Raw genomic sequence first — 56,020 nt, 5'->3', positions numbered from 1 at the left:
AAATTCATGATCGTCTCGCTGTCGTTCTATGGCATGGCCACCTTCGAGGGCCCGATGATGTCGATCAAGACCATCAACGCGCTGTCGCACTACACCGACTGGACCGTCGCCCACGTCCACGCCGGCGCCCTGGGCTGGGTCGGCTTCATCACGATGGGCTCGATCTACTACATCATCCCGCGCGTCGCTGGCAAGAAGCAGATGCACAGCGTGGCGATGGTCGAGACCCACTTTTGGGTGGCGACCATCGGGGTCGTGCTCTACATCGCCTCGATGTGGATCGCCGGCGTGATGCAGGGCCTGATGTGGCGCGCGGTCAATGCCGACGGCACCCTGACCTATACCTTCGCCGAAAGCGTCAAGGCGACGTATCCCTACTACGTGATCCGCGTCACCGGCGGCGCCCTGTACCTGACCGGCATGGTGCTGATGGCCTGGAATACCTGGATGACGATGCGCGGCACCAGGAGCGTCGACGTCCCGATCCCGGTCGGGCCGAAGAATCCGCGCGGCGTGAACGAAGCCGGGCACGTCGTCCCAGCCTAAAGAAACCAGGAGTTTGCAATGAAATTCACCCATGAGTGGATCGAAAAGAATGTGTGGCTGCTGATCGGCCTCGTCCTGCTGGTCATTTCCTTCGGCGGCCTGGTCGAGATCGTGCCGCTGTTCTTCCAGAAGTCGACCACCGAACCGGTCGCCGGCCTGAAACCGTATTCGCCGCTGCGCCTGGCCGGCCGCGACGTCTACATCCGCGAAGGCTGCTACGGCTGCCATTCGCAGATGATCCGGCCGTTCCGCGCCGAGACCGAGCGCTATGGCCACTACTCGGTGGCCGGCGAGTCGGTCTACGAGCACCCGTTCCAGTGGGGCTCCAAGCGCACCGGTCCCGACCTGGCGCGCGTCGGTGGCCGCTACAGCGACGAATGGCACCGCACCCACCTGGACAATCCGCGCGACGTGGTGCCCGAGTCGAACATGCCGGGTTATCCATGGCTGGCTAGAACGAAGCTGATCCCGGGCGAGATCATGCCGAAGATGCGCGCGTTGAAGCGCGTCGGCGTGCCCTACACCGACGAAGAGATCGCGCTCGCGCCGCAAGACCTGGTCGACAAGACCGAGCAGGACGCGCTGGTCGCCTACCTGCAGGGGCTGGGCACCCAGATCAAGACGAGGAACTGATATGGCACTCCAACAAATTTTCGACGACGCCAGCAGCGTCATGACCGTCATCAGCTTCGCGACCTTCATGGGCATCGTGGGCTGGACCTACCTGCTGCACAAGGGCAGCGATTTCGACGCGGCGGCGCGGCTGCCGTTCGCCGACGGCACCATTGAAGACGGAGAGAATTGACATGGCCGACTTCTTCAACGATTTCTGGCATTACTACGTCGCGGTGATCACGATCCTGTCGATCGCCGGCTGCGCAATCCTGCTCTGGTCGCAGTCCAAGTTCAAGGTCAAGCTCGATGCCGACGGCAAGCCGCAGCAGACCACCGGCCACGTGTGGGACGAAGACCTCACGGAACTGAACACGCCGATGCCGCGCTGGTGGATCGTCCTGTTCTGGCTGTCGATCCTGTTCGCCGCCGGCTACCTGGTGCTGTATCCGGGCCTGGGCGCGTGGCGCGGCACATTGAAATGGGACCAGGTGAGCGAGTACCAGGCCGAGCTGAAACAGGCGAGGGCCGAATACGGTCCGCTGTTCGAGCAGTACAAGAAGCTCGACCTGAAAGCGGTGGCCGCCGACCCGCAGGCCCACGCGATCGGCGAGCGCCTGTTCCTGACCTACTGCTCGCAGTGCCACGGCTCGGATGCGCGCGGCAGCAAGGGCTTCCCGAACCTGCTTGATGACGACTGGCTGCACGGCGGCGAGCCGGACGTCATCAAGACCACGATCATGAACGGCCGCACCGGCATGATGCCGCCGATGGGCGCGGCGGTGGGCTCGGACAAGGACGTCGAGAGCGTGGCCCACTACGTGCGCTCGCTGTCGGGCCTGTCGGCCGATCCGATCAAGGTCGCCTTCGGCAAGCCGAAGTTCGCCACCTGCGTGGCCTGCCATGGCGCCGAGGGCAAGGGCAACACGATGCTGGGCGCACCGAACCTGGCCGACAAGACCTGGCTGTATGGCGGCAGCGTCGAGACCGTGATGGAGACGATCCGCAAGGGCCGCACCAACACCATGCCGGCCTTCGGCGACTTCCTGGGTGAAGAGAAGGTCCATGTGCTGGCGGCCTATGTATGGAGCCTGTCGAATCCGAGCGCGCCGGCCCCCGCTAATGTGACGAAAGCGACGGCAGCAAAATGACAGACCCTGCTGGAGCGCCGCGCGAAGCGATCGTCCGCATGTACGCCGCGCGGAAAGACATCTTCCCGCGCGAGATCAAGGGACGCTATGCGACGCTGCGCTGGGCCTGCGTCTGGCTGACGCAGATCCTGTTCTACGGCCTGCCATGGCTGAACATGAACGGCCGCCAGGCCGTCCTGTTCGACCTGGCCAGCCGAAAGTTTTACCTAGCAGGCATGGTGTTCTGGCCGCAGGACTTCATCTACCTCGCGGCACTGCTGATCGTGTGCGCCTATGGGCTGTTCCTGGTGACGGCGGTGGCGGGCCGCGTGTGGTGCGGCTTCGCCTGCCCGCAGACGGTCTACACCGAGATCTTCCTGTGGATCGAACGCAAGATCGAAGGCTCGCGCAGCAGCCAGATACGACTCGCACGCCAGCCGTGGAATGCCGAGAAGGTCGCCAAGCGCGGCGCCAAGCACCTGTCGTGGGGCGCGGTCGCATTGTGGACCGGATTCACCTTCGTCGGCTATTTCGCCCCGGTCCGTTCGCTGGGCGGCGAGATCGCGGCATTCGGCCTGGGGCCGTGGGAAACCTTCTGGATCCTGTTCTATGCCTTCGCCACCTACGGCAATGCCGGCTGGCTGCGTGAGCAGGTGTGCAAGTATATGTGCCCGTATGCGCGCTTCCAGAGCGCGATGTTCGACAAGGACACGCTGATCGTCACCTACGACGTCGAACGCGGCGAGCCGCGCAACGGCCGTCGCAAGGGCGAAGCCCAGGCGCTCGCCGGAAAGAGCGGCGACTGCATCGATTGCAGCCTGTGCGTGCAGGTGTGCCCGACCGGGATCGACATCCGCCAGGGCCTGCAGTACGAATGCATCGGCTGCGCCGCCTGCGTCGACGCCTGCAATATCGTGATGGACAAGGTCCAGCGGCCGCGTGGCCTGATCCGCTACGCGACCGAGAATGGGCTGGCCCGGAAGCTCGGCGCGCTCGAGATCCGGCGCCGCATGCTGCGCCCGCGCGTGCTGGTCTACAGCGCGGTGCTGGCGATGCTGGTGGCGGCGATGGGCACGTCGCTGGCGCTGCGCAACCCGCTCAAGCTGGACGTGATCCGCGACCGCGGTTCGATGGGGCGCGAAGTCGAGGATGGCCGTATCGAGAACGTGTACCGGCTGCAGGTGATGAACACCAGCGAAGCGCCGCAGACGCTCCAGGTGAGCGTGAGCGGCATCCCCTCGGCCACGGTGGTGGACGACGGCGCCATCGCGATGGACGGCGCCAGCACGCGCGCGGTGCCGGTGCGGGTGCGCATCGACCAGGGCGCCGGCAAGCCGGGATCGAACAAGATCGAATTCACGGTGCGCTCGCTGACCGATCCGGACCTGGGCGTGAGCGAGGGCGCGGCCTTCATCGTTCCGAAGTGAGCAAGCTGATATGAGCAAGGAGAAGGATATGCAAGCGACCAACCCCAACTTCCCGCAGCAGGCGGCGCCGTGGTACAAGCACCGCTGGCCGTGGTTCCTGATGATCGGCCCGGTGGCCGTGATGATCGGCACCGGCGTCTCGGCCTGGCTCGGCGCGCAGCAGCCCGATGCGATGGTGGTGGCCGACTACTACAAACAGGGCAAGGCCATCAACCAGGACCTGCGGCGCGACCGCGTCGCCACCGAGCTGGCGCTCAATTTCGAGGCCAGCCACGATGCGCAGGCAGGGCGCCTGAACGGGCGCCTGGCCAGCGGCGGCCAGCCGGTGGTGGCGCCATTCCACATCCGGCTGGCGCATCCGACCCTGCCGGAGCGCGACCTGGAGCTGGAGGCGCTGCCCGACGCCCAGGGCCGCTTCTCGGCCGTGCTGCCGATCCTCGAGCCGACGCACTGGCAGGTGGTGGTGGAGGGCGCGGCGCGCGATTGGCGGCTGGCGCGCAGCTGGAGTCCGGCGAAGCAGGCGCAGCTCGTGATCGAGGCAGACACTAGGCCGGCTGCGATCCCAGGCGCGCAATGACGCGCACATAGACCAGCTCCGCCACCAGCTCGACCAGCGTCTGCGTGACGATGATCGCCGGCAGCAGCGGCACCGCGCCCGGGACGGCCAGCGCCAGCGGCAGCACCACCAGCGAGTTGCGGGTGGCGCCGCTGAAGGCGACCGCGCGCCCTGCGGGCGGCGCCAGGCGGAACAGGCGCGCCACCAGCCAGCCGGCGAGTGGGGCCAGCAGCGCGAAGGCGATATAGACCGGCGCCACCTGCAGCGCCGCATCGAGCGCCTGGCCGAGCTGCGGCAGCACCGACGCCACCACGATGAACAGCACCAGCGCCGTGGCCGGCACCGGCAGCAGGCCAAGCACGGTTGACGCACGCGCACCGGCCGGGCTGCGGCCGGCCCAGAGCTGCACACTGACTGCCAGCAGCAGCGGCACGGCGATCAGCCACACGAAGGCGTCGATGAAAGGCCCCGGCTGGATCAGGCCGGCCGCGTCAATGCCGAGCAGGATGCGCAGGTAGACCGGCAGCATGAGCATCTGCGCGACCAGCAGGACGGGCGTCGCGGCCAGCAGCAGGCGCGCATCGGCGCGGCCCAAATGGGAGAACGTGACCACGTAGTCGATGCAGGGCGCCAGCAACACCAGTAGCACTCCCAACCGGACCAGGGGATCGTCCGGCACGAAGGGCAGCAGGCCGGCGACCAGCAGGGGAACGACGATGAAATTCGTTACCAGGAGGGCGCCAAGGAAGCGCGTGTTTGTAAAGGCGCGGCCCAGTTCGGCCAGTGGCACCTGCAGGAAGGTCACGAACAGCATGAAGGCCAGGGCGGGGTTGACCGCACGGTCCAGCGCCGTCGTCCCCGGCAGCGCCTGCGCCGCCAGCGCGGCCAGCGCCACCGTCGCGAAATAGATCCCGATCTGATTGTTTTCCAGCTTGTCCCTGATGTGCTGCATGCGGTGTCGTCGCTTTCTTGGTGGAGGAGGGCTGGCCCTTGCAAACCGGCCAAGCGGGGATTATACGGAGCGCAGGCCAACCCCGAGGCGGTCGTGAGGTAAGATGCCGTCCAATGCGATTCGGTGGGAGAGGAAGTGCGGTACCGGAACTTGTTGTTGTATTGGCTGACGATCGGCGTACTCGGGATGCTGGCGTTTCGCTTGCCCCTGGTAGGCTTTGCGCTCGGCATCGGTGCGCTGCTTTACTTTGTCTACGCGATTGCCTACTGGCTGCTGTTCGTGGTGTTCTTCCACCAGCGTCCATACAGCCGCATGGTGTTCGGCATGGCGCGCCGTACCTTCGCCATCAGGCTGGCGATCGGCGCCGCGGTGGTGTGCGTCGGCAGCCTGCTGCTGGGGTGGATGGTGCTGGCCTGCCTTGGCGCGGCGGTGCTGTATTACTGCGGCGAGATCGAACTGAAGGACCGGATGATCGCCGCGGCGCGTGATGGCTTCGACCGCCCTCAGTGACGGCACAGCGGCGAGGACTGCGCCGCCCATGTTGCCGCATGCAGCAGCGTATCCCTCGCCGACTCTCCCGGCTTCGTCGGCACCTCGGGAGCGATGCCGCCGCGGATGACCGGCGCGTCGCCGATCGCATAGCGCGACGTCGTCAGCGCGAGCATGGAACCATCCGCCATCCGGTGCGCGACATTGGCAGTCGTCGCGCCAGAAGATGTCTGGCCGAAGGTGCGCGTGCGCGAACCTTCTCCCATCAATGCGACCAGCAGCATTTCCCCAGCGCTGCTGGTACGCTGGTCGACGACGACGGCCAGCGGCCTGCCGGCGAAACGCTGCAGAGGATTGCTCGCTCGCCCCCCGTGCCGCGCTTCCATCTGGCGCAACTGCGGCGGGTTGACGAAGGCCCTGCGCGTGCCGTCGCGCCCGACCCAGGCCGCCGGATTGGCCTGGCCGAACAGGGGATGCATGGCGATGAAGGGCGGCCAGGCGTTTCCTCCAACCTGGGCGCTCAGGTCGACGACGAGGGCGCAGGCCTTGTCCGCACCCGGCGTCGTCGCGTAGTCCGCGTGGAAGCGCTGCAGGAATGGCGGCGCCTCGGTCTGCAGATCGCCCATGCTTTGCGGCGGCGTCCAATGCAGCACCACGCCGTGGGCCGTCAGGACCAGCGCGAACGACGACGCCGTTCCTTGAGCGCGCGCGCTCGCAAGGCCTTGCTGGACCCGACGTCCGGTCGACGGCGGCCGGATGGACGAGTGGCCATCCGCGTCGAGGGTGCCGAGCATCGCGTTCACGTGCTGGAACAGCGGCTGGCGATCGACCTCCGCCCCAGCGCCGTCGAGCGCCGCCAGCAGCCGCGCCTTGGCGCTCGCGTATTCGTCCTGATTACGCGGGTACAGGCCCTCGGCTTCGACCAGCTCGATGGTCCGCTGCACGACGGCGCGGGCCGTCTGTGCCGGGATCGGATCCGTCATGACCGGCGCCTGCGCCAGCACGTTCGGCAAGAGCAGAATCGTCGCCGACGCCATTGCGATAGCGCTTATCCGCTTTCCGTGCCTGCCTGCCGCCACGCTCGCCCCGTTCGTATAGTCCAGGCATGATACTAGCCGCGACCCGTCATGCAGTGAGAGTAAATTGCGACCGAATGTAAGGCGCCGTACGTACGCCGCCCGACAACACCGGCGTTGTCGATCTGTTTACTTCCATGTTAGATTCCTTGGCGGCAATTGCTACCCGCCGCAGATAATCAACCACAAGGAAGACACCCAAGATGCCATCGACCCGCCAGCGCAGCCTGCGCGCCACCATCGCCGCCCTGTTCATCCCCGCCATGCTTGCCGGCGCGTCGCTGCCAGCTGTCGCCGCACCGGCCGCCACCCAGGCCGCCGCAGTCGCCCCCTATAAAGCCTTCGACGCCTGGAGCGACAAGTTTGCCGAGGATTGGGTACGCCTGAGCCCGCAACTGGCGACGACCACCCAGTACTTCGGCGGCGCCGAGCAGACCAGGCTGGACCGCGAGCTGACGCCGCTGACCGCGGCGCACCGCCAGAAGTCGGTCGCCATGGCGCGCGAGGGCATCAAGCGCCTCGACGGCTTCAAGTCGCAGCCCCTGAACGAGACCCAGAAGATCTCGGCAGCGGTGATGCGCTGGTCGCTGCAGAACGTGATCGCCAACGAGCAGTTCGAGGACCATTCCTTCGTGTTCTCGCAGTTCAGCGGTCCGCAGATCGGCCTGGTCAACTTCATGACCAACACCCACCCGATGCGCACGGCGGCCGACGTCGACAGCTACCTGGCCCGCCTGGACCAGGTGGCGGTCCGTCTCGATGAAGCGCTGGTGCGCGCCAAGGGTGCGGCGGCCAAGCAGATGATCCCGCCGCGCTTCATCCTGGAGCGCGCCCAGTTCCAGGTCGATCACTTCCTCAAGCCGGCCGCCGCCGAGAACGTGCTGGTCACCACGCTGGCCCAGCGCACCGCCGAGATCAAGGACCTGTCGCCGGAGGCGCGCACGGCCGCCATCGCGCGCGCGACCGGCATCGTCGAACAGAAGATCCGTCCTTCGTACACCCGCGTGCAGGCCTTCATGGCCGAGATTCATCCGAAGACCGGCGACGTGGCCGGCATCTCGCGCCTGCCGAACGGCGCCGCCGCCTACAAGCGCGCGATCGAGAACTTCACCAGCACCCAGCTGACCGCCGACGAAATCCACACCATCGGCCTGCGCGAAGTGGCGCGCATCGAAGCCGAGATGGACAAGCACCTGCGCTCGCTGGGCCTGACCGACGGGAATATCGAAACCCGCATGAAGCAGCTCGACGCGCGCTTCCAGCCGAAGGGCGAGGGCGACCCACGCCCGGCGATCATCGCCAGCTACAACGAGATGGTGCGCGACGCCGAGCGCAGGAGCAGCACGCTGTTCAACCTCAAGCCGCGCGCGCCGGTCGACGTGCGCCGCGTGCCGCCGCTGACCGAGCCGTCGGCCGCCGCCCACTACACCTTGCCGGCGCCGGACGGCAGCCGTCCGGGCATCTTCTGGGTGCCGCTGCGCGGCCCGACCTTCGACATGATCCGCATGCGCAGCCTGGCCTACCATGAAGCCGTGCCGGGCCACCACTTCCAGCTCGCGATCCAGCAAGAGATGACCGGCCTGCCGAAGTTCCGCAGCCAGCGCATCTTCAGCGGCGGCAGCGCGCACTCCGAGGGCTGGGCGCTGTACACCGAACGCCTGGCGGTGGAGCAGGGCTGGTACAAGGACGACGTCCCGGGCCTGCTGGGCGCACTGGGTTCGGAACTGTTCCGCGCCCGCCGCCTGGTGGTCGACACCGGCCTGCACACCAAGGGCTGGACCCGCCAGCAGGCGATCGACTACGGCATCGGCGCGCAGGAGACCGAGCGCTACGTCGTATGGCCGGGCCAGGCCAATGCCTACATGATCGGCATGCTGCGCATCCTGGAATTGCGCGAGAAAGCACAGAAGGAACTGGGCGACAAGTACTCGCTGCCGGCCTTCCACGACCTGGTGCTGGGCGCCGGCTCGGTGCCGCTCGACGTGCTGGGCGAGCTGGTCGATAACTGGATTGCGCAGCAGAAAAAGTCGTGATCAGAATCTGCGTGCGGCCATGCGCCGCACGCGAGTTCTAATTCTGCATCACCGTTAGCCTGTAATCCCGTCATCCCCGCGCAGGCGCACTAGCGTCCGGAATATTTATACGCAACGTATGCATCGTCATCCCCGCGGAGGCGGGGATCCAAGTGAAGTCACAGAATGTTCATGCTCTTGCGTGACCAGAACGTTCATCGGAGGTCGATTTTTAGGCCACTGGCCGTGCACACTTGGGTTCCCGCCAAGGCGCCCGGCGAGGGCGGGAACGACGTGGTTTTTCCTATACAGCGGCCTTTTTCAAGCGGCCGAAATTATTCCGGACACCAGTGCGCGCAGGCGGGGATCCAAGTTCGACGCACTGCCGCAAGCGCATATCGCAGTGGCTGTTCGACGGCGCTTGGATCCCCGCCTGCGCGGGGATGACGTTTTGGCGCCAACACTGTTGTCATCTTTCGAGGGCTGTCGAGGGTGAATGGTCTTTTTTGACCAAGTGTAGCGAGAACACGAATGATAATGATTATCGTTTACATGTATTGACGTTCTCGGTAGAATCATTGTTTTACTTGCAGTGTTTCAACACGCACTAATCCACTGAGAGAGACCGCCTCGCCATGAAAGCAATAAAAAGCCGCAAGCACCCAATCACCCGCAGCCAGCTTGCGGGCACCGCACTGGCCGCGGCCCTGCTGCCGCTCGGCGTGCACGCCGCCGACGATGCCACCGCCGCCACTGCAGCGCCTGCCACTGTCGCACCACAGTCGACCGTCGAAGTCGTCGGCAACTACGAGAACCCGTTCCGCGCCGAGAATGCCTCGTCGCCCAAGTACACCGAGCGCCTGGTCGACACCGCCCAGACGATCCAGGTGATCAAGAAGGAGCTGTTCGAGCAGCAGGGCGCCCTGACCCTGACCGAGGCGCTGCGCAATACCCCCGGCGTCGGCGCATTCTTCCTGGGCGAAAACGGCAACACGACGACCGGCGATGCGATCTTCATGCGCGGTTTCGATACTTCCAGCAGCATCTACGTCGATGGCGTGCGCGACATCGGCTCGATCTCGCGCGACGTGTTCAACCTGGAGCAGATCGACGTGCTGAAAGGCCCGGCTGGCACCGACAACGGCCGCAGCGCCCCGACCGGCTCGGTCAACCTGGTGACCAAGAAGGCCAATCTCACCGACCTGGTGACCACCGCGATCACCGGCGGCAACGGTGACCAGAAGCGCATCACGGCTGACGTCAACAAGGTGCTGGATGAACAGCGCGGCATCGCCGTGCGCCTGAACGTGCTGGCCCAGGATTCGGGCAGCGCCGCGCGCGACGTGGTCGAGAACAAGCGCTGGGCGGTGGCGCCGAGCATCGGCTTCGGCCTGAACGGCCCGACCCGCGTGCACCTGGACTACCTGCACGTCGACCAGAACAACATCCCTGACGGCGGCGTGTTCGTGATCGGCCTGCCCGGCTACACCAGCCCTGACCGCGCCCGGCCCTGGGTCGCCGACGCCCCCAAGGTCGACCCCAAGAACTTCTATGGCTCGGTCGATGACTACGACGACGTGAAGGCCGACATGGCCACCGTGCGCATCGAGCACGACTTCTCGCCGACCATGAAGCTGCAGAACACTAGCCGCTACGGCAAGACCAGCCAGGACTACCTGCTGACCGCCTTCCTCACCAGCGCCGCCAACCTGGCGACGCCGGTGCAGGGCGACCCGAGCACCTGGACCCTCGCGCGCAGCATCCGCACCGGCAAGGACCAGGAAAACAAGATCCTCACCAACGTCACGACCCTGACCAGCCAGTTCAATACCGGCGCCGTGTCGCACACCCTGGTGACGGGCCTGGAAATCACCAGCGAACGCCAGACCACGTGGGGCCTGACCGGCCTGGGCACGCTGCCAGCCGCCAACATCTATCGCCCGAACCCGAGCGACGCCCCGACCACGCCGGTCGACGTGCGCCGCACCGGCGCCTACAACGAGGGCGAGGTCGACACCCAGAGCGTGTATGTATTCGACACCGTCAAGGTCGGCGAGCGCTGGATCTTCAACGGCGGCGTGCGCGTCGACCACTTCCGCGGCGACTATTCGGTGGTGGCGCTGTCCAATAACGCGCTGACCGCGACCCGCTTCAAGGTCGGCGAAAACCTCGTCAACGGCAAGCTGTCGGCGCTGTACAAGCCGACCGCCAACAGCAGCGTGTATGCGATGGTGGCCAGTTCCAAGCAGCCGCCGGGCGGCAGCTTTACCGTGTCGGGCAACGCCAACAGCGCCCAGAACCCGATCTACGATCCGCAGAAGACGGTCACCACCGAAGTCGGCGGCAAGCTCGACCTGCTGAAATCGAAGCTGTCGCTGTCGGCCGCGCTGTTCCGCACCGAGGTCGAGAACGAGGTCGAGCAGGACCCGGTCGACCTGCAGTACTACCAGACCGGCGAGAAGCGGGTGCAGGGCGTGGAGCTGGGCGCCACCGGCGAACTGGCGCCGCACTGGCTGCTCAGCGCCGGCTACCTGTACATGGACACCAGCGTCGAGCGTGGCCGCAACGTCACCGCCGCCGGCGAGAACAGCCTGACCTACACGCCGAAGCAGTCGTTCACCGCCTGGACTTCGTACGACCTGCCATGGGGCCTGCGTATCGGCGGCGGCGCGCGCTTTTCCGACAAGCTGGCGCGCGGCACCGACGGCGCGATCGGCACCCCGGCCTACACCGAGTCGTACTGGGTGTTCGACGCCATGGTCGGCTACAAGGTCAGCAAGAACTTCGACCTGCGCCTGAACGTGTACAACATCGGCGACGAGAAGTATGTCGCGGCGATCAACAAGAGCGGCTACCGCTACACGCCGGGCACGCCGCGCTCGGCCAGCCTGACGGCGAACGTGCGCTTCTGATACGTCGGCGCCGCCTGAAACCGGGCGGCGCCTGCTGTATACTCGGAGCCCATGCGCATACAGCTTTTCTCCGACCTGCACCTCGAACGCTATCCCGGCTTCCAGCCGCTGATCCTGCCGGACACCGACGTCGTGGTGCTGGCCGGCGACATCGGCTCCTACCAGGACGGCTCGCGCCTGGAAACCCAGGATTTCGGACTCGAGCGCTTCTCTCCCGCATTGCCGGCGCTGGCCGGCAAGCGGGTGCTGTTCATTCCCGGCAACCACGAATTCGATTCGCTCGACTATGACGCGACGTATGCGCGGCTGCGCGCCACCTGCGAGCGGCTCGGCATCGTCTGGCTCGACCGCGAGATCGTCGTCATCGATCACGTGCGCTTCATCGGCACCACCTTGTGGAGCGACTTCGATGCCCTGGCGCTGCGCGACACCGACCTCACCAAGCAGATGCAGCAGCGTAACAAGGCGTTCCGCGCGGCCAACTACTACCTGAGCAAGAACACGACCCTGAAGGATGGCGAGAAGGTGCTGGCCGAGGGCATCCGCGCCATGTCGCTCGACTGCCAGGCCTGGCTGCGCGCGGCGATGGCCACGCCGTTCGAAGGCAAGACGGCCGTGGTCACCCATTTCGCGCCGAGCCTGATGAGCGCCGATCCGCGCTACGGCCTCACGCCCGGCACGGCGGGCTTCTGCAATGCGCTCGACGGCCTGTTCAAGCACGCGCAGCTGTGGATGCACGGCCACCTGCACTGCCTGAACGACTACACGGTCGAGGGCCGCGACGGCGCCCATTCCTGGTCGTGCCGCGTGGTGGCCAATCCGCTGGGCTACCTGAGCAAGGGCGAGCAAGAGGCTTTTCGTCCCGAGCTGGTGATCGAACTGTAGGGACGACTACTGCGTCGCCTCGTCGGCTGACGAGAAGGTGCCCATCAAGGCCTCGATTCCATCCGCCGCCTCGGGCGGGTGTTCCTGTTCCGCATACTCGGCATACACCCAGTCGCCGCCGGCGCGCGCCACGCACTCGGGCGGCAGCGGCTCGTGCTGCGGCGTCTTCGCCAGCGCGACGCGCATGAAGTCGACCCACATCGGCAGCGCCAGGGTCGAGCCGAATTCGCGGCCGCCGAGCGAGCGCGGCTCGTCATAACCCATCCAGGCCACCGCCGCCACATTACCGCCATAGCCGGCAAACCAACCGTCGATCGCATTGCTGGTGGTGCCGGTCTTGCCGGCCAGATCGTGCCTTTGCAACTGGCGCGAGGCCGCCGCCGCCGTGCCGACGCGGGTGACGTCGCGCAGCATGCTGTCGACGATGAAGGCGTTGCGCTCGTCGAGCACCCGTGCACTTGCCTGGCGTGGCGCTGGCGCCGCCTGCTCGAGCAGGACGGTGCCATCGCCATCCTGGATGCGCGCGATCAGCCACGGCTCCACCCGGTAACCGCCGTTGGCCAGCACCGCATAGGCACCGGCCATCTGCAGTGGCGTGACGGCGCCGGTGCCCAGGCCGAGGGTCAGGTTGCGCGGCTGGCGCGCGGCGTCGAAGCCGAAGCGCGCCAGGTGCTCGCGGGTGTAGTCGACGTCCAGCGCGCGCAGCATGCGCACGGTCGGCACATTGCGTGAGCGCGACAGCGCGTGGCGCACGGTGACCGGGCCCTGGAACACATTGTCGTCGTTGCGCGGCGACCAGTTGGCATAGGCCTTCTCGGCGCTGAAGTCGAGCGGCTCGTCGAGGATTTGCGTGCCGGGGAAGAAGCCGCGTTCCAGGCCGGCGGAATAGACAAAGGGCTTGATGCTCGATCCCGGCTGGCGCCAGGCCTGGGTCACGTGGTTGAACTTGTGGACCGAGTAATCGAAGCCGCCGACCAGCGCGCGGTAGGCGCCGGTCTCGGTGTCGAGCGCCACGAAGGCGGCGGCCACCTCGGGCAACTGGGCGATCGACAGGGCGCCGTCGGCGGCCTTCGTCAGCCGGATGACGGCGCCGGGCGTCAGCTTCGCAGCGGGCTTGGCCTTGCCCGACAGGGCCCCGGCGGCAAAGGCCAGGCCGGGGCCGGTGATCTCGACGGCGTCGCCGTTGGCGAGCAGGGCGCGCACCCGCTTGGGCGAGGCGGCGATGACCACCGCCGGGCTCAAGCCGTCGACGATGGGCCGTTTCTGCAGGGCGGTGGCGGTCGCGTCCGCTTTTTCGTCGGCGTCGGCTGGCAGCACGATGCGCGCTTCGGGGCCGCGGTAGCCGTGGCGGCGGTCGTAGGCGAGCACGTTGCGGCGCACCGATTCGTAGGCCGCATCCTGCTCGGCGGCCACGATGGTGGTGGTGACCGTGATGCCGCGTTCATAGGCGGCCTGGCCGAAGCGGGCGTGGACCGCCTGGCGCGCGATCTCGGCGACCCAGGCCGCGCGCGGATTCAGGGTGGCGCCATAGCTGCGCACCTGCAGGCGTTCGGCCAGGGCGCGGCGGTACTGGGGCTCGGTGATCATCGCAAGTTCGCGCATGCGCCTGAGCACGACCTGCTGGCGCTTGCGCGCCGCCTGCGGATTGGATACCGGATTGCTGCTGGAAGGGTTTTGCGGCAGGCCGGCCAGCATCGCGAGTTCGGCCAGGGAGAGTTCGGGCAGCGGCTTGCCGAAATAGGTGCGCGCCGCGCTGGCGAAGCCGTAGGCGCGCTGGCCGAGATAGATCTGGTTCAGGTAGACCTCGAGAATCTGGTCCTTGGACAGTGCCTTCTCAATCTTGTAGGCCAGGGCAACTTCAAGCAGCTTGCGTGGCATCGTCTTGTCGCGCGACAGGAAGAAGTTGCGCGCGACCTGCATCGTGATGGTGGACGCACCCTGGCTGCCGAAGTCGCCGATATTGGCCTTGGCCGCGCCGAGCGCGCGGATCCAGTCGACCCCGCCGTGCTCGTAGAAGCGGGTGTCCTCGATTGCCAGCACGGCCGATTTGAGCAGCGCCGGCACCTTGGCCACCGGGACGAACTCGCGTCGCTCGGCGCCGAATTCGCCGATCAGGACCTTGTCGGCGGTGTAGACGCGCAGTGGGATCTTCGGGCGGTAGTCGGTGACGGCCTTGATGTCGGGGACGTCAGGCAGGATCGAGGCGCCGGCCACCTGCGGGGCGGTCGCGAGCAGCAGGGCGGGGAGCAGGATGGCGAGGGAGCGGCGTGGTTTCATGGCGGTTTCGTGGACGGTTGGTCAAACGCGGCCGATCTTACTGTCGCGCGGCTGCCGGGTCATGCGAAAAGGCCAAGGTAGTGCGACATGCCCCGGCGCGGCGCGGATGGCGCTACCTTGAAGCCGCTTTACCACACACCGGGGGCGTAGAATAGCCGGGGTGCGATGGCGCCGGCTCGGCCTTTGCACACCATGTCCCTCCTTGTTTATCCGACCGTATGATTTTTTCGCCAAACCCTACGCGCCTGCGACGGCAGGCAGCTCTCCTGATACTGGCTTGCAGCGCCCAGTTCGCTCACGCCGATGACGGCGATGCCATCAATCCCGACCGCCCTAACGTCGCCAACTCCAGCCAGGTGGTCGGTCACGGCCGCGTTCAGCTCGAGATTGGCGTCGACTGGGATCGCCAGCGCGATGATGACCTGCACGTGCGCACCTTGAGCACGCCGGCGCTGCTGCGTATCGGCCTGGGCGACACGACCGAACTGCGCGTCGAGACCGACGGCCGCAGTATCGAGCACGGTGTCGATCCGCTTACTCGCGAGCGCACCACGAGTGCGGGCTGGAATGCCACGTCGATCGGTGTCAAATGGCATTTTGCCGATGGGGAGGGCGCGCATCCCGCCCTGGGGCTGATTGGCACGATGGCGCTGCCAAGCGGTAGCTCGGCGCTGCGGGTCGCGGGTGTCCTGCCGCAGCTGGTGCTGGCGGCTGAATGGGATCTGCCAAAAGGCTGGTCGTTGGCCGTGACGCCGGGTGCCGGGGCCGACGTGGACGATGACGGTGCGCGCTACCGCTACGGTATCCTGGCGGTCTCACTGGGAAAGAAATTCACTGAACGCCTTCAGGGATTCCTTGAAGTGGCGGCGCCGCAGATCGCCTCTGCATCGCATGGCGGCGACCGGATGCAGGTAGACGCCGGCGTGAGCTGGCGACTGAACAGAAACTGCCAGGTCGATGCGATGGTGGTGCGTGGGCTGAACAAGAATACGCCCGATCTGGGCCTGGCGTTCGGGCTGTCGGTGCGGCGCTGAGTGAATGGCCGTGCGCCGCCCTGGCTCGATCAGGCGGTGCGCGCCAGGTCCATGGTGGCCAGCAGCGCGTCCCGGTCCGCCGCCAGCTGGCCGGGATCGAGGAAGGCCGTGGCCTGCAGCGGCAGGAACTGCAGCCAGGTCAAGCCGATGCAGCCGAAGGCCGCCTTCAGGTAGGGCGTCAGGAAATCGGGCTGCCTGGCCTGTTCTCAGCTGAACACGCCGCGCGAGGCGATGCCGACATACACCGGCCGGTCGGCCAGCAGCCCGACCTTTTCGCCGCCCGCCGACATGCCGATCGTGCGGCCGACCCGCAGCAGCTGGTCGATCCAGGCCTTGAACACTGACGGCAGCGTGAAGTTGTTCATCGGGGTGCCGATCACCAGCACGTCGGCGGCTTCGACTTCCTGGATCAGCGATTCGGACAGCTGCACGCCCCCGTTAGCCGGGTTGGCCGCCTGCGCGGCGGCCATCGCGGCGGGCGTGGCCAGGGCGGCTGCGTAGGCAGCCTCCGCATGTGGAATGGGCTCCAGGCCCAGGTCGCGCCGCAGCACCTCGGCGTGAGGATGCCGCGCCAGCAGCTTCTGGACCATCGCGTTCGATAACGCGCGGCTGTGCGACCCGGCGCGCGCACTGCAATCGATGTGAAGGATATTCACTGGCGCATCCCGATCGCGAGGCGGTTGAAGGCGCTCATCAGGGCGATGGCGAAGGTGAGGTCGGAGACTTCGACGTCACTGAAATATTCCCTGAGCGGCTCGTAGTCTGCGTCCGGCGCGCCGGTGCGGTCGACGTGGGTCAGCGCCTCGGTCCAGGCCAGGGCGGCGCGTTCGCGTTCGCTGAAACGCTGGCTGACGCGCCAGCCGGCCAGGCTGTCGAGCTTCGCGTTCGACACGCCGTCGGCGCGCAGGGCCTTGGCATGCATCTCCAGGCAGAAGGCGCAGCCGTTGATCTGCGACATGCGCAGCCACACCAGCTCGATCAGCTCCTTGCCGAGCGGGCTGCTCTCGAGCGCCTTCTTGGTGGCGCCGAAGCCCTGGTAGGCGGCGGGGGACAGGGAATAGTAGGGCAGGCGTTGCGGGGCACTCATCAGGAATCTCCGGTAAGGGGGTAGTTGGTCGATTGCGTACATGGCGCATGGTCATCGTCATTCAATGCGGATACTATAGGCGGATCATGGCCTACGCAGTAGGTGCAAGAATTGAAGAAACGAATAGGACATCGCGATGGACCTGCACAACCTGGCGCCAAGCCGTGGGCGCGGCGAGCCGATCTACCTGCAGCTGTACCGCCGCTATTGCGAAGCGATCGCCGCGGGCAAGCTCAAGGCGGGCGACCGGGTGCCGTCGGTGCGCAGCCTGGCCAGCGAATTGAATCTGGCGCGCGGCACCGTCGAAGCGGCCTACCAGATGCTGGTTGGCGAAGGCTATTTCGTGGCGCGCGGTGCGGCCGGGACGGTCGTCTCGCCGCGGCTGGCGAAACTGGCCGAGCCGGCGCGGCCGCGGAGCGCGGCGCGCAGCGCGCCGGATGCCGGTTCGCAGCAAGGCGTCCCGGGCGAAGCCATGCCGTTCCAGCTCGGGTTGCCGGCGCTCGACGCCTTCCCGCGCAAGACCTGGACACGCCTGGCCGGACGCACCTCGCGCGCCCTCGAGACGATGGCGATGACCTATCCCGATCCGGCCGGCTATGCCCCCCTGCGACGCACCATCGCCACCTATCTCGGGATCGCGCGCGGCATCGACTGTTCGCACGAGCAGGTCTTTGTCACGCCTGGCTACCACGGCGCGCTGGAACTGGCGCGGCGCGTCCTGCTGCGCGATGGCGACGTCGGGTGGTACGAGGATCCGGGCTATGTGCTTGCACGGCGTTTCCTGGTGCAGTCCGGGTTGCGCCTGGCGCCAGTGCCGGTCGACGACGAAGGACTGGACGTGGCGCGCGGCCTGGAACGGGCGCCGGATGCGCGGTTCGCCGTGGTGACGCCCACCCACCAGAGCCCCATGGGCGTGGCGATGTCGCTGCCGCGCCGGCTCGAACTGCTGGCATGGGCCGACGCCGCCCGCGCCTGGATCGTCGAGGACGACTACGACAGCGAGTTCCGCTACCACGGCCGTCCCTTGCCGGCCCTGAAAAGCATCGACCGCCACGGCCGGCTGCTGTACACCGGCACCTTCAGCAAAGTGCTGCTGCCCGGCCTGCGGCTGGCCTACCTGGTCGTCCCTGAATCGCAGGTGACGCGTGTGCGCGACATGGTCGACCATCTTCCCGGCCCGGGTTCGATCCTGCCGCAGGCGACGGTGGCCGAGTTCATGGAACAGGGCCACTTTGCGCGCCACTTGCGCAGGATGCGCACACTGTACGCCGAGCGGCGCGGCTACCTGGTCGATGCGCTGGCGCGAGAGATGGGAGACGCGCTGACGGTGCAGCCGCAGGCCGGCGGCATCCACGTGCTGGCGCGGCTCGCTGCCGGGCAGGACGACCGGGCGCTGGCTGCGGCGGCGCGGGCGCGTGGAATGGGATTGCAAGCCCTCGGCGACTGGCGGATGGGCCGGTCGCGCCGCGGCGGCTTGTTGATGGGGTTTGCCAACTTCGCGACGCCGGAGATGGCGACGGTGGCGGTACGCCGTCTGCGTGAAGCGATCGCGGAAGTCTAGCGCCGGTGCGCCGAAGCGCACGAAATCACGCCCGCTACCAGCAACACCAAGGCAGCCGTCTCGAACCCGCTTGGCCAGCGGGCTTCCCACAAAAAGCCATACAAGGCCGCGAAGATGGTCTCGAACACGATCATCTGGCCCATCAGGCTCAGGGGCAGTGCGCGGCTGGCGTGGTTCCACAGGGCGTTGCCGACCACCGAGCACAGGATGGCGACCGCGCTGACCAGTGCGCCGAACCGCAGCCAGACCGGCAGGGTATGCTCGCCCGGCGCCAGCACGAAGGCCGGCACCGCCAGCGCCAGCGCCATGACGCCCGTCACCACGCCCACCAGCAGATTCCATTCATGCGACGAAATCCCCTCGATGCGCGCCAGCCAGCGGCTGTTATGTACCGCGAAGATGGTCCACGACACCAGCGCGCCAAAGGCGCAGGCCAGGCCGGCCAGCGAACCGGGTCCGGACGCCGACAGCGACTCCCAGCCGATGCAGGCCAGGCCGGCGCCGCTCAGCAGCATCGAAGGCAGCAGCCGGCGCAGCGGCACCGCGTCGCCGTCGCGCGAACCCACCATGGTGACCGCGATCGGCAGCAGCCCGATCACGATCGAGGCCATGGCCACGCCGCCAAGTTGCACCGCATTGGCGAGGAACAGGTAGTAGATGATGTTGCCAGTGAGGCTGAGCCCGATCAGGGCGCGCCACGCCGGCCAGCCGAGGTGGCGGCGCAGCCGTCGCCAGGCAGGGTAGATGAGGATGGCGGCGACCAGGCCATAGGCCAGGTAGCGTCCGGCCGAGAGCTGGATCGGCAGGAATTCGGGCGCCAGTTCCGGGGCCAGGAAGACCAGGCCCCAGAGTGCGCCGGCGGCGATCCCAGCGCCGATGCCGAGCAGGGTGGAGCGGGACAGTCCGCCCGCGCCAGTAGCTTTGTACATGATGAATCTCCTTTGAGTGGAGATTCTCTGGCCTGGACCTGCCCCTGGTCTTGGCCGGGACTACTGCGGTTTTGGCGGTTTCTCCTGCGCTGCGCGCCGATAGGCGGCAGGCGTGGTGTCGAACACGCGGCGCATCGCCCGCGTCAGGCTGGCCTGGTCCGAGAAACCGCAGGCGATGGCGATGTCGGCCACGCTGCGCGCGCCGTCCGTCAACATGCCGCGTGCGCAATCCAGGCGGCAGCCCAGCAGCCAGGCATGCGGCGTGCTGTCCAGCTCTTCGCGAAACAGCGCGTGCAGGCGGCTCACGCTCAGGTTGGCGGCGCGCGCCATCGATTCGGTGCTCCAGGCCAGGCCGGGCGCGGTCTCGATGCGCGCCAGCAGGGCGGTCAGGCGCGAGGTGGTGCGCGGCGCGTCCAGGCTCAGGGTGTCGAGCAGCAGCGGCACCCAACCGTGCACCAGCGCGCGAGATGGAACGGACTCGCGCGTCATCAGTCCCATGAACTCGACCAGCTTGCGCGCGGCAGGGCCGAGCGTGACGAAGGGCCGCTCCAGCAGCCGCTGCCAGGGACCGTCGCCGAAGGCGCCGCCATCGACGTCGACGATCAGGGAGTCATTCGCGCCCGGGCTCGATTGCGCATGCCCGGCGCCGGGCGCTACCAGCGCGCCATGCAGGGGATCGAGCCGGCCGCGCCGCTCTTCGATGTCGAGCACGACTTCGCCGTGCAACGGCAGCACCAGCTGGGCGAAGTCGTGGCGGTCGCCCCAGTGCACGCGGTCGTAGCTGCGCAGGTGCATGTCGCACGAAGGCAGCAGCGTCATGATGTCAGGCCATCGGGCTGCACACGTCGGTGCCGGCCGCCAGCGCCTTCAGCTTGACCGGATCGAGCAGCGTCACTTCGCGTTTGTCGACCTCGAGCCAGCCCTGCTTTTTAAAGCGCGACAGCAGGCGGCTGATGCTTTCGATGGTCAGGCCCAGGTAGTTGCCGATGTCTTCGCGCGACATGCGCAGCTGGAAGCGGTTGGCCGCATAGCCGCGGGTGGCGTAGCGCGCCGACAGGTTGACCAGGAACACGGCGAAGCGCTGCTCGGCGCGCATATTGCCGAGCAGGAGCATGACGTTCTGCTCGCGCGTGATTTCCTGGCTCATGATGCGGTGGAAGTGGCGCAGCAGGGTCGGCACTTCGCCGAACAGGTCTTCCAGGCGCGCGAACGGGATCTCGCACACCTCGGAATCTTCCAGGGCTACTGCGTCGCAATGGTGGGTGCCGCTGATCGCGTCCATGCCCAGCAGCTCGCCGGCCATCTGGAAACCGGTGATCTGGGCTTCGCCGGCGGCGTTCACCTGGTAGGTCTTGAAGTGGCCGAAGCGCACCGCGTACAGGTTGCGGAACGATTCGCCCACGCTGTACAGGCGCTCGTCGCGCTCCAGGCGGCGACGGCGGCCGATGATCTTGTCCAGACGGTCGATGTCGGCGTCTTCGAGGCCCATCGGCAAGCACAGCTGGTGCATGCTGCACTGGGCGCAGGATTTGAGGGCGTGGATATTGATGGTCGGCTCGGCTTGCCGGGACAGGGTCTGGCTCATGAGGGATGGTCGCTTGGTTCGGTACACCGCGATTATAGACGTGTTGAAGCGTCAATCTCGACAAACAAATGCCATTTATTTGCAATTGAGAAACAATTCCGTTGCGTTCCGGTCGTTCGGCGCCCGTGCTCACCCATGCAGGGTTCATTTAGCCGTTTTAGGCAACTGTGCGCACTCAATATCAATCGAGGCCTACACTGCCATATAAATTGAACAACTGGAGTGTTCCCCAGTGCCATCAACTACTCAGACCTTGCCCGATCGCAGCGCATTTGCCACCGCAATCGTGCGACCGGATCTGCCGCCAGGCGGCGAAGACCAGGCCAGGGCGGATCTGTATGCCTTGCTCTCCCGGCTGCTGCTGGCCGCGCCAGACGCGGCGCTGCTCGATGCGCTCGCATCCAGCGATCCCATCCTGGCCGAGGGCGGCGATCCGGCGCTCGAACGCGCCTGGGACCAACTGACCGTGGCGTCCGGCGTGATGGATCCCCGTCTCGTCCACGATGAATTCAGCGCGCTGTTCGTCAGCGTCGGCACGCCGCCGGTCGATCCGTATGGCTCGCGCTACCTGGCCGGCTACATGAACGACACGCCGCTGGCGCATCTGCGCGAAGACCTGGCCCGGCTTGGCCTGGCGCGCATACAGGGGCGGGGCGAGTTCGAAGACCACCTCGGCGCGCTGTGCGAGACCATGCGCGTGCTGGTGGCCGGCTCGCCCGGCATCCGGCGCCAGCCGCTGGACGTGCAGCGCCGCTTCTTCGAGGCCCACATCGGCTCCTGGTGCATGCGCGCGCTGGACGACATCGCCAATGCCGAAGGCGCCAACTATTACCGCCTGGTCGCCCACTTCGCACAGGCATTCCTGGCAATCGAGGCGGAAAGTTTTGGAGTAGGAGAGGAAAACGATGACCAAACATGATCCACGAGTCCAGCAGGATCCCGGCCAGGACCGTCCCGACCCGGCGCGGCGCGGGTTCCTGAAGGCGGCCCCGCTGGGCGCGCTGGTGGTGGCCGCTGCTGCCGCCCCGGCGACCGCGGCGCCACAGGCCGCCCCGGCCGCGCCCGACCCCAAGGTCAAGCGCGGCTACCACGAGACGGATCACATCCGCCGCTATTACGAGACCGCCGCCTACTGGTAGGCAAGCAGAGGAATCGATATGTCACTGGTCAAGTCCACGCGCGACAGCGCGTTGAAACGGCGCCGTTTCCTGGTCGGGGCAGGCGTTGCCGCCGGCGCCGGCGCCCTGGCGCGCCACCTGCCGCTGAACGTGATCGAAGCGGCCCAGGCCGACCCGGTACCGGATACCCCGGTGCCGACCGTGGTCAAGCGCACCGTCTGCAGCCACTGCTCGGTCGGCTGCTCGGTCGATGCGGTCGTCGCCAACGGCGTCTGGGTGCGGCAAGAGGCCGCCTTCGATTCGCCGATCAATATGGGCGCCCACTGCGCCAAGGGCGCCTCGGTGCGCGAGCACGCCTTCGGCGAGCACCGCCTGCGATATCCGATGAAGCTGGTGAACGGAAAGTACCAGCGCATCTCCTGGGACCAGGCGATCGACGAGATCGGCGACAAGTTGCTGCAGCTGCGCAAGGAAGCCGGACCCGATGCGCTGATGGTGATCGGCAGCTCCAAGCACAATAACGAGCAGGCCTATCTGTTGCGCAAATGGGTATCGTTCTTCGGCACCAATAACTGCGACCACCAGGCCCGCATCTGTCACTCGACCACCGTGGCCGGCGTGGCCCAGACCTTCGGCTACGGGGCGATGACCAACTCGTTCAACGATCTGCACCACAGCAAGGCGGTGCTGTTCATCGGCTCCAATCCGGCCGAGGCGCACCCGATCTCGATGCTGCACTTCCTGCACGCCAAGGAGCTGGGCGCCAAGATGATCGTCATCGATCCGCGCTTCACCCGCACGGCGCGCTTTGCCGACCACTATGTGCGCGTGCGGCCCGGCACCGACATTCCGCTGGTGTGGGGCATCCTGTGGCATATCTTCAGTAACGGCTGGGAAGACAAGAAGTTCATCGAAGAGCGCACCTGGGGCATGGAGGACGTGCGCGCCGAAGTCATGAAATGGACGCCCGATAAGGTGTCGGACGTGACCGGCGTGCCGGAATCGGCGGTGCGCATGGCGGCCGAGATGCTGGCCACCAACCGTCCCTCGTCCGTGGTCTGGTGCATGGGCATCACCCAGCACCACGTCGGCACCGCCAATGTGCGCGCGCTGTCCATCCTGCAGCTGGCGCTGGGCAATATCGGCATTCCCGGTGGCGGCGCCAACATCTACCGCGGCCACGACAATGTGCAGGGCGCGACCGACGTCGGCCCCAACGGCGATTCGCTGCCCGGCTACTACGGCCTGGCCGAAGGGGCCTGGAAGCACTTCGCCGCGGTCTGGGGTGTCGACTACGACTGGATCAAGTCGCGCTTCGGTTCCAAGGAGCTGATGGAAAAGCCCGGCATCACGGTGTCGCGCTGGTTCGACGCGGTCAATGAAGAAAACCAGTTCATCGACCAGCCGAGCAATCTGCGCGCCGTGCTCTACTGGGGCCACGCCCCGAACAGCCAGACCCGCCTGCCGGACATGAAGGCGGCGATGCAAAAGCTCGACATGATGGTGGTGATCGACCCCTACCCGAGCATGACGGCGTCGATGCACGGCCGCAGCGACGGCGTCTACCTGCTGCCGGCCGCCTCGCAGTTCGAGACCCAGGGTTCGTGCACGGCCTCGAACCGCTCGATCCAGTGGCGCGAGCGGGTGATCCAGCCGCTGTTCGAATGCAAGACCGACCACGAGATCATGTACCTGTTCGCGCGCAAGCTGGGCTTTGCCGACGAACTGGTGAAAAACATCAAGGTGGTGCATAACGAGCCGGTGGTCGAGGACATCCTGCGCGAGATCAACCGCTCGTGCTGGACCATCGGCTACACCGGCTGCTCGCCCGAGCGGCTCAAGCTGCACATGGAAAACAAGCACACGTTCAACCCGACGACCTTGCGCGCCGATTCCGGCCCGTGCAAGGGCGATTACTATGGCTTGCCGTGGCCGTGCTGGGGCACGCCGGAGATGAAACATCCGGGCACGCCGATCCTGTACGACTTGAGCAAGAGCGTGGCCGAGGGTGGATTGCCGTTCCGCGCCAACTGGGGCGTCGAGCACAACGGCTCGAGCCTGCTGGCGGCCGACGGCTCGACCAACAAGCACAGCGAGCTCGACTTCGGCTATCCAGAATTCGACCACGTGTTCCTGAAAAAACTGGGCTGGTGGGCCGAGCTGACCCCGGCCGAGCAAGCCATGGCCGAGGGCAAGAACTGGAAGACCGACCTGTCGGGCGGGATCATCCGAGTCGTCATCGCCCACGGTTGCGCGCCGTTCGGTAATGCGCGGGCGCGCTGCAACGTGTGGAACTTCCCCGATCCGGTGCCGGTCCACCGCGAACCGCTGGCCACGCCACGGCGCGACCTGGTGGCCCAGTACCCGACCTATGACGACAAGGCCAATCACTGGCGCCTGCCTACGCTGTTCAAGTCGGTGCAGGCGGTCGACTATTCGAAGGACTTCCCGCTGATCATGACCTCTGGCCGCCTGGTCGAATACGAAGGCGGCGGCGAGGAGACCCGGTCCAATCCCTGGCTGGCCGAGCTGCAGCAAAACATGTTCGTCGAGATCAACCCGCGCGATGCGGTCCAGATCGGCGCCAAGCTGGGCGAATACGTGTGGCTCGAGACCCCGACCGGCGCGCGCCTGAAGATGATGGCGATGGTCACCGAGCGGGTGCCGGTGGGCCTGGTGTGGGCGCCATTCCACTTCGGCGGCTGGTGGATGGGCGAAGACCTGGAACAACACTATCCCGAACATGGGGCGCCGATCGTGCGCGGCGAGGCCATCAATACTGGCTGGACCTATGGCTATGACGCCGTGACCATGATGCAGGAAACCAAGGTGTCGCTGTGCCGCGTGGTGCGCGCCTGAGCTGACGGAGGAGACCGACATGCCAGCAAGAATGAAATTTATCTGCGACACGGAGCGCTGCATCGACTGCAACGGCTGCGTGACCGCCTGCAAGAACGAACACGAACTGGCCTGGGGCATCAACCGGCGCCGCGTGGTGACGATCAACGACGGCATCCCGGGCGAGCGCTCGGTGTCGGTGGCATGCATGCACTGCACCGACGCGCCATGTCTGGCCGTGTGCCCGACCAACTGCATCTACCACACCGAGGACGGCATCGTCCTGCACAGCAAGGACCAGTGCATCGGCTGCGGCTACTGTTACTACGCCTGTCCGTTCGGCGCGCCGCAGTTCCCCGAGACGGGCCTCTTCAACCACCGCGGCAAGATGGACAAGTGCACCTTCTGCGCCGGCGGCCCGGAACCGGATACCTCGGAAGCCGAGTTCAAGAAATATGGCCGCAACCGCATCGCCGAAGGCAAGCTGCCGGCCTGCGCCGAGCAGTGCGGCACCAAGGCGCTGCTGGGCGGCGACGCCAACATCATTGCCGACATCTATCGCCAACGGGTCGAGACGCGCGGCTACGGCCCGCAGCTGTGGGGCTGGAAGATCGCCTACGGCAAACCCAAGCGCGGCGGCGAGTACAAGGCCGAGGGCGACTCGCCGCGCGTCAACCAGGACTTGCGCGACTCGCAGAACCATTCCGGGAGGTTCCCGACATGAAGCTCATCAAGATCTGCGCGCTCATTCTGCCAGCGGTGCTGCTGGCCGGCTGCCTCGAAGTGGACCAGCATCCGCCATGGATCAAAGGCGAGTACGCCGGCAAGAAGGACGATCGCCACTACCAGCGCCGCTTCCACAACGACCGCCTGGCCTGGTGGGCCACGGTCGAGAACCGCAACGGCAAGCAGAACGAATACAACCGTGCCAACCCCTGAGGAGGCGACATGCGAGCAAATCTGAATGTGCTGCGCGCCATGCTGTTCCTGGTGGCGGCCCTGGTGTTCTCCGCTAGCTGGGCCGGCGTCAAGAACGAGCGCGCCGCGCCGGCCTCTGCCGAAGAACAGACCATGCTGCAGATCGAGGCCGACTCGGTCGTGCCCGACCCCGGCATGACCAGCGCCGCCTCGGGCCGGGTGCACATGGACCGGCATTACCTGGGCCAGTACGGCAGCAAGGAAGGCAACGTCATCGTCCAGCGCGGTGGCAACACCTGGCGCCACCTGCGCAACGGACCGCTGGCGACGATCGCCGGCTTCATCCTGCTGGCGGTGCCGCTGGCGATCTTTGTTTTCTACCGGACCATCGGCCCGGCCAACCAGGTGGCAGAGGCCGGCCGCAAGATGCAGCGCTTCAATCGCTGGGAACGCCAGGTGCACTGGGCCACGGCCTTCAGCTTCATCGCGCTGGGCATCACCGGCATCATCATCATGTACGGCAAGAAGATCATGCTGCCGTGGATGGGGCACGACCTGTTTTCCTGGGTGGCGATCATCTCGAAATACCTGCACAACTTCGTCGGGCCGCTGTTCATCCTGTGCTCGATCCTGATGTTCTTCACCTTTTTGAAGCGTAACTTCTACAACCGCGCCGACTGGCAGTGGGTCAAGCAGGGCGGGGGCATCGTCAGCCACAAGCACGTCCCGGCCGGCTTCTTCAATGCCGGCGAAAAGACCTGGTTCTGGGGCGGCGTGGCGCTGCTGGGCCTGATCATGTCGGTCACCGGCCTGGTGCTCGACTTCGCCGTCGGCCAGACCCGCTACGTGATGCAGGTGGCGAACGTGCTGCACGTGGGGGCGGCGGCACTGTACATGGCCGCCGCGATGGGCCACGCCTACATCGGCACCATGGGCACACCCGGCGCCTACGAGGCGATGCGCTACGGCACGGTGGACGAGAACTGGGCCAAGGCCCATCACCAGCTGTGGTACGAACAGATGAAGACGGGCGTTCCGCCCGGGATGGACAAGGACGGCAAGATGGTGCCTGGCCAGGGCGGCCAGCCGCGCCCAGGTCCGGCGCACTGAGGAATGGCGATGAAACGACACACTGCACCGACGATCGGCGGCATGGCTCTGGCGGCCATCCTGCTGGCCGCCTGCGACCGCGGCCAGTCTCCCGCCGCCAACGGCGTGATCCAGACGAAGTACCCCGGACAGGTCTCGTCCGGTGGACTGACGAGCGGGCAGATCATGGCGCGCACGGCGCGGCCGGAAACCGACGCCACCTATGCCGGCGGCACGCCGGGCATCGCCGGCGGTTCGGGCGGCAATACCAGCGGCGCCGAGACCGCCGGCGCCACCCTGGAAACCGGCCAGGGACCGTCGAGCGGCGTCACCCAGCCGTCGAGCGCCGGGCGTGAGGGCGGCAATCTGCCGTCGGGCGAGAATCGTCCCGCCGCGCCGGCGCGGGGAACTACCGAAGCCCCGGCGGCCAGTAATGCCGCGCCGCAGGGGCAGTCAGGAGGAACACGATGACGGTCAAACGATTGCGCGCCTTGTCGGCGCTGGCGCTGGGCCTGAGCCTGGCCGGCGCATCCTGGGCGGCCCTGCCGCCGCCGTCGGCGGCCCAGGCCCAGGCCGCGGCGGCGAAGAAGGCCGAGGCCGACGCCAAGGCGGCCAAGGAAAAGGAAGCACTGAACGCGTCGATGGACCGGATCAGCGGTCAATGGCGCCAGCGCGCCGCGCAGGAGGGCTGGACCATCAAGCCGCCGCCGCCCGTGACCGGGCCGATGGGTGTCGCCGCATCCGACCCGACCCCGGCGAGCGCCGGCGTGCCGGCGCCTGCCCCTGCCGGCGGCGCGCCGGGCACCTCGGGCGCCGCGCCGGCCACGGCGGCCGCTCCGCTCGGGGCGCGTGCGTTGCATGCGGCCACTGTGCCAGTCAAGAGCGAGAAGCTCGGTACGGCGCGGCCGAGCGAGGACGTCAAGCAGGGGCCGACCCGCGCCGAGCCGGCCGGGGCTTCGCCGACGGTTAACAAGCAAGGCGTGCCCAGGAACGCCCCCAAACAGTGAAGGCACGACGATGAAAATGGGAAGCATGCCGGTCGCCATCATCATGCAGCGGCGCGCGGTGCAGCACCGCTGGGGCGACATGGACAGCTGGGCCGCGGTGGGCATCGTGCCGGACCGCGGCGAGCTGCCGCGCCTGTCGGTGCTGAGCGAAAGCGCGGAACGCGACTACTACATGGTCTCCGGCCTCGAGCTCGAACTGTACACCGACGAGAACGAGGGCTATTACGAGAACATCATGGCGCCGGAATCAAAGGTGTTCGTGCTATGGCGGATGGAAGACGATCGCGCGATGCCGGCGCGCGCCTCGGTGAGCTACGTCGAGGGCACGCGCATGTTCGATTCGGGTGAGGCGGCCGACGGCGTGACCATGCCGGCCGAGATCTACAGCTGGGTCGCAGGCTATCTGCGCGAGCATTTCACGCCGCGCCCGCGCAAGGGAAGGCAGCACGGATGAGCGCTGACGTCATTGCCGAAGAAGGTTTCCTGCGCCGCTGGGCGCGAATGAAGTCGTCGCCGGAGCCGGTGGAAGAGGCCCTGGCCGCCGAGGCGCCGGTGACTGCCGTCCAGCCGCCGCCGGTGGAAGAAGCGCGGCCGCTGCCGACCCTGGACGACGTGGCGCGCCTGACGCCGGAATCCGATTACTCGGCCTTCGTCGCCAAGGGCGTCGACAAGGCCGTGCAGCGCATGGCGCTCAAAAAGCTGTTCGCCGATCCGAACTTCGCGGTGATGGATGGTCTGGACATCTATATCAGCGACTACAACAAGGCCGCACCGCTCACCGACGCCATGCTGGCGGCGCTCAAGCATGCACCGGGCGTGCTGGACCGCCTGCTGGCAAAGGACGAGGACGAAGACGAAGGCGATCCTGCAGCCGAAGGCGAGCCGTGCACGCCGACACAAGGGACCACATGAATATCCGACTCAACGACGGGGCGGCTTCCGACCCCGCCCAGGACGGTCGCGACGCGGCCGCCCGCCTGGCCGCGCTGCAGGCGGCCCGGGACTTTCCCGACTTCGAGGCGGCCGTCACCGTCGACTACCGCTCGCACGGCCGCACGCTGGTGGTGGGCAGCGCGGTCGATGCGCTGCCGCTGGCCGATCGGCTGGCCGGCACGCTGCCGGTCACCGTCCTCCTGCTGGACGAGCCGGACGGGCAGCCGCGCCTGTATCCGGTGCACAGGGCGCTAACGGTGGCGGTGGCCGGCTGGCTGGGCGCCTTCGAAGCGCGCTGGCGCGCGGCGGGCGAGCCAGTGGGCGAGGGCAGGTTCGACCTGGTGCTCGACCTGTGCCCGGCGCGCCTGATCGCCAGCCACCAGCGCCCGCACGGTTATTACGCGCCCGGCCAGGACGCGGCGGCGCGCCTGGCTGCGGTCGAGGCCCTGCAGGACATGGTCGGCGATTTCGAGAAACCGAAATACTTCAGCTACAAGGAGCGCATCTGCGCCCACGGCCGCAACGGCATCCAGGCCTGCACCGCCTGCGTCGACATCTGCTCGGCGCAGGCGATCGCCAGCGACGGTGACCGGGTGAAGGTCAACCCCTACCTGTGCGCCGGCTGCGGCGCCTGCGGCACGGTGTGCCCGACCGGGGCCATGAGCTACGCCTACCCGCCGGTGCCATTGACCGGCAAGCGCATCCAGGCCGCCTTGCGGGCCTTCCGCGAGGCGGGCGGCGCGCAGCCGGTGCTGCTGCTGCACGATGCGCAGGGCCAGGACGTGCTCGAGCGCCTTGGCGACAGCGTCCCCGGGCGCATCCTGCCGTTCGCGCTGCACCACGTCGCCTCGAGCGGCATCGACGTCTGGCTGGCGGCGCTGGCCTATGGTGCGGCCGGCGTCGCCGTGCTGACGACGGGTGACGAGGCGCCGCAATATGTGCAGGCGCTGGGCGAGCAGATGCAAATAGCCCAGGCGGTGCTCGATGGCCTGGGTTATGCCGGGCCGCACTTCCAGCTGCTTCAGTTAGGGAATTCTCCACTGGAGGCGGCCCAGGAACTGGCGCTGGCCCTGCGCCATGCGCCGCGCGGCGATGCGCCAGCCACGCCGGCCGTGTTCCACCTGTCGGTCGAGAAGCGCAATACCCTCGACTACGCGCTCGACCACCTGCATCGCCACGCTCCGCAACAGCCACTGCACATCGGCCTGCCCGTCAAGGCGCCGTTCGGTGCGCTGGCGGTCGACCGCCAGGCCTGCAGCCTGTGCATGTCCTGCGTCGGCGTCTGCCCGGCCAATGCGCTGCAGGACGGGCAGGGCGCGCCGCAGCTGCGCTTCATCGAGAAGAACTGCGTCCAGTGCGGCCTGTGTGCCAATACCTGCCCCGAGGACGCGATCGCGCTGCTGCCGCGCATCTCGTTCGCGCCCGAGCGCATGGCGGCGGTGGTGCTGAACGAATCGCAGCCCTTCCACTGTATCCGCTGCAGCAAGCCGTTCGGTACGCTGCAGATGGTCGAGAACATGCTCGGACGCCTGGGCTCGCACCCGGCATTCGCGGCCAACCTCGACCGCCTGCGCATGTGCGGCGACTGCCGCGTGATCGATATGATGGCGCCTGCCGACGAGATGCAGGTAACGGCGCTGCGTCGTAACTAGCGCGTCACCACCTGCAGAATCGGTGGCAGAATGGTCGCAAGGCGGGAGCGTCAGGTATCCCGCCATCCACATGGCATAGCGACCAGGAGACTCCATGACGCCAACCCAGCGCTTCGTGCAGGCGCGCGACTTCCTCCAGCGGCACCGGCTCGACTACGACACCGCCTACCGCGATTTCGAGCAGCCCGAGCTCGATCGCTTCAACTGGGCGCTCGACTTCTTCGACCATCAGGCCCGGGACAATCACGCGCCCGCCCTGTGGGTGGTCGAGGAAGACGGCAGCGAACGCAAGATTTCCTTCGCCGACATGGCGGCGCGCTCGAGCCAGGTGGCCGAATACCTGCGCAATCTCGGCGTGCGGCGCGGCGAGCGGGTGCTCTTGATGCTGCCGAACCGGGTCGAGCTGTGGGAAATCATGCTCGCCGGGATCAAGCTGGGCGCGGTGCTGGTGCCGACCACGATGGCGCTGGCGGGCGACGACCTGGCCGACCGCCTGGAGCGCGGACAGGTCAAACACGTGATTGCCCAGGCCAGCGAGGCCGATAAATTCGCGGCGCTGGCCGGCAGCTATACCCGGATCGCCGTCGGCGGCGCCCCGGCAGGCTGGCACGACTACGCGGACAGCGAAAACGTGGCCAGCGTGTTCGTCCCCGAAGGCGAAACCCGCGCCACCGATCCGCTGCTGCTGTACTTCACCTCAGGCACGACCGCGAAACCGAAGCTGGTGCTGCACACCCACCAGAGCTATCCGGTCGGCCACCTGTCGACCATGTACTGGATCGGCCTGCAGCCGGGCGACATCCACTGGAACATCAGCGCGCCTGGCTGGGCCAAGCATGCCTGGAGCTGCTTCTTCGCGCCGTGGAACGCGGGCGCCACCGTATTCGTGTTCAACTTTGAACGCTTCAGCAGCCGCGCCGTGCTCGACACGCTCGTGCGCTGCGGCGTGACCTCGCTGTGCGCGCCGCCAACCGCCTGGCGCATGCTGATCAAGGAAGACCTGGCCGCCTGGACGCCCGCCTTGCGCGAACTGGTCGGCGCCGGCGAGCCGCTCAACCCTGAAGTGATCGAACAGGTCGAGCGCGCCTGGGGCATCCGCATCCGCGACGGCTTCGGCCAGACCGAGTCGAGCTGCCAGATCGGGAACCCGCCGGGACAGCCGCTCAAGCCCGGCTCGATGGGCCGTCCGCTGCCGGGCTACCGCATCGCGCTGCTCGACCTCGACGACCGGCCGGCGGCGGAGGGCGAAATCTCGGTGGAACTTGCGTCGAATCCGATCGGTCTCATGGTCGGTTATGAAGGCAACGAGGACAAGACGGTCGAAGCGATGCGGGCCGGCCACTACCACACGGGCGACACGGCTAGCGTGGACAGCGACGGTTATTACTTCTATGTCGGCCGCAACGACGACGTGTTCAAGTCGTCCGATTACCGTATCAGCCCGTTCGAACTCGAGAGCGTGCTGATCGAACACGAGAGCGTGCTGGAGGCGGCCATCGTGCCCAGTCCCGACCCGCTGCGCCTGGCCGTGCCGAAGGCCTTCGTGACCCTGCGCGCCGGGGTGGAGCCGAGCCGCGAGATGGCCGCCGCGCTGTTCGCCTTTAGTCGCGAACGCCTGGCGCCCTACAAGCGGATCCGGCGCATCGCCTTCCGCGAGCTGCCCAAGACGATCTCGGGCAAGATCCGGCGCGTCGAGCTGCGCCGCGAAGAAGCGGGGCGCGACGCCGGGGCCGCGGATACCGTCGAATACCGGGCAGAGGATTTTCCGGGCTAGCAGCCAGACCTGACAGGAGAACCACCATGCAACTGCACGCGCCGATCCAGCCCTGCCTGTGGTTCGACACCCAGGCCGAGGAAGCGGTCAAACACTATATTTCGATTTTCCCCGACTCGCGCATCACGCACGTGTCGCACTACAGCGCGGCCGGCCAGGACGTGCACCGCATGACGCCGGGCAGCGTGATGGCGGTGCAGTTCGAGGTCGACGGCCAGCCCTGCATCGCCATGAATGGCGGGCCGCTGTTCCACTTCACCGAAGCCATCTCGTTCATGGTGATGTGCGACAGCCAGGAGCAGATCGACTATTACTGGGAACGCCTGGGCGAAGGCGGGGACGAGGCGGCGCACCAGTGCGGCTGGCTGAAGGACAGGTTCGGGCTGTCGTGGCAGGTGACGCCGACCGAGATCATGTCGCTGATGGCTGGCTCCCAAGCCGACGCCGTCATGACGGCGCTGCTCTCGATGAAGAAGATCGACGTCGCCGCGTTGCGCGCCGCGGCCGGACTTTCTTGACGAAGAGTGCGGACAAGGCGTGCCGATTGCCGCCATAATGGATGCATTCCTTCAATCGTCCATTCGGCATCAGATGACCAACAAGAACAGCGCCAGCAAGGGTGGCAGCAAGCCCGCCGATAAAGAACGCATGTATGAAGTACGCCAGTCGCCCGTTCACGGCAACGGCGTCTTCGCGCGCCGCCCGATCGCTGCCGGTGAACGCATCATCCAGTACAAGGGGCAGCGCATCAGCTGGGACAAGGCGACCCGGCGCGCCGAGAAAGCGGGCGGGCCGATCAACCATACCTTCTATTTCAGCCTGGCCGACGGCCGCGTGATCGACGGCGGCCGCGACGGCAACGACGCGCGCTGGATCAACCACGCCTGTACGCCAAACTGCGAAGCGTTCGAGGACGAAGGCAAGGTCTATATCCACGCGATGCAAGAGATCGAAGCCGGCGAAGAGCTGAACTACAATTACGCGCTGATCTACGACGAGCGCCACACACCCGCGCTCAAGAAGCTGTTCGCCTGCCGCTGCGGCACCCCCGGTTGCACCGGCACCATGCTGGCTCCAAAGCGCCGCGCAAAGAAGTAGGCGACAATACAGCCTGCCGCGCCCGTTGCGCAGATGCCTGGAGCCTTGATGAAACCCGTAGTCCGCAGCCTGCTGGAATCCGATCTTTACAAGTTCACGATGTGGCAGGCCCTCCTGCACAGCCATCCCGGCGCCATCGGCGACTATGAATTCCGCTGTCGTAACGAACCGGCCTATCCGCTGGCCGAACTCAAGGACGACGTCGAGCGCGAGCTCGATTACCTGTGCGGCATGATGTTCACCGAGGGCGAGGTGGCCTACCTGCGCGGCCTGCGCTTCATCAAGAGCGACTTCGCCGACTTCCTCACCCTGTTCCGCTTCCAGCGCAAGTTCATCCGGGTCGACACCGACGGCCCGCACCTGACGATCCGCGCCAGCGGTCCGCTGGTGCACGTGATGGGCTTCGAGATCTTCGTGCTCTATATCGTCAACGAACTGTACTTCCGCCGCTTCGACCAGCAGGAAGCACTGCTGGAAGCGCGGCGGCGCCTGCGGCAGAAGATCGACGAGCTGCGCGCCTTCGGCGAAGAAGCGCCGCGCGCCAATCCCTTCGAGTTCTTCGACTTCGGCGTGCGCCGCCGCTATTCCGGCGAATGGCACGATGAAGTGGTGGCAACCATGGCGCGCGAGCTGCCCCAGTATTTCAAGGGCACCTCGAACGTGTATCTCGCCTATAAGCTCAAGCTGACGCCGATCGGCACCATGGCCCATGAATACCTGCAGGCCCACCAGTCCTTCGGCACCCGCCTGCGCGACTTCCAGAAAGCCGCGCTCGAGAACTGGGTGCAGGAATACCGCGGCGACCTGGGCACGGCCCTGACCGACGTGGTGGGCATGGACGCCTTTTTGGCGGACTTCGACCTGTATTTCGCCAAGCTGTTCGACGGCCTGCGCCAGGATTCGGGCGACCCGGTCGTGTGGGGCGAGAAGGCGCTGGCGCACTACGCCAAGCTGCGCATCGACGCGCGCACCAAGCGCCTTGTGTTCTCCGATTCGCTCACGGTGCCCAGGGCGCTCGAGCTGTACCGCCATTTCGCCGACCGCGTGATGACCGGCTTCGGCATCGGCACCAAGCTCACCAACGACACGCCCCATAAACCGCTGAACATCGTCATGAAGCTGGTGCGCTGCAACGGCCAGCCGGTGGCCAAGCTGTCCGACACCAAGGGCAAGTCGCAGAGCACGGACGAGACCTTCATCGCCTACCTGCGCCAGGTGTTCAACAAGTACGACGCGGGCGACTGAGCGGGGGCTGAGCCCGGCCGGGCTGCGAGAATGTGTGAGACTGTGCGTCGCCCGACGCGCTATGCTGTGGGTTTCCCCGATTTTCCAACCCCTTGGAGGCCGCCATGAAGCAGCTCGCACCTATTGCCCTTGCCATGATGTTCGCGATGCCCGTCGTCGCCGTGCATGCACAGGAGACCGAGCACACCAAGGCCGGGGTGGCGGCCGCTGAGCAGTGGCTCAAGTTCGCCGACGCGGGCAATGGTGTCGAAAGCTGGCGCAGCGCCGGCACCGTCTTTCGCAGCGTCGTCACCGCCGAGCAGTGGAATGGCATGCTGGCGGGCGCCCGCGCGCCGCTGGGCGAACTGAAATCGCGCACCCTGGCCAACGCGCGCTATACCCGCACCTTGCCCGGCGCACCGGAAGCCGACTATGTGTTGATCCAGTACGGCGCCGTGTACGCCAACCGTCCGGGCGTGACCGAAACCGTGGTCACGTCGAGCGAAGCCGAGGGCGGCTGGAAGGTCATTACGTATCTGATCCAGTAAGCCGGCGCGTCCGGCTTGCGATCATGCGGCCGCGCGGGCAGCGGGACGTGCCGACTTGCGGGCCGGCGCCTTTCTCGCCACCGCCTTCTTGCGCGCGGCAGGCGGCCTCGGATTCTCCTGCTCGTGCCGCAGGCGCTGCTGCAGCATGGCCAGCACCGCCGCTTCCTCGGGTTGCAGGGCGTGCAGGTCTTCCTGCAGCGTCTCTTCGGTGCGCTCGCGCAGCACCTCGAGGGCGGCGCCGTCGAGATAGGCGTCCAGCACTGCGGGGTGCACATAGCACTTGCGGCAGATCGACGGCGTATTGCCGAGCTTTTCGGCCACCGACTCGATCGCACGCACGATGTTCTTCTTGGCCTGGGCCTCGGAATCGAACTTCTCGAACTCCTGCAGGGCCAGCGCGGCCAGCACGGTGCCCGACCAGGTGCGGAAATCCTTGGCCGTATAGTCTTCGCCGGTGATGGCGCGCAGGTAGTCGTTGACGTCGCTCGAATCGATGGCGTGGGTCTCGCCATCCTCATCCACGTACTGGAACAGTTCCTGGCCCGGCAGGTCGCGCGAGCGCGCGACGATGCGCGCCAGACGCCGGTCGTGCACCTTGACCTTGTGATAGACCCCGCTCTTGCCGCGGAAGCTGAATTCGACGTCGCTGCCATCGACCCTGGCGTGGCGGTTGCGCAGCGTCGTCAGCCCGAAGGATTTATTGGTGCGCGCATATTCCTCGTTACCGACCCGCATCATGGTCGCTTCGAGCAGGTAGACGATGGTCGCCAGCACTTTTTCGCGCGGCAGGCCGGACAGTTTCAAGGCGCGGTCGACTTCGGCGCGGATGGCCGGCAAGGCCTGGCCGAACTTGAGCATGCGCTCGTACTTGACCTCGTCGCGCGCCGTGCGCCACTTGGGGTGGTAGCGGTATTGCTTGCGGCCGCGCGCGTCGCGTCCGGTGGCTTGCAGGTGGCCGTTGGCCTGGGGGCAGATCCACACCTCGGTCCAGGCCGGCGGCACGACCAGGCTCTTTATGCGTGCCAGCGCCGTTTCATCCGTTACCGGTTCGCCGCGGGCGTCGAGATAGCGAAAGCCATCCTTGACGGCTTCGCGCCGGATGCCGGGCCGGTCGTCGTGGACGTAACGCAGGCCGGCCGCGCGCGCGGCGGCGGGTGGATCGCTGGGGACGGCATCGGTGGCGGGTTTTTCGCTGGGCATGGCAGGTTCGCTGGAAGGTGGATCTTCCAGCCGATCCTACCGATAGCTTCCCCTGATCACTGTACGCGAAGTAACGTAGGCGCAGTCTGAAGCATGTAGGCGCAATCTGAATCAGACTGCGCGTGCTCAGCGGTAGCGCGCCTCGACCAGGTCGATCTCGCGCAGCAGCTTGCGCGCGATCTCGTCCGACAGCTGGTTGTGGCGCGCCATGCGCAGCAGCACCGCGCGTTCCTGCTCGAGCGCGGCCAGGCGATAGTGGCGCTCGGCATTCTCGGCGGCGCGCGCGCGGACCGGTTCGATGCCGGCGCCGGTGCCACCATCGAGGCGGTACTGGTACAGGCTGCGCACCTGGTCGGCCGCGCTGGCATGCATCTCGGCCGCGCCTTCGGCATCGCAGCCCGCGGTGGGCGACGGCGGCGGGGCCGTCGCAATCGCTTCCAGCGCGGCCAGCGCGGCGGCGTGGCGCGCCTGGTCTTCCTCGCTTTCGTGAGCCGCCTCGGCCGGCAGCTCCAGGCCGCGCAGCACGCGCGGCAGGCCGACGCTGGCCAGCACCAGCGACACCACGATCACCGCGCTGGCCAGGAAGATCACCAGGTCGCGTCCCGGGAACGGCGTCCCGTTCGGCATCGCCAGCGGCAGGGTCAGCACGCCGGCCAGGGTGATCGCGCCGCGCACGCCGGCCAGCGAGGTGGCCAGGATCAGGCGCGGATTGGGGCGGTACACGGCTTGCTGCTGGCGCCGTGCGGCCAGCAGGGTCAGGCGCAGCGAGATCCAGACCCAGATGAAGCGCAGCAGGATCAGGCCGACGCTGATGGCCAGCGCATTGCCCAGCAGCCACCAGACGTCGTGGGCCGCCGGCAGCTCGGGCGCGACCAGCGCCGCTTTCACGATATTCGGCAACTGTTCGCCCAGCAGCACGAACATCACGCCGTTCAGTGCGAACTGCACGGTGTCCCAGACCACGGCGCGGCGCACCCGGGTGGTGGCCAGCGCGCGGCCGCTCAGCTCGACGTAACTCATCGTGACGCCGGCCGCCACCGCCGCCAGGATGCCCGAGGCCTGCAGGTGCTCGGCCGCCAGGTAGGCGCCGAAAGGCAGCAGCAGGTTGATCAGGATCGGCGATCCGCTCTCTTCGCCGATGCGCGCCGCCAGAATGCGCTGGGCGGCGCTGACGGCCACCGTCAGGCCGACGCCGATCGCGATGCCGGCCAGGGCCACCCACAGGAAGGTGAGGGTGGCGTCGCCCAGCGAAAAGGTGCCGGTGAGCGCGGCCGCCACCGCGAAGCGGAAGCACACCAGGCCACTGGCGTCGTTGAGCAGCGATTCGCCCTCGAGGATGTGCATCAGGCGCGGCGGAATCGGCACGCGCGCCGCGATCGACGATACCGCGACCGGATCGGTGGGCGCCAGGATCGCGGCCAGCGCGAACGACACGGCCAGCGGCAGCGACGGGATCAGCCAGTGGATCAGGAAGCCGGCCCCGATCACGGTGAACAGCACCAGGCCGAGCGCCAGCTCGAGGATGGTCGAGCGGTCGCGGAACAGGCCGACCTTGGGGATGCGCCAGCCGTCCAGGAACAGCAACGGCGGCAGGAACACGAGGAAGAAGATGTGCGGCTCGAGCCGCACACCATGGCTGGTGGTGCCGGAGATGGCGGCGCCGAGCGCGATCTGGACCAGCGGCAGGGGGACGGCGAACGGCAGTATCCGCACCAGATAGCCGCTCGCCACCACCGCCAGCAGCATTGCCAGTACGATTCCTACCTCATCCATCGATATCTCTCCCGTTTCAGCATGTCATGACAGGATGAAATGATACGGGATCGCGCGGCTTTACGTCGGCGGCGCTTGTGCCGCGCCGGCCGCTCAGGCCAGTAACGCAGGAAGACCGCGCAGATGCGCTAACAGATCTTCCAGCGGCATCGGCCGGTGGAACAGATAACCCTGCATGCTGGCATTGCCGTGGCGCGCGAGATATCCGGCCTGGGCCTCGGTCTCGACGCCCTCGGCGACCACGCGCAGGCCCAGGTGGCCGGCCATCGACAGGATCGACTGCACGATCGCGGTGCCGTCCTTGTCGTGCGGGGTGTCGCGGATAAAACTCTTGTCGATCTTGAGTTCGTACAGCGGCATGCGGGTCAGGTAGGCCAGGCTCGAATAACCGGTGCCGAAATCGTCGACCGAGATCCGGATGCCGAGCGCGGCCAGCTCGTGCATGCGCTCGATGGTGCGGTCGCGGCGGTCGACCAGCAATCCTTCGGTGATCTCGAACACCAGCTGGCCGGGTGGCACCCCGGTATCGTGCAGGATGCTTTCCACCCGCGCCACGAAGTCGGGCTGGCGGAACTGCATCGGGCTGACGTTGACCGACAGCGGCAGCGGATGGCCGGCGCGCGCCAGCGCATGCCAGGCCAGGCAGGCTTCGCGCAGCGCCCATTCGCCCAGCGGCACGATCAGGCCGCTCGACTCGGCGACCGGGATGAACTGGTCGGGCGGCACGCTGCTGCCGTCCTTGCGGCGCCAACGCATCAGGAGCTCGGCCCCGCTCGGGCGCCGCGCGCCGTCGACCTGCAGCTGCAGGTGCAGCGACAGCTCGCCGTGGTCCAGCGCCAGGCCCAGGTCGCGCTCGAGGGTGAGGCGGCGCTCGGCGTCGCGCAGCATGCCGGCCTCGAACAGGGTCACGCCGTTGCGGCCGCGCGCCTTGGCGTGGTACATGGCTGTATCGGCCTCGCGCAGCAGGTCGTGCAGCGGGGCCGGCGCGCCTGCCGCCGCGGTCAGCGCGACGCCAATGCTGGTGGTGGCGTAGTAGCGCTGGCCTTCGATGATCATCTTTTCGCACAGCGCGCCGCGGATCTCTTCGGCCAGATCCAACGCATGCGCGGTGGCGGCGCCGGCGTCCGGGCCCAGGTCGTCCAGCAGCACCACGAACTCGTCGCCGCCCAGGCGCGCCACGCAGGCCTGCTCTCCGGCCACCGCAGCCAGGCGTTCGGCCGCCTGGCGCAACAGCTCGTCGCCGACGGCATGGCCGCGCGCATCGTTGACGTTCTTGAAGTTGTCGAGGTCGACGTACAGCACGGCGCCCAGGGTGCTGCCGCGGCGTGCGCGCTCGGCCAGTTCGGCCAGGCGGTCCATCAGCAGGCGCCGGTTCGGCAGGCCGGTGAGCACGTCGTAGAAGGCCAGGCGGTTGACGGCGTCGGCGGCGGTGCGCGCCTCCTGCACCGAGCTTGCCAGCCCCTTGAACAGGGTGCCGGCGGCAAAGGTGACGAGGGCGCCGACGCAGCTGAAGTTGACCGCCACCACCAGCGATGACAACAGCGGATCGGTCTCCAGCCCCGGCACGTACAGCTTCGCGTAGCCGTTCATGCCGAACGCCACGATGCACAGCGCGCCGAGGGCGAGCGTGAGGATGCCGGGCCGGTTGCCGAGCAGGATCACGGCCATGATCGGCGGCGCCATCAGGTAGTTCAGGCTCACCGGTCCCACCGCCAGCATCAGTCCGATGGCGACCATGAACAGCACGGCCAGGAAGTTCAGCACGCGGAAGGTGTGCGGCAGGCGGTCGAGGCGCCAGATGGCGAAGATCCATGCCAGCGCCATTGCATCCATCAGCGCGATCTGCCACAGGCCCTGGCGCAGCGCCACGGCGATGCTCGGCAGGGCGGCGCTGATGCCCAGCAACAGTACGATCGGCAGCAAAGTAGAGAAAACACGCTCGCGCCATTGCGCGATATCGTCAGTGGGAACCATCAGGCAGCATCCAGGTCAGCATGCCCACAGAATTTCTCCGGAGTGCATAAATTTGCTTGTTGGCAAATTCTATGCACGCAGGATGTGCCCTGTCACGCGATATTTACCGCCTTGTTGTTCCGGCACGACCGAAGGTGAAATGGCAACAGGTCCGCCTCGACACGATGCGGACCAAGCTGCGGCTAGCGGGCGGCGGCCGCTGCCAGCAGCTCGCCCAGTTGCAGCGTGCTGACCGGCTTGACCAGGTAATGGTCGAAGCCGGCCTGGCTGGCCGCGTCGCGGTCTTGCTGGCGCCCGTAGCCGGTGGCGGCGACCAGGGTCGCGCCGCTGGTCTGCGGCAGGCGGCGCAGGCGGCGCGCCAGTTCATTGCCATCCATGTCGGGCAGGCCGATGTCGAGGATGCAGACCTGGGGCGCGAACACCTTGGCGATCTCGATCGCATCGACGCCGCAATAGGCGATCTCGACGTCGTAGCCGGTGGCGCGCAGGAACAGGTTGAGCGTGTGTGCGGCGTCGAGGTTGTCGTCCACCACCAGGATGCGCAGCGCGTTCGGCGCCGCATCGATGATCGGGCTGCCTGTGGGAAGCTGGACCGGCAGGTGCGCGGGCACGGGCATGCTTTCCTGCCGGTGGCGCGGCAGGCGCACGGTGAAGGTGCTGCCGTGGCCCAGGCCGGGGCTGCGCGCGCCGACGCTGCCGCCATGCAGCTCGACCAGGCTCTTGGCCAGCGCCAGTCCCAGTCCCAGGCCGCCCTGCGAGCGGTCCGGGGTGCGCTCGGCCTGGGTGAACAGGTCGAACACGCGTTCGACCAGGCGCGCGTCCATGCCGATGCCGTCGTCGCTCACGCTCAGTTCCCAGTCGTCGCCCACGTCGACCAGCTGGAGCTGGATGTGGCCGCCCTCCGGTGTGTACTTGGTGGCGTTGCCGAGCAGGTTGGCCACCACCTGCACCAGGCGCTTGTGGTCGCCCTTGACGTGGGCCGGGCCGGTCGGCAGGTCGAGCACCACCTTGTGGCGCCGCGCGCCGATCAGGGGGCGGATCTGCTCGGCGGCGTCGTCGATCACATTGCGCAGGTCCAGCACCTGGGTCGACAGCGACACCAGGCCGCGCGTCACGCGCGACACGTCCAGCAGGTCGTCGACCAGGCTGGTCATGTGCTCGACCTGGCGCGCGATGATGGCGCAGGTCTGGGTGATCTGGGCGTTATCCGAGTGCAGCAGCTTGAGCAGGTGGGCGCCGGTGCTGATCGGCGCCAGCGGATTTCTCAGCTCGTGCGCCAGCATCGCCAGGAATTCGTCCTTGCGCTGGTCGGCGGCGCGCAGTTCGCGCTCGGCCTGGCCGCGCGCGGCTTCCTTCTTCTGCAGGTTCTCGGCCATCTCGTCCAGCGCCGCCGCCAGCCGCCCGATCTCCTCGTTGCCGTATTCGATCTTCGTGCGCGCATCGAGCTCGCCGGCGGCGATGCGGCGCGCGACCGTGGTCAGGCCGCGCACCCGCTGCACGATCAGTTTTTCGCCAGCCAGCCAGGCCGCCAGCAGCGCCAGCAGGGTGGTGGCGCCGAGGCCGAGAAGGGACATGAACTGGGCGTCACGCGCGACCTGGGTGATCAGGTCGGTCGGCACGCCGATGGTGATGGTGTAGTCGGTGAGGGTCGGCGAGCCGACGCGGGCGAAGGCGTGCAGGCGCTCGATCCCGTCCTCGCTGCGCACCACCAGCGCGCGTTCGTGCGGCCCGCGCATGGCGTCCAGCAGCGGGCCGGTGACGCGCTTGCCGAACCAGCGCTCGGGGTCGGGGCGGCGCGAGATCAGGTTGCCCGAGGCGTCGGCCGTCTCCAGGATCGAGCCGGGCGGCATGCTGATGTCGTTGACGAAGGTGTCCAGGCCGGCCAGGTCCATGGCCGCGAACACCACCGCCACCACGTCGCCCGAGCGGTCGATGACGGGATAGGTGAGATTGATCGTATGCTTGCGGATCACGCGCCCGAACACATAGTCGCTGGCGATGAAGCGGCGTTCGGCGATGGCGCGCTTGAAGTGGCTGCGGTCGCCCAGGTTCACCGGATGCAGCATCGGCACCGCGCTGCAGGAGACGTCGCCGTTCAGCTGGATCAGGCCGAAGTTGACGTAGCCCTCGTTGCGGTCGAGGACATTGGCCAGCAGGGCGTTACAACCAGCGGTGTCGCCCATCAGGTCGGGCACGCTGACCAGGTCGACCAGGATCTGGCGCGCGCGGTCGATCGATTGCGCCTCGTTGGCGGCCGCCAGGGCGGTGAGGCGCTTGAGGTTTTCTTCCGAGGCGCGGATCGCCGCCTCGCGCTCGCGCAGACCGCCCAATACGGTGACGACGGCGATCGGTGTGATCGCCAGCAGCACCAGCAGCATCAGGCGGCTGCGCAGGCTATTCAGGCGAAAGCGCCACAGCAAACTGCTCATCGAGGCTCCGGCGCCTGCGCCAAGCGCGTACCGAATGCAATGATGCGGCGCACGCCTTCCATCAGGGTGTCTTCATCGTCCGAGATATAGCCGATGCGGATGAAGCCTGGCTCGCCGAGCGCGTCGCCCGGCATCAGCGCCACTCTTTCCTCGTCCAGCAGGCGCTCGGCGAAGCCGACCGTGTCCATGGTGAGCCCGCGCACCTCGCCCCACAGGTAGGGGCCGGAAGCCGGCGCATGCATGGTAATCCAGGGCACGTCGGCGAAGCGGCCCACCACCAGGTCGCGCCGCGCGCGATAGTCGCGCAGCAGCTCGTGCGGCGTGCCGGTGGCGAAGGCGGCCACCGCCGCCACCTGCGACAGGTGCGGCGCGGCGGCCGTGATCGGCCCCTGCAGGGTCTGCATCGCATTCACCAGGGCGGCGGGGGCGAGCGCGAAACCGACCCGCCAGCCCATCATGGCATAGCTCTGCGAGGCCGAGAACAGGGTGACCACGCCCACCGTGCGCCAGTCGCACAGCGCCGCCAGCGTGACGTGTTCGCCGTCATAGATCAGGTGTTCGTAGCTCTCGTCGACGATCACGTGCACGCCGCCGGCCGTCGCCCAGTCGCGCACCAGTTCCAGTTCGCGCCGGGTGAATACCTTGCCGGTCGGGTTGTGCGGATTGTTCAGCACCAGCACCTTGACGCGGCCGAAAGCCGCCAGGCACGCTTCGGTGAGCGTTTCCGGCAGGTCGGCCAGCACCACCTCGAGTCCCAGCAGTTCGGCGGTGGCGAGATAGGCCGGCCAGTGCGGACGGAACACGGCGATGCGGTCGCCCGGATCGGTCATCGCATACAAGGCCTGGTAATACGCCTGCTTGCAACCGTTGGTCACGATGATCTCATCCACCTGCGCCTCGATCCGGTTCTCGGCCGCCAGCTTGGCGCGCAGCGCCTCGCGCACCTTCAGCGCGCCGCCCACCTCGGTATACGGCAGTGTGCGCTCGCTCTCGATGGCGCCGGAGACGGCGTCCAGCACGGTGGCCGGGGCCGGGAAGTGCGAAATCGCGATCGAAAAATCGATGACTTGTTCACCCGCATTGCGCAGCGCTTCGGCGCGGCCATGCATGGCGGTGGTGGCAAGGGGACGGGAGTGCGCGATTCGGTCTGAGATCTTCATCTTGTCGGTGGCGTTTATCCAAGTTGGGTGGCCGGCTGCGCATCATCCGGGCTCTCGGTACGTTCTTTCTTGATTGTACTAAAAACTGGTGATTTCCAGAGGGGGTTTCTTACGCGCGCAACAAGTAATTGATACCTCAAGCATTGGGGTCGGGTAAACTATCACCCACACCAGCATCGGGGAGGGGAAATGAACATCGTCTGCGTGGGCGGCGGCCCTGCCGGTCTCTACTTTGGCCTGCTCATGAAACTGCGCCATCCGACGCATGCGGTGACCGTCATCGAGCGCAACCGGCCAGGGGACACCTTCGGCTGGGGCGTGGTGTTCTCGGACCAGACGCTGGGCCATCTGGCCCGGGCCGACGAACTGAGCGCGCGCGCCATCCTGCAATCGTTCAATCACTGGGACACGATCGATGTCCACTTCAAGGGCGCCACCGTCACCTCGCACGGCCACGGCTTTTGCGGCATCGGGCGCAAGCGGCTGCTCGACATCCTGCAAGAGCGCTGCCGCGCGCTGGGCGTGGACCTGGTGTTCGACACCCGGGTCGAGGACGTGCCCGAGCTGGCGCGCCGCTACCGCGCCGACCTGGTGCTGGCCGCCGACGGCGTGAACAGCGCACTGCGCCAGCAGTACCGCGAGGCATTCGAACCCGAGGTCGAGGAGCGCCTGTGCCGCTTCGTGTGGCTGGGCACGAAGAAGCATTTCGACGCCTTCACCTTCGCCTTCGAGGAGACCGAACACGGCTGGTTCCAGGCCCACGCCTACCAGTACGACGGCGAGACCTCGACCTTCATCATCGAGACGCTAGAGGCCACCTGGCGCGCGAGCGGCCTGGCCGACATGAGCCAGCCAGAGGCGCTGGCCTTCTGCGAGCGCCTGTTCGCGCGCCACCTGGACGGCGAGCCGTTGATGGCGAACGCCGCCCACCTGCGCGGATCCGGCATGTGGATCCGCTTTCCGCGCCTGGCCTGCCGCCAGTGGGTGCATCCGGTCGAGGTCGATGGGCGCCAGGTGCCGCTGGTGCTGATGGGCGACGCCGCCCATACGGCCCACTTCTCGATCGGCTCCGGCACCAAGCTGGCGCTGGAAGACGCGATCGGGCTGGCCGACGAGCTCGGGAAAGAAAGTGACCTCTTTGCCGCCCTGGCGCGCTACCAGGAGGCGCGCTTGGTGGAAGTGCTGAAACTGCAAAGCGCCGCGCGCAACTCGATGGAATGGTTCGAGAACGTGGCGCGCTACACGGCCATGGAGGCCGAACAGTTCGCCTATTCACTGCTCACCCGCAGCCAGCGGCTGTCGCACGAAAACCTGCGCCTGCGCGACGCCGCCTATGTCGACGGTTTCGAGCGCCGTTTTGCGGTTGCGGCGGCGCACCAGGCCGGGCTGGCGCCGCCCTCGGGGCCGGTGCCGCCCATGTTCACGCCCTACAAGGTGCGTGGCGTGCTGCTGAAGAACCGGGTGGTGGTCTCGCCGATGGCGCAATACTCCGCCGTGGACGGTGTGGTCGGCGACTTCCACCTGGCCCACCTCGGCGCGCGGGCGCTGGGCGGGGCGGCGCTGGTGATGGCCGAAATGACTTGCGTCTCGGCCGACGCCCGCATCACGCCCGGCTGCCCGGGCCTCTACACGCAGGAGCAGATGCTGGCCTGGAAACGCATCGTCGACTTCGTGCACACGGCCAGCGACGCCAGGATCGGCATCCAGCTCGGCCATGCGGGCGCCAAGGGCTCGACCCGGTCGATGTGGGACGGCATCGACCTGCCTCTGGATAGCGGCAACTGGCCGCTGCTGTCGGCCTCCCGCCAGCAGTACATCGAGGGCGTCTCGCAGATCGCGCTTGAAGCGACGCAGGGCGACCTGGAACGCATCAAGGACGACTTCGTGCGCGCCACCCGGGCTGCTTTTGACGCCGGCTTCGACTGGCTCGAACTGCACTGCGCGCATGGCTACCTGCTGTCGAGCTTTATTTCTTCCCTGACCAACCGGCGCCAGGATGCCTACGGCGGCAGCCTGGAAAACCGCTGCCGCTATCCGCTCGCGGTGTTCGCGGCGGTGCGCGCGGCCTGGCCGGCCGAGCTGCCGATCAGCGTGCGCATCTCGAGCCACGATTGGGTCGAGGGCGGCACCACGCCGCAGGAGGCGGTGCAGATCGCGCGCCTGTTCCGCGCGGCGGGCGCCGACATGATCGACTGTTCCTCGGGCCAGGTCAGCAAGCACGAGCGGCCCGTGTTCGGCCGCATGTTCCAGACCCCGTTCTCGGACCGGATCCGCAACGAGGCCGGCATCCCGACCATCGCCGTCGGCAGCATTTACGAAGCCGACCACGTCAACGGCATCATCGCCGCTGGCCGCGCCGACCTGTGCGCGGTGGCGCGTCCGCACCTGGCCAACCCGGCCTGGACGCTGATGGAAGCGGCGCGCATCGGCTACACTGGCGCTGCCTGGCCGCGCCAGTACGGGCCGGGCAAACAGCAGCTGGAGCGCAATCTGGCGCGCGAACGCCAGCTGCAGGCGGCAAGCGGACTGTCGCCACAGCAGGTGGCCGCGCGCCTGCTCGAAGGCTGATCAGTCAATCATCAGGAGTCACACATGCATTATCTACCGGGGCAGTCGCACCGCCTGCCGGGCGGGCGTAACAGCCTTGCCGGCTACGCGGCGCAGCACTTCGGCTTCGCGCTCGATGCCGGCGTCGCTACCCTCACCCTGAACCGGCCCGAGCGCAAGAACCCGCTGACCTTCGATTCCTATGCCGAGCTGCGCGACCTGTTCCGCGCGCTGGCGTATGCCGACGACGTGAAGGCGGTCGTGATCACTGGCGCCGGCGAGAATTTCTGCTCAGGCGGCGACGTGCACGAGATCATCGGCCCGCTGACGAAGCTGGACATGCCCGGCCTGCTGGCCTTCACCCGCATGACGGGCGATTTGGTCAAGGCGATGCGCGCCTGTCCGCAGCCGGTCGTGGCGGCGGTCGACGGCGTGTGCGCCGGCGCCGGGGCGATCCTGGCGCTGGCCTCCGATATCCGCTACGGCACGGCGCGCAGCCGCACCGCCTTCCTGTTCACCCGGGTCGGCCTGGCCGGCTGCGACATGGGCGCCTGCGCGCTGCTGCCGCGCGTGATCGGCCAGGGCCGCGCCGCCGAGCTGCTGTACACGGGCCGCTCGATGGATGGCGCACAGGGCGAGCGCTGGGGCTTCTTCAACCGCCTGTGCGCGCCCGAAGAACTGCTGGGCGAGGCCACCGCTTTCGCCGCCACGCTGGCCAATGGGCCGACCTTCGCCCATGGCATGACCAAGAAAATGCTGCAGCAGGAGTGGAATATGGGCGTGGACGAGGCGATCGAAGCCGAGGCCCAGGCCCAGGCGATCTGCATGGCGACCAATGATTTTCATCGCGCCTACCACGCCTTCGTGGCCAAGGAACGGCCGCGCTTCGAGGGGGATTGATGGACTACCTGGACTGGCCCTTTTTTGAAGAGCGTCATGGCGCGCTGGCGCGCGAACTCGATGCCTGGGCGGTGGACAACCTGACCGATGCGCATGGCGGCGACGTCGATGCGGTCTGCCGCGCGCTGGTCGCGCGCCTTGGCCGCGACGGCTGGCTGCGACACGCCGTCGGCGAAGAAGCCATCGATACCCGCGCCATCTGCCTGATCCGCGAAACGCTGGCGCGCCACGCCGGCCTGGCCGACTTCGCCTTCGCGATGCAGGGCCTGGGCAGCGGGGCGATTTCGCTGTTCGGCACCCAGGACCAGAAGCGGCGCTGGCTGCCGCCGGTGGCCAACGGAGAAGCGATCGCCGCCTTCGCCCTGTCGGAGCCGGAAGCCGGCTCCGACGTCGCCGCCATGCGCTGCGCGGCGAGGCGCGACGGCGACGACTGGGTGCTCGATGGCGAGAAGACCTGGATCTCGAACGGCGGCATCGCCGATTTCTACGTCGTCTTCGCCCGGAGCGGGGACGGCGGCGGCGAGGGGGGGAGGGGCTCGAAAGGTATCTCGGCCTTCATCGTCGACGCCACGACCCCCGGCCTGGAGATCGCCGAGCGCATCGACGTGATCGCGCCGCATCCCCTGGCGCGCCTGCGGTTCACCGGGTGCCGCGTGCCGGCCGACTGCCTGGTCGGGGCCGAAGGCCAGGGCTTCAAGGTGGCGATGGCGACGCTGGACGTATTCCGCACCTCGGTGGCCGCCGCCGCGCTGGGCTTCGCGCGGCGCGCCATGGAAGAAGCATTGGCGCGCGCCCAGGCGCGGCCCATGTTCGGCAAGACCTTGGCCGACTTCCAGCTCACCCAGGCCAAGCTGGCCCAGATGGCGCTGGAGATCGACGCCGCCGCGCTGCTGACCTACCGCGCCGCCTGGCTGCGCGACAGCGGCAAACGGGTGACGAAGGAAGCGGCAATGGCCAAGCTGGCGGCCACCGAATCGGCGCAGCGCGTCATCGACGCCGCGGTGCAGCTGTTCGGGGGGCAGGGCGTGCAGAGCGGGCAGGTGGTGGAAAGCCTGTACCGCGAAATCCGCGCGCTGCGCATCTACGAGGGAGCGAGCGAAGTGCAGCTCCTGATCATCGCGCGCGAGCTGCTCGCGCCGAAGGCTTGACCACATTGTCGGGAGCAGGGATGGACATTCTTCAACCGCCGGGCTGGCCGCGACCCAGGGGCTATGCGAATGGCGTGGCCTGCCGTGGACGGCAGATTTACGTCAGCGGCATGATCGGCTGGGACGCCGAAGGGCGCTTCCACACCGACGACTTCGTCGGGCAGGCGCGCCAGGCCCTGGAAAACATCGTCGCCGTGCTGCGCGAAGCGGGCGCCGGGCCAGAGCACATCGTGCGCATGACCTGGTATGTGGTGGACAAGCGCGAGTATCTAGATGCGGGGCGCGCACTCGGTGCAGCCTACCGCGAGGTGCTGGGGCGGCATTATCCGGCCATGAGCGCGGTGCAGGTTGCGGGGCTGATGGAAGAACGGGCGCGGCTCGAGATCGAGGTGACCGCCGTGATACCCGATTGATGAGGCGGAATCGATGCAGAGACTAAAACGCCTGACCTTCTGGGGCGCCGACGAGAATGACGACAGCTTGCCGCGCGCCGTAATCGCTGGACGCAAGACGGTCACCGCCGACACGGTCGAGGATTACTACAAGCCTTATAGCGAGTACGGCGATGGCAGCTATGAGGTAGGCGACCTGATCGAAGTGTACGACCTGAGGCAGCGCCTGCGCTGCCTCATCCGCGCCGTCGACGTCCAGATCATCCGTTTCGGGGACATCCCGGAGGCGGTGTGGCGGGGTGAGGGATTCGCCAGCGCGCGGGAGTTCCAGGACGTCCACGTTCGCTGTCTACCGCAATACGAACTGCATGACGACTTCGAGTTCGTCACCCTGCATTTCGAACTGGTCGAAGTAATCGCGGGCTGAGTTAAGGCTTGCTCGATGCGAGCCTGTCCAGTCTGTCCTGCTGGTTCTGCTTATAGAACAGGAAGGCCATCATGGTCGTGGCAAGCAACAACACCACGCTGGCGGCATCGACCGTCACATTGACGCGAACGTCTACTTTTACATCTTTCATGGAATTCTCCGGATGCATGGTAAGTGTTGGCGCTGAACGCATGGGGGCGTGGTGTATCGAGCATGGCATGGTGCGGTGCTGGCCTGCGCTATCGACCGAGCGCCACCACCCCGGTCATTCTGGTAACTTGGTTCAATAGTGAACCAAGGAGCAACACATGAACAATCCCATCGTGCACGTCATCCAGGATTTCGCCATCGCCGAGCAATTGCGGGCCGACCTGCTGGCCGCCGGCCTGTCCCAGGACAGCGTCGCCCTGTCGCCCATCGGAGACGAGGCGGGTCCGGGCCAATCCAACTTCACGGTCGGGGACTCGCCGTCGGCCAAGGGCGGCACCGACTACGACGACGTCTTTCGCCCGGAAGGCGATATTCACGGCGCCTGCATTCTCAGGGTGCTGGCCCAGAATCCACGCGAGGAAGAGCTGGCGCGGGCCATTGTCGAACGCCATCGCGCGGCGAATCCGCACGCGCTGAGCGAGCAGCGCCTGCCGTAACCTCGTCATTCCCGCCCTCGCCGGGGCGACTTGGCGGGAATCCAAGTTTGCCCGCGCTATCGCTGCCGTTTAAGCTGTCAGTGACGCATAGGACTTGGATTCCCGCCTACGCGCACTGGTGTCCGGAATATTTATACGCAAAGTATGCATCGTCATCCCCGCGGAGGCGGGGATCCAAGTGAAATCACAGAATGTTCATGCTCTTGCGTGACCCGAACGTTCATCGGAGGTCGATTTTTAGGCCACTGGCCATGCACACTTAGGTTCCCGCCAAGGCGCCCGGCGAGGGCGGGAACGACGTGATTTTTCCTATACAGCGGCCTTTTTCAAGCGCCCAAAATTATTCCGGACACCAGTGCGCCTACGCGGGAATGACGAGTTGGTCTGCTAGCTCCAGCTCAGATCAACCTTGCTGAGCGGGAGCTCGCGCACCCGCTTGCCGGTGGCGGCGAAGATCGCGTTGCATACCGCCGGCGCCAGCGGCGGCAGGGGCGGCTCGCCCAGGCCCGTCACCGGATGATCCGACCTCACGAAGTGCATCTCGATCTTCGCCGGCGCGTCGCCGATGCGCAGCAGCTGGTAATCGTGGAAGTTGCTCTGCACGATGCGGCCGTTCTCGAGGTTCAGCTCGGGGAACATCAATGTCGACAGGCCGTCGATCACGGAACCCTCCACCTGGTTCTCGGCGCCCGACAGGTTGATGATGGTCGGGCCGACGTCGGACGCCACCACCACGCGGTCGACCTTCACCTTGCCGTCCTTCGAGACGGTCACCTCGGCCACTTGCGCCACATAGCCGCGATGGCTGAAGTGGAAGGCGATGCCTTGCCCCTGGCCGCGCGCGAACTTCTTCTTGCCCCAGCCGGCCTTGTCTGCGGCGGTCTGCAGCACCGCGCGCATGCGCGCCACGTTATAGGGCTGGCCGCGCTCGACGCTCGGCGCCACGATATCCTTATCACCCAGCAGTTCGAGGCGGAAGGCCAGCGGATCGCGTCCGCCCGCATGCGCCAGCTCGTCGATGAAGCTGTGGAAGGCCCAGGCGAACACGCAGCTGCCGGGCGCGCGCCACGGCCCCATCGGGATGCTGCACTCCAGCGCGGTCTGCTCCAGCTGGCAGTTGGCCAGCCAGCGGCCCGGGAACTCGTCGGGCGACAGGCTGCCGCCGCTGCCGGGGCGCAAAGTGCTCTTGCCGTCCTGTTCCACCCGGTTGGCGAAGGTGACGAAGTGATTGTGCCATCCCACGACCTTGCCGGCCTTGTCGACGCCGCCGCGCAGGAAGTGGAAACCGCCCGGACGGAAGTGGTCGTGCTGCAGGTCGTCCTCGCGGGTCCAGGTCAGCTTGACCGGGGCCTTGTCCTTCATGCGCTGGGCGATCGCCGTCGCTTCGACGATGAAGTCCGAGCTCAGGCGCCGGCCGAAGCCGCCGCCGCTGCGGATGATGTGCATCGTGATCTTCTCGCTCGGGATGCCGCAGGTGCTCGAGACGAGCGCCTGGCCCGCGTTCGGGTTCTGGGTCGGGGCCCACAGTTCGAGCGCACCGTCGGGCTTGATCCAGGCGGTGCAGTTCTGCGGCTCCATACTGGCATGCGAGATGAAGGGGTAGCTGTAGGCCGCTTCCACGGTCTTGGCCGCGCCCTTGAGGGCCTTGGGGACGTCGCCATCCTTGCGCAGCACGGTGGCGCCGGGCTGTTTGGCGGCCGCCTTGGCCTGGGCCGTGAAGTCGGCCCAGCTGTGCTTGGCGGCGCCGCTTTCGTCCCACGTCACTTCGAGCGCGCGGCGGGCGCGGATCGCCGCCCAGGTCGAGGTGGCGACGATCGCCACGCCGGGACGCAGGCCGTTCAGGTTGCCCGTCCCTTCGATGATGAAGGCGTCCTTGACGCCGGGCAGGGCGCGCACCGCGTCCAGGTTGGCGCGCAGCGGCTTGCCGCCGAACACCGGGCACTTGACGTATTGCGCGTGCAGCATGCCGGGAAGCTGGACGTCGATGCCGAACAGCGGCTTGCCGCTGACGATGGCGGGATTGTCGACGCCACCGATGCGCTTGCCCAGCAGTTTGAAGGTGGCCGGGTCCTTGACCGCCACGCTCGCCGCTTCAGGCAGCGGCAGCTTCGCCGCCGCATCGACCAGTGCGCCATAGGCCAGGCGCCGCTTGCTGGCCGCGTGCAGGACATGGCCGCCGTCGGTCGTGCATTCGGCGGCGGGCACTTTCCAGGACTGGGCCGCGGCCTGCACCAGCACGGCGCGCGCGGTGGCGCCCAGGCGGCGGAAGTTTTCGTAATTGTTCGGGGTCGAGTTCGAGCCGCCCGCACCCTGGCTGCCATAGGCCTCCTGGTTCAGGTCGCCCTGGACTACGCGCACGCTTTCCCAGGCGACATCGAGTTCCTCGGCGATCACCATCGGCAGCGAGGTCTTGATGCCCTGGCCGATCTCGGGCTGCTTGGAAATCAGCGTCACGCTGCCGTCGCGCGCGATGCGGATGAAGGCGTTCGGCACGAAGTCGGGGTTGGCGGATCCGGTCTTGGTATCGGTCACGGCGGCCAGCACGCCTTGCGCCGACATGCCGATCAGGAAGGCGCCGCCGGCGGCGCCGGCGCGCAGGAAGCCGCGGCGGGAGGTGGAAGCGAGCGTCATGCCTTGGTCCCTTCGGTCGATGCGATCTCGGCGGCGCGGTGGATGCCCTTGCGGATCCGCATATAGGTGGCGCAGCGGCACAGGTTGCCGGCCATGGCGTCGTCGATCTGGGCGTCGGTCGGCTTCGGATGCTGCTTGAGCAGGGCGCAGGCGCTCATGATCTGCCCCGATTGACAGTAGCCGCATTGCGGCACGTCGAGCTCTTGCCAGGCCACCTGCAGCGGATGGCGGGCATCGGCGTCCAGGCCCTCGATGGTGGTGATCTTGGCGTTGCCGATGGCGGACACCGGCAGCACGCAGGCGCGGGTCGCCACGCCGTCGAGATGGATGGTGCAGGCGCCGCACTGGCCCAGGCCGCAGCCATACTTGGTCCCGACCAGGCCAAGGGTATCGCGCAGGGCCCACAGCAGCGGGGTGTCGGCTTCGACGTCGACGGCCTGCGCCTTGCCGTTGATATTCAGGGTGTATGTACTCATGACGCTCCTTCAAGGCAGTCCGAACAAGCTGATAATCCTAGCTGAAATTTCACTTATTCAACAGTATTGCTGAACAGGTCTTGCTAAGCCTTGAACAGATTCTGTCTCGTTTCCCTGCCTTGCTTGGGAGGTACGGATTAGTATGTGATACTTTGTTGCATTGTCGTTGATAATCATCTCTATGCTTAAACGTGGTCTGCGCCTGGTGCCGGCAACCCTGAAGCTGCGCATGGCGTGCGTCGCCGCCGTCCTGGTATTCGTGGCCACCTTGCTGGTCACCCTGTCGACCCTGGCGGTGGCCGAGCGCGGCATGAAGTCGGTGATCGGCGACCAGCAGTATGCGATGCTGTCCAATGCCGCGTCATTCATGGATGACCGCATTGTGACGCGTATCACCCAGGTCGAAGCGCTGGCTTCCCGCATGCCGCCATCGACGGGCGCGAACGACCGTGCGCGACTTTATCTCGAGGCCCAGGCGCCCACCTGGGAGCATGAATACCTCAACTTGATCCTGCTCGATGCCGCGGGCCGGCAAACCGTGTCGATGCGTCCAGTCGGCGACAACAAGCGGCTCGATGCCTCGGGCCGCGACTATTTCGAACGCCCCATGGCAACGCTTCGCGGTTATATGTCGCAGCCTTTCTTCAGTCGCATCTCTGAACGCGAGGTTGTCATCGTGAGTGCACCGGTACGTGACAGGGCCGGCAAGCCAAGTGGAGTACTTACTGCCAGCATGGACCTGCAGTCCTCGGGATTCCTGCGCCAGATATCGGCGTTAAGGCCGGGTGGGTCGGGCTATCTGTTCCTCATGACCGACAACGGGACCATGATCGATCATCCCGATCGCCGACGGCTGTTGCAGACGGCCGAGCAGGCTCCTTATGTCAATGCAAAAACCGATCCCGCGCTCAATGGCTTCGAAGGCTGGCTGGAAGGCAGGGACCGGGATGGCAGGACGTATATCTACGCTTACAAGCGCCTGCGTACGACGGGCTGGATTCTCGGGGCACGTTACCCCACCGAGGAAGCTTTCGCTCCGCTGGCGCAGATGCGCCGCAACGCCATCTACGGCGCGAGCGGCCTGGCGCTGGCGTCCGGCGTGCTGGCCTGGGCGCTGGTGTTCCGGTTGCTGGCGCCGCTGCAGCGCCTGCGCGACCGCATCCGCGCGATCCGCCACGACGGCGCAGACATCGCGGTGCTGCACGACGCCCGGCGCGACGAGATCGGGGAATTGGGCAATGCCTTCTACCAGCTGATGGCCGAGCGCGAGAACGCCGAAGGCCTGCGCGCGGCCAGCGAGAAGCGCCTGCGCCTGATCACCGACAACCTGCCGGTGCTGATCGCCTACCTTGATCGCGAGCGGCGCTTCAGGTTCGGCAACGCGACCTTCGAGCGCTGGTTCGGGGTCACGCCCGAGCGGCTGGTCGGCATGTCGATCGCCCAGCTGATGGGTGAAGATGCCGCGCGCCAGGGCGCGGATGGCCTGGAAGGCGCGTTCGCCGGCCGCGCCACCACCTGCCAGATGCGGTTGCTGATCGGGGGCGCGCCGCGGGTGCTGGAAGGCGTCTATATCCCCGACTTGCAGCCGGATGGCAGCGTGGCCGGCGTGTACGCGCTCAAGCACGACATGACGCACGTGAAGGAGGTCGAAGAGCAGTTGAGCCGCCTCGCGCGCATCGATACCCTGACCGGCCTGGCCAACCGGCGCAGCTTCAACGAGACCCTGCAGCAGGCGCTGGTGCGCGCCTCACGTCACGGCCGGGCGCTGGCGCTGGCCTACCTGGACGTGGACCACTTCAAGCGCATCAACGACAGCCACGGCCACGGCGTGGGCGACGAGGTGCTGAAGGAATTCGGCGAACGCCTGCGCACCTGCGTGCGCGCCAGCGACCTGCCGGCGCGGCTGTCGGGCGACGAGTTCGTGGTGATCCTGGAAGATATCGGGAGCGGTGGAGAGGCCGAACATATCGTGGCCCAAATCGCCGCCAAGATCGTGGCCGCGATGCGCGTGCCGTTCGTCACCGGTGCCGGGATGCTGGCGGTATCGGCCAGCGTCGGCGTCGCATTGTGGCGGCCGGGTCAGGGTGAAGACGCGCTGCTGGCGGCGGCAGATGGGGCTTTGTACGTGGCAAAGGCGAATGGCCGGGATGGTTATGCCGTAGGTGAGCGTGATTGCGCCACCTAAGCTGAACGTCGTCCCCGCGCAGGCGGGGACCCAAGTTTTGTTCGCATCACGGCAGCGCAGGCACAACTTGGGTTCCCGCCTTCGCGGGAACGACGTGCGCGCGCTAGCGATGCACGCGCGCTAACAACGTGCCGTGCTAACGACGTACGTGCATCACAACCCGCCCGGATACGTCTCCGGCGGCTCGCCCGAATGCCAGCCGCTGGTCGCGTCGAGCGGCTCCACCGCCGTGGTGCGGTCGATGTGGATCACGGCGTCGAACTGGCGCGGCAGCTGGGCCATGAAGTAGTGGCTCTGGCGCTCGCTGCGCGGCAGGTACAGCACGCCGATGGCGCGCTCCAGCCGCTCTTCCATCAGCGCGTCGCGCGCCGGCGACGGCTCGCGTAGCGGCAGGAAGAAGCGCTCGATGCCGGTGCTGTGCAGCAGGTGCTCGTAGCTGTTCTGCAGGGCCGGGCGCACATGCTTGTGCAGGCCCTCTCCATCCCATTCCGAGGCCGCCGTCACCCGGCCCTCGTAGGTGGTGAAGCCGATCAATACCGTGTCGGCGCCGTGGGCCTTGCGCGCCAGTTCGCCGAGCGTCCATTCCCCCTGGCGTCCGATCTCGGTCGCGCGCGCGTCGCCGATATGCGAGTTGTGTTCCCAGACCACGATGCGCGCCGGCTTGCCATCCTGCGACAGGTGACGCGCCACCGCGTCCAGGGTCTCGGCCATGTGGCTGTCGCGCAGGTTCCAGGATGAGATGCTGCCCTTGAACATGGTGCGGTAATACTCTTCCGCGTTCTTGACGAGGCGCGCGTTCTGCTGGGCGTAAAAGAACGCGTCGCCGGAGCCATCGGCCTGTACGTAGTCGAAGGCGCGCTGC

52 protein-coding genes (2 of these 52 only partly in view) are annotated in these 56,020 nt (G+C 67.0%); 35 read left to right on the top strand and 17 right to left on the bottom strand.

Annotated elements, in window-relative coordinates; all coding sequences use genetic code 11:
- The 6 genes in view from ccoN to SOM61_RS02250 are tightly spaced (at most 28 nt apart) and all read left to right on the top strand, a layout consistent with a single transcriptional unit that may run on beyond the window.
- Positions 1-546 carry the end of a cytochrome-c oxidase, cbb3-type subunit I gene (ccoN, locus tag SOM61_RS02275; RefSeq protein WP_320472582.1) on the top strand. Its footprint begins 915 nt before the window's first position, so the window shows 546 of its 1,461 coding nt (coding positions 916-1,461); the start codon falls outside the window, past its left edge; it ends in the stop codon at positions 544-546.
- Between the two features lie 18 nt (positions 547-564).
- On the top strand, positions 565-1,179 hold the full coding sequence (ccoO, locus tag SOM61_RS02270; RefSeq protein WP_320472581.1) for a cytochrome-c oxidase, cbb3-type subunit II: 615 nt from the start codon (positions 565-567) through the stop codon (positions 1,177-1,179).
- A gap of 1 nt (position 1,180) precedes the next feature.
- Positions 1,181-1,351 (top strand): cbb3-type cytochrome oxidase subunit 3, encoded by a 171-nt coding sequence (locus SOM61_RS02265; RefSeq protein ID WP_320466959.1) that lies wholly within the window; start codon positions 1,181-1,183, stop codon positions 1,349-1,351.
- Position 1,352: 1 nt separating this feature from the next.
- Positions 1,353-2,309, top strand: coding sequence for a cytochrome-c oxidase, cbb3-type subunit III (gene ccoP / locus SOM61_RS02260; RefSeq protein ID WP_320472580.1), 957 nt, complete (start codon positions 1,353-1,355; stop codon positions 2,307-2,309).
- Entirely contained in the window at positions 2,306-3,715 is a 1,410-nt protein-coding gene (gene ccoG / locus SOM61_RS02255) for a cytochrome c oxidase accessory protein CcoG (RefSeq protein WP_320472579.1), read from the top strand. Before ccoP ends, ccoG begins: the two co-directional genes overlap by 4 nt.
- 28 nt (positions 3,716-3,743) lie before the next feature.
- Positions 3,744-4,292 carry a FixH family protein gene (locus SOM61_RS02250; RefSeq protein WP_320472578.1) on the top strand — a complete coding sequence of 183 codons (549 nt, stop codon included), beginning with the start codon at positions 3,744-3,746 and terminating at the stop codon, positions 4,290-4,292.
- Here the strand turns inward: SOM61_RS02250 and SOM61_RS02245 are convergent.
- Positions 4,261-5,223 carry an arsenic resistance protein gene (locus SOM61_RS02245; RefSeq protein ID WP_320472577.1) on the bottom strand — a complete coding sequence of 321 codons (963 nt, stop codon included), beginning with the start codon at positions 5,221-5,223 and terminating at the stop codon, positions 4,261-4,263. The genes SOM61_RS02250 and SOM61_RS02245 overlap by 32 nt on opposite strands.
- A gap of 156 nt (positions 5,224-5,379) precedes the next feature.
- Here SOM61_RS02245 and SOM61_RS02240 point away from each other — a divergent pair, with 156 nt between their 5' ends.
- On the top strand, positions 5,380-5,733 hold the full coding sequence (locus SOM61_RS02240) for a hypothetical protein (RefSeq protein ID WP_320472576.1): 354 nt from the start codon (positions 5,380-5,382) through the stop codon (positions 5,731-5,733).
- Here SOM61_RS02240 and SOM61_RS02235 read toward each other — a convergent pair.
- On the bottom strand, positions 5,727-6,749 hold the full coding sequence (locus tag SOM61_RS02235) for a S41 family peptidase (RefSeq protein ID WP_320472575.1): 1,023 nt from the start codon (positions 6,747-6,749) through the stop codon (positions 5,727-5,729). The two genes, SOM61_RS02240 and SOM61_RS02235, sit on opposite strands and share 7 nt — an antisense overlap.
- Before the next feature lie 242 nt (positions 6,750-6,991).
- On the opposite strand from SOM61_RS02235, the gene SOM61_RS02230 reads away from it, so the two are divergent.
- The 3 genes from SOM61_RS02230 to SOM61_RS02220 all read left to right on the top strand — a co-directional run bounded on the left by SOM61_RS02230 (position 6,992) and on the right by SOM61_RS02220 (position 12,597).
- Positions 6,992-8,821, top strand: a complete 1,830-nt coding sequence (locus tag SOM61_RS02230; RefSeq protein ID WP_320472574.1) for a DUF885 domain-containing protein — start codon at positions 6,992-6,994, stop codon at positions 8,819-8,821.
- A 614-nt stretch (positions 8,822-9,435) separates the two neighbouring features.
- On the top strand, positions 9,436-11,712 hold the full coding sequence (locus tag SOM61_RS02225) for a catecholate siderophore receptor Fiu (RefSeq protein ID WP_320472573.1): 2,277 nt from the start codon (positions 9,436-9,438) through the stop codon (positions 11,710-11,712).
- Between the two features lie 51 nt (positions 11,713-11,763).
- Positions 11,764-12,597, top strand: coding sequence for a metallophosphoesterase (locus tag SOM61_RS02220; RefSeq protein ID WP_320472572.1), 834 nt, complete (start codon positions 11,764-11,766; stop codon positions 12,595-12,597).
- 6 nt (positions 12,598-12,603) lie between these two features.
- Here SOM61_RS02220 and SOM61_RS02215 read toward each other — a convergent pair whose 3' ends face one another.
- On the bottom strand, positions 12,604-14,874 hold the full coding sequence (locus SOM61_RS02215) for a penicillin-binding protein 1A (RefSeq protein WP_320472571.1): 2,271 nt from the start codon (positions 14,872-14,874) through the stop codon (positions 12,604-12,606).
- Between the two features lie 218 nt (positions 14,875-15,092).
- Between SOM61_RS02215 and SOM61_RS02210 the strand changes: the two genes are divergently transcribed.
- Entirely contained in the window at positions 15,093-15,908 is an 816-nt protein-coding gene (locus tag SOM61_RS02210; protein WP_320472570.1) for a transporter, read from the top strand.
- A 206-nt stretch (positions 15,909-16,114) separates the two neighbouring features.
- Here the strand turns inward: SOM61_RS02210 and SOM61_RS02205 are convergent, their stop codons facing one another.
- Together SOM61_RS02205 and SOM61_RS02200 are read right to left on the bottom strand one after the other, a co-directional pair.
- On the bottom strand, positions 16,115-16,564 hold the full coding sequence (locus SOM61_RS02205) for an FMN-dependent NADH-azoreductase (RefSeq protein ID WP_320472569.1): 450 nt from the start codon (positions 16,562-16,564) through the stop codon (positions 16,115-16,117).
- The gene (locus SOM61_RS02200; RefSeq protein WP_320472568.1) at positions 16,561-16,995 is read right to left on the bottom strand and encodes a carboxymuconolactone decarboxylase family protein; all 435 of its coding nucleotides are present in this window, start codon (positions 16,993-16,995) and stop codon (positions 16,561-16,563) included. The genes SOM61_RS02205 and SOM61_RS02200 overlap by 4 nt, the downstream gene beginning before the upstream one ends.
- 136 nt (positions 16,996-17,131) lie before the next feature.
- On the opposite strand from SOM61_RS02200, the gene pdxR reads away from it, so the two are divergent.
- A complete protein-coding gene (gene pdxR / locus SOM61_RS02195) occupies positions 17,132-18,556 on the top strand; it encodes a MocR-like pyridoxine biosynthesis transcription factor PdxR (RefSeq protein WP_320472567.1) in 1,425 nt (474 codons plus the stop codon).
- Here pdxR and SOM61_RS02190 read toward each other — a convergent pair.
- From SOM61_RS02190 to fnr, 3 genes are read right to left on the bottom strand one after another with little or no spacing between them, the layout of a single operon-like run.
- Positions 18,553-19,485 (bottom strand): DMT family transporter, encoded by a 933-nt coding sequence (locus tag SOM61_RS02190; protein ID WP_320472566.1) that lies wholly within the window; start codon positions 19,483-19,485, stop codon positions 18,553-18,555. The genes pdxR and SOM61_RS02190 overlap by 4 nt on opposite strands.
- 60 nt (positions 19,486-19,545) lie before the next feature.
- Positions 19,546-20,304 (bottom strand): AraC family transcriptional regulator, encoded by a 759-nt coding sequence (locus tag SOM61_RS02185; RefSeq protein WP_320472565.1) that lies wholly within the window; start codon positions 20,302-20,304, stop codon positions 19,546-19,548.
- A gap of 4 nt (positions 20,305-20,308) precedes the next feature.
- On the bottom strand, positions 20,309-21,070 hold the full coding sequence (gene fnr / locus SOM61_RS02180; protein ID WP_320472564.1) for a fumarate/nitrate reduction transcriptional regulator Fnr: 762 nt from the start codon (positions 21,068-21,070) through the stop codon (positions 20,309-20,311).
- A gap of 232 nt (positions 21,071-21,302) precedes the next feature.
- Here fnr and SOM61_RS02175 point away from each other — a divergent pair, with 232 nt between their 5' ends.
- The 16 genes from SOM61_RS02175 to SOM61_RS02100 all read left to right on the top strand — a co-directional run bounded on the left by SOM61_RS02175 (position 21,303) and on the right by SOM61_RS02100 (position 35,269).
- On the top strand, positions 21,303-21,989 hold the full coding sequence (locus SOM61_RS02175; RefSeq protein WP_320472563.1) for a TorD/DmsD family molecular chaperone: 687 nt from the start codon (positions 21,303-21,305) through the stop codon (positions 21,987-21,989).
- The gene (locus tag SOM61_RS02170; protein WP_320472562.1) at positions 21,976-22,209 is read left to right on the top strand and encodes a formate dehydrogenase; all 234 of its coding nucleotides are present in this window, start codon (positions 21,976-21,978) and stop codon (positions 22,207-22,209) included. Before SOM61_RS02175 ends, SOM61_RS02170 begins: the two co-directional genes overlap by 14 nt.
- 18 nt (positions 22,210-22,227) lie before the next feature.
- Positions 22,228-25,047, top strand: a complete 2,820-nt coding sequence (locus SOM61_RS02165) for a formate dehydrogenase subunit alpha (RefSeq protein ID WP_320472561.1) — start codon at positions 22,228-22,230, stop codon at positions 25,045-25,047.
- 19 nt (positions 25,048-25,066) lie between these two features.
- Positions 25,067-25,750, top strand: a complete 684-nt coding sequence (fdh3B, locus tag SOM61_RS02160) for a formate dehydrogenase FDH3 subunit beta (RefSeq protein ID WP_320472560.1) — start codon at positions 25,067-25,069, stop codon at positions 25,748-25,750.
- Positions 25,747-25,965 carry a hypothetical protein gene (locus tag SOM61_RS02155; RefSeq protein WP_123071126.1) on the top strand — a complete coding sequence of 73 codons (219 nt, stop codon included), beginning with the start codon at positions 25,747-25,749 and terminating at the stop codon, positions 25,963-25,965. The genes fdh3B and SOM61_RS02155 overlap by 4 nt, the downstream gene beginning before the upstream one ends.
- A 9-nt stretch (positions 25,966-25,974) precedes the next feature.
- Positions 25,975-27,054, top strand: coding sequence for a formate dehydrogenase subunit gamma (locus SOM61_RS02150; RefSeq protein ID WP_320472559.1), 1,080 nt, complete (start codon positions 25,975-25,977; stop codon positions 27,052-27,054).
- Positions 27,055-27,063: 9 nt separating this feature from the next.
- The gene (locus SOM61_RS02145) at positions 27,064-27,504 is read left to right on the top strand and encodes a hypothetical protein (RefSeq protein ID WP_320472558.1); all 441 of its coding nucleotides are present in this window, start codon (positions 27,064-27,066) and stop codon (positions 27,502-27,504) included.
- A complete protein-coding gene (locus SOM61_RS02140; RefSeq protein WP_320472557.1) occupies positions 27,501-28,040 on the top strand; it encodes a hypothetical protein in 540 nt (179 codons plus the stop codon). Before SOM61_RS02145 ends, SOM61_RS02140 begins: the two co-directional genes overlap by 4 nt.
- Before the next feature lie 10 nt (positions 28,041-28,050).
- Complete coding sequence (locus SOM61_RS02135; RefSeq protein WP_320472556.1) at positions 28,051-28,494, top strand: DUF3305 domain-containing protein; 444 nt, start codon at positions 28,051-28,053, stop codon at positions 28,492-28,494.
- Positions 28,491-28,952: a DUF3306 domain-containing protein gene (locus tag SOM61_RS02130; RefSeq protein WP_320472555.1), complete on the top strand. Its 462-nt coding sequence runs from the start codon at positions 28,491-28,493 to the stop codon at positions 28,950-28,952. The genes SOM61_RS02135 and SOM61_RS02130 overlap by 4 nt, the downstream gene beginning before the upstream one ends.
- On the top strand, positions 28,949-30,625 hold the full coding sequence (locus SOM61_RS02125; RefSeq protein WP_320472554.1) for a 4Fe-4S binding protein: 1,677 nt from the start codon (positions 28,949-28,951) through the stop codon (positions 30,623-30,625). Before SOM61_RS02130 ends, SOM61_RS02125 begins: the two co-directional genes overlap by 4 nt.
- Positions 30,626-30,719: 94 nt before the next feature.
- Positions 30,720-32,399 (top strand): AMP-binding protein, encoded by a 1,680-nt coding sequence (locus SOM61_RS02120; RefSeq protein WP_320472553.1) that lies wholly within the window; start codon positions 30,720-30,722, stop codon positions 32,397-32,399.
- Between the two features lie 26 nt (positions 32,400-32,425).
- Positions 32,426-32,917 (top strand): VOC family protein, encoded by a 492-nt coding sequence (locus tag SOM61_RS02115; protein ID WP_320472552.1) that lies wholly within the window; start codon positions 32,426-32,428, stop codon positions 32,915-32,917.
- A gap of 73 nt (positions 32,918-32,990) precedes the next feature.
- Positions 32,991-33,497, top strand: a complete 507-nt coding sequence (locus SOM61_RS02110) for an SET domain-containing protein (RefSeq protein WP_320472551.1) — start codon at positions 32,991-32,993, stop codon at positions 33,495-33,497.
- A 48-nt stretch (positions 33,498-33,545) separates the two neighbouring features.
- Positions 33,546-34,742, top strand: a complete 1,197-nt coding sequence (pncB, locus tag SOM61_RS02105) for a nicotinate phosphoribosyltransferase (RefSeq protein ID WP_320472550.1) — start codon at positions 33,546-33,548, stop codon at positions 34,740-34,742.
- 104 nt (positions 34,743-34,846) lie between these two features.
- The gene (locus tag SOM61_RS02100) at positions 34,847-35,269 is read left to right on the top strand and encodes a DUF4019 domain-containing protein (protein WP_320472549.1); all 423 of its coding nucleotides are present in this window, start codon (positions 34,847-34,849) and stop codon (positions 35,267-35,269) included.
- Positions 35,270-35,290: 21 nt separating this feature from the next.
- Here SOM61_RS02100 and SOM61_RS02095 read toward each other — a convergent pair whose 3' ends face one another.
- The 5 genes from SOM61_RS02095 to SOM61_RS02075 form a co-directional block, all read right to left on the bottom strand.
- Positions 35,291-36,469 carry a DNA topoisomerase IB gene (locus SOM61_RS02095; RefSeq protein ID WP_320472548.1) on the bottom strand — a complete coding sequence of 393 codons (1,179 nt, stop codon included), beginning with the start codon at positions 36,467-36,469 and terminating at the stop codon, positions 35,291-35,293.
- A gap of 126 nt (positions 36,470-36,595) precedes the next feature.
- On the bottom strand, positions 36,596-38,242 hold the full coding sequence (locus tag SOM61_RS02090; protein ID WP_320472547.1) for a Na+/H+ antiporter: 1,647 nt from the start codon (positions 38,240-38,242) through the stop codon (positions 36,596-36,598).
- Between the two features lie 93 nt (positions 38,243-38,335).
- On the bottom strand, positions 38,336-40,216 hold the full coding sequence (locus tag SOM61_RS02085) for a putative bifunctional diguanylate cyclase/phosphodiesterase (protein WP_320472546.1): 1,881 nt from the start codon (positions 40,214-40,216) through the stop codon (positions 38,336-38,338).
- A gap of 182 nt (positions 40,217-40,398) precedes the next feature.
- On the bottom strand, positions 40,399-42,645 hold the full coding sequence (locus SOM61_RS02080; protein WP_320472545.1) for a hybrid sensor histidine kinase/response regulator: 2,247 nt from the start codon (positions 42,643-42,645) through the stop codon (positions 40,399-40,401).
- Positions 42,642-43,805, bottom strand: a complete 1,164-nt coding sequence (locus tag SOM61_RS02075; RefSeq protein ID WP_320472544.1) for a pyridoxal phosphate-dependent aminotransferase — start codon at positions 43,803-43,805, stop codon at positions 42,642-42,644. Before SOM61_RS02075 ends, SOM61_RS02080 begins: the two co-directional genes overlap by 4 nt.
- A gap of 189 nt (positions 43,806-43,994) precedes the next feature.
- Between SOM61_RS02075 and SOM61_RS02070 the strand changes: the two genes are divergently transcribed.
- From SOM61_RS02070 to SOM61_RS02050, 5 genes are read left to right on the top strand one after another with little or no spacing between them, the layout of a single operon-like run.
- The gene (locus tag SOM61_RS02070) at positions 43,995-46,373 is read left to right on the top strand and encodes a bifunctional salicylyl-CoA 5-hydroxylase/oxidoreductase (RefSeq protein WP_320472543.1); all 2,379 of its coding nucleotides are present in this window, start codon (positions 43,995-43,997) and stop codon (positions 46,371-46,373) included.
- A gap of 24 nt (positions 46,374-46,397) precedes the next feature.
- A complete protein-coding gene (locus SOM61_RS02065; RefSeq protein ID WP_320472542.1) occupies positions 46,398-47,252 on the top strand; it encodes an enoyl-CoA hydratase family protein in 855 nt (284 codons plus the stop codon).
- Positions 47,252-48,400, top strand: coding sequence for an acyl-CoA dehydrogenase family protein (locus SOM61_RS02060; RefSeq protein ID WP_320472541.1), 1,149 nt, complete (start codon positions 47,252-47,254; stop codon positions 48,398-48,400). Before SOM61_RS02065 ends, SOM61_RS02060 begins: the two co-directional genes overlap by 1 nt.
- 20 nt (positions 48,401-48,420) lie before the next feature.
- Positions 48,421-48,813, top strand: coding sequence for a RidA family protein (locus SOM61_RS02055; protein WP_320472540.1), 393 nt, complete (start codon positions 48,421-48,423; stop codon positions 48,811-48,813).
- Between the two features lie 13 nt (positions 48,814-48,826).
- Positions 48,827-49,219 carry an ASCH domain-containing protein gene (locus SOM61_RS02050; protein ID WP_320472539.1) on the top strand — a complete coding sequence of 131 codons (393 nt, stop codon included), beginning with the start codon at positions 48,827-48,829 and terminating at the stop codon, positions 49,217-49,219.
- 1 nt (position 49,220) lies between these two features.
- Here SOM61_RS02050 and SOM61_RS02045 read toward each other — a convergent pair whose 3' ends face one another.
- Complete coding sequence (locus tag SOM61_RS02045; protein WP_320472538.1) at positions 49,221-49,370, bottom strand: hypothetical protein; 150 nt, start codon at positions 49,368-49,370, stop codon at positions 49,221-49,223.
- Positions 49,371-49,527: 157 nt separating this feature from the next.
- On the opposite strand from SOM61_RS02045, the gene SOM61_RS02040 reads away from it, so the two are divergent.
- A complete protein-coding gene (locus SOM61_RS02040) occupies positions 49,528-49,866 on the top strand; it encodes a hypothetical protein (RefSeq protein WP_320472537.1) in 339 nt (112 codons plus the stop codon).
- A gap of 387 nt (positions 49,867-50,253) precedes the next feature.
- Here SOM61_RS02040 and SOM61_RS02035 read toward each other — a convergent pair whose 3' ends face one another.
- Together SOM61_RS02035 and SOM61_RS02030 are read right to left on the bottom strand one after the other, a co-directional pair.
- Entirely contained in the window at positions 50,254-52,497 is a 2,244-nt protein-coding gene (locus SOM61_RS02035) for a xanthine dehydrogenase family protein molybdopterin-binding subunit (RefSeq protein ID WP_320472536.1), read from the bottom strand.
- Positions 52,494-52,973 carry a (2Fe-2S)-binding protein gene (locus SOM61_RS02030; protein WP_320472535.1) on the bottom strand — a complete coding sequence of 160 codons (480 nt, stop codon included), beginning with the start codon at positions 52,971-52,973 and terminating at the stop codon, positions 52,494-52,496. The genes SOM61_RS02035 and SOM61_RS02030 overlap by 4 nt, the downstream gene beginning before the upstream one ends.
- Positions 52,974-53,154: 181 nt before the next feature.
- Here SOM61_RS02030 and SOM61_RS02025 point away from each other — a divergent pair, with 181 nt between their 5' ends.
- Positions 53,155-55,158 (top strand): diguanylate cyclase domain-containing protein, encoded by a 2,004-nt coding sequence (locus tag SOM61_RS02025; RefSeq protein ID WP_320472534.1) that lies wholly within the window; start codon positions 53,155-53,157, stop codon positions 55,156-55,158.
- Positions 55,159-55,311: 153 nt separating this feature from the next.
- Here the strand turns inward: SOM61_RS02025 and SOM61_RS02020 are convergent, their stop codons facing one another.
- Positions 55,312-56,020: the 3' portion of an erythromycin esterase family protein gene (locus SOM61_RS02020; RefSeq protein ID WP_320472533.1), read on the bottom strand. It continues 629 nt past the right edge of the window; only the last 709 of its 1,338 coding nucleotides appear in the window; its start codon lies off the right edge, out of view; it ends in the stop codon at positions 55,312-55,314.

Origin of the sequence: Massilia sp. CFBP9012, from assembly GCF_034045115.1 — a bacterium.
GTDB lineage: Bacteria > Pseudomonadota > Gammaproteobacteria > Burkholderiales > Burkholderiaceae_D > Telluria.
This window is presented reverse-complemented; position numbering and strand designations above follow the sequence as displayed.

What these genes read in the sequence shown, in the direction of transcription:
- SOM61_RS02050 (WP_320472539.1), top strand. Translation starts at nt 48,827, where the DNA reads ATGCAGAGACTAAAACGCCTGACCTTCTGGGGCGCCGACGAGAATGAC.
- SOM61_RS02120 (WP_320472553.1), top strand. Translation starts at nt 30,720, where the DNA reads ATGACGCCAACCCAGCGCTTCGTGCAGGCGCGCGACTTCCTCCAGCGG.
- SOM61_RS02135 (WP_320472556.1), top strand. Translation starts at nt 28,051, where the DNA reads ATGAAAATGGGAAGCATGCCGGTCGCCATCATCATGCAGCGGCGCGCG.
- SOM61_RS02170 (WP_320472562.1), top strand. Translation starts at nt 21,976, where the DNA reads ATGACCAAACATGATCCACGAGTCCAGCAGGATCCCGGCCAGGACCGT.
- SOM61_RS02155 (WP_123071126.1), top strand. Translation starts at nt 25,747, where the DNA reads ATGAAGCTCATCAAGATCTGCGCGCTCATTCTGCCAGCGGTGCTGCTG.
- SOM61_RS02025 (WP_320472534.1), top strand. Translation starts at nt 53,155, where the DNA reads ATGCTTAAACGTGGTCTGCGCCTGGTGCCGGCAACCCTGAAGCTGCGC.
- SOM61_RS02150 (WP_320472559.1), top strand. Translation starts at nt 25,975, where the DNA reads ATGCGAGCAAATCTGAATGTGCTGCGCGCCATGCTGTTCCTGGTGGCG.
- SOM61_RS02100 (WP_320472549.1), top strand. Translation starts at nt 34,847, where the DNA reads ATGAAGCAGCTCGCACCTATTGCCCTTGCCATGATGTTCGCGATGCCC.
- SOM61_RS02230 (WP_320472574.1), top strand. Translation starts at nt 6,992, where the DNA reads ATGCCATCGACCCGCCAGCGCAGCCTGCGCGCCACCATCGCCGCCCTG.
- SOM61_RS02215 (WP_320472571.1), bottom strand. Translation starts at nt 14,874, where the DNA reads ATGAAACCACGCCGCTCCCTCGCCATCCTGCTCCCCGCCCTGCTGCTC.
- SOM61_RS02080 (WP_320472545.1), bottom strand. Translation starts at nt 42,645, where the DNA reads ATGAGCAGTTTGCTGTGGCGCTTTCGCCTGAATAGCCTGCGCAGCCGC.
- SOM61_RS02040 (WP_320472537.1), top strand. Translation starts at nt 49,528, where the DNA reads ATGAACAATCCCATCGTGCACGTCATCCAGGATTTCGCCATCGCCGAG.
- SOM61_RS02125 (WP_320472554.1), top strand. Translation starts at nt 28,949, where the DNA reads ATGAATATCCGACTCAACGACGGGGCGGCTTCCGACCCCGCCCAGGAC.
- SOM61_RS02030 (WP_320472535.1), bottom strand. Translation starts at nt 52,973, where the DNA reads ATGAGTACATACACCCTGAATATCAACGGCAAGGCGCAGGCCGTCGAC.
- SOM61_RS02055 (WP_320472540.1), top strand. Translation starts at nt 48,421, where the DNA reads ATGGACATTCTTCAACCGCCGGGCTGGCCGCGACCCAGGGGCTATGCG.
- SOM61_RS02235 (WP_320472575.1), bottom strand. Translation starts at nt 6,749, where the DNA reads ATGGCGTCGGCGACGATTCTGCTCTTGCCGAACGTGCTGGCGCAGGCG.
- SOM61_RS02110 (WP_320472551.1), top strand. Translation starts at nt 32,991, where the DNA reads ATGACCAACAAGAACAGCGCCAGCAAGGGTGGCAGCAAGCCCGCCGAT.
- ccoP (WP_320472580.1), top strand. Translation starts at nt 1,353, where the DNA reads ATGGCCGACTTCTTCAACGATTTCTGGCATTACTACGTCGCGGTGATC.
- SOM61_RS02165 (WP_320472561.1), top strand. Translation starts at nt 22,228, where the DNA reads ATGTCACTGGTCAAGTCCACGCGCGACAGCGCGTTGAAACGGCGCCGT.
- SOM61_RS02225 (WP_320472573.1), top strand. Translation starts at nt 9,436, where the DNA reads ATGAAAGCAATAAAAAGCCGCAAGCACCCAATCACCCGCAGCCAGCTT.
- ccoO (WP_320472581.1), top strand. Translation starts at nt 565, where the DNA reads ATGAAATTCACCCATGAGTGGATCGAAAAGAATGTGTGGCTGCTGATC.
- ccoG (WP_320472579.1), top strand. Translation starts at nt 2,306, where the DNA reads ATGACAGACCCTGCTGGAGCGCCGCGCGAAGCGATCGTCCGCATGTAC.
- SOM61_RS02090 (WP_320472547.1), bottom strand. Translation starts at nt 38,242, where the DNA reads ATGGATGAGGTAGGAATCGTACTGGCAATGCTGCTGGCGGTGGTGGCG.
- pncB (WP_320472550.1), top strand. Translation starts at nt 33,546, where the DNA reads ATGAAACCCGTAGTCCGCAGCCTGCTGGAATCCGATCTTTACAAGTTC.
- SOM61_RS02115 (WP_320472552.1), top strand. Translation starts at nt 32,426, where the DNA reads ATGCAACTGCACGCGCCGATCCAGCCCTGCCTGTGGTTCGACACCCAG.
- SOM61_RS02145 (WP_320472558.1), top strand. Translation starts at nt 27,064, where the DNA reads ATGAAACGACACACTGCACCGACGATCGGCGGCATGGCTCTGGCGGCC.
- SOM61_RS02185 (WP_320472565.1), bottom strand. Translation starts at nt 20,304, where the DNA reads ATGACGCTGCTGCCTTCGTGCGACATGCACCTGCGCAGCTACGACCGC.
- fdh3B (WP_320472560.1), top strand. Translation starts at nt 25,067, where the DNA reads ATGCCAGCAAGAATGAAATTTATCTGCGACACGGAGCGCTGCATCGAC.
- fnr (WP_320472564.1), bottom strand. Translation starts at nt 21,070, where the DNA reads ATGAGCCAGACCCTGTCCCGGCAAGCCGAGCCGACCATCAATATCCAC.
- SOM61_RS02140 (WP_320472557.1), top strand. Translation starts at nt 27,501, where the DNA reads ATGACGGTCAAACGATTGCGCGCCTTGTCGGCGCTGGCGCTGGGCCTG.
- pdxR (WP_320472567.1), top strand. Translation starts at nt 17,132, where the DNA reads ATGGACCTGCACAACCTGGCGCCAAGCCGTGGGCGCGGCGAGCCGATC.
- SOM61_RS02070 (WP_320472543.1), top strand. Translation starts at nt 43,995, where the DNA reads ATGAACATCGTCTGCGTGGGCGGCGGCCCTGCCGGTCTCTACTTTGGC.
- SOM61_RS02035 (WP_320472536.1), bottom strand. Translation starts at nt 52,497, where the DNA reads ATGACGCTCGCTTCCACCTCCCGCCGCGGCTTCCTGCGCGCCGGCGCC.
- SOM61_RS02245 (WP_320472577.1), bottom strand. Translation starts at nt 5,223, where the DNA reads ATGCAGCACATCAGGGACAAGCTGGAAAACAATCAGATCGGGATCTAT.
- SOM61_RS02200 (WP_320472568.1), bottom strand. Translation starts at nt 16,995, where the DNA reads ATGAGTGCCCCGCAACGCCTGCCCTACTATTCCCTGTCCCCCGCCGCC.
- SOM61_RS02075 (WP_320472544.1), bottom strand. Translation starts at nt 43,805, where the DNA reads ATGAAGATCTCAGACCGAATCGCGCACTCCCGTCCCCTTGCCACCACC.
- SOM61_RS02065 (WP_320472542.1), top strand. Translation starts at nt 46,398, where the DNA reads ATGCATTATCTACCGGGGCAGTCGCACCGCCTGCCGGGCGGGCGTAAC.
- SOM61_RS02190 (WP_320472566.1), bottom strand. Translation starts at nt 19,485, where the DNA reads ATGTACAAAGCTACTGGCGCGGGCGGACTGTCCCGCTCCACCCTGCTC.
- SOM61_RS02060 (WP_320472541.1), top strand. Translation starts at nt 47,252, where the DNA reads ATGGACTACCTGGACTGGCCCTTTTTTGAAGAGCGTCATGGCGCGCTG.
- SOM61_RS02210 (WP_320472570.1), top strand. Translation starts at nt 15,093, where the DNA reads ATGATTTTTTCGCCAAACCCTACGCGCCTGCGACGGCAGGCAGCTCTC.
- SOM61_RS02045 (WP_320472538.1), bottom strand. Translation starts at nt 49,370, where the DNA reads ATGAAAGATGTAAAAGTAGACGTTCGCGTCAATGTGACGGTCGATGCC.
- SOM61_RS02085 (WP_320472546.1), bottom strand. Translation starts at nt 40,216, where the DNA reads ATGGTTCCCACTGACGATATCGCGCAATGGCGCGAGCGTGTTTTCTCT.
- SOM61_RS02220 (WP_320472572.1), top strand. Translation starts at nt 11,764, where the DNA reads ATGCGCATACAGCTTTTCTCCGACCTGCACCTCGAACGCTATCCCGGC.
- SOM61_RS02130 (WP_320472555.1), top strand. Translation starts at nt 28,491, where the DNA reads ATGAGCGCTGACGTCATTGCCGAAGAAGGTTTCCTGCGCCGCTGGGCG.
- SOM61_RS02250 (WP_320472578.1), top strand. Translation starts at nt 3,744, where the DNA reads ATGCAAGCGACCAACCCCAACTTCCCGCAGCAGGCGGCGCCGTGGTAC.
- SOM61_RS02265 (WP_320466959.1), top strand. Translation starts at nt 1,181, where the DNA reads ATGGCACTCCAACAAATTTTCGACGACGCCAGCAGCGTCATGACCGTC.
- SOM61_RS02095 (WP_320472548.1), bottom strand. Translation starts at nt 36,469, where the DNA reads ATGCCCAGCGAAAAACCCGCCACCGATGCCGTCCCCAGCGATCCACCC.